Consider the following 57,671-nt stretch of genomic DNA (forward strand, 5'->3'; position numbering starts at 1 on the left):
CGATCAGGTCAAAGATGATCTAGGCAAGCGGGTCGCTGTGCAAAGAGGCTGGTGGCGCCCGAAAAGCTTCCACTCCTGATGGCGCAGCCAGTGCGCCGACGCGCTGGTCAGCACCGCGGCACCGCTTTCCCACGCGGGGCCGCGTGAGCGCAGGCGCTCGGCGGCCATCCCGAACACTTCCTTCAGCATCAGGTGCAGCGCACCGCGTGACAAGGGCTTTTCCTTGCCGATGATCGGCAGCACGATGGGGCGCGCCTCGCCGGGATGCGGCGCCGGCGCGCAGACCGTGGCCGGCACCAGCCGCGTCTTGTTGCCCTTGCCGGTCACCTCCAGCCACCAGCACTCCACGCCGTCGCGGTCACGCCGGCAGAAGAAGGCGCCCATGCGGGTTTCAGCCACTTCCGCCGCGCGCAGGCCGCCGAGATACAGCACCGTGAAGAGCCAGCGGCAGCGCGCCGCGTGCAGGCGCTCGCGCTCGGTCGCACCGTCGCTCGAGCCCGGCATCGCTTTGATGGTGTACGTGACCGCCTGCCACATGGCGTGGCTGAGGTAGCGCGTGATGCGGGGCTTGGACTGGCCCCGTCGGCTGCGTGCCAGGGACAGTGGGTTGCCGGCTACGGAGACTCAAGTCTGTGGAGGAAGTCCTGCGACGCGGCCGCGAGCGCTTGCTTGCCGCAGGCGTCCGCATCAGTTGCTTTGGGTGCGCACGTATGCCTGCCGACCGGTACGACAAACGCATCTCAGTCGCTAGCGCTATCGGTCCGCTGACCCAGCGTCTGTTCGAAGAATTGCAGAAGGGCTTGCACGCGGGCGGTGCGGCCCTTGCGTGTCGGAACAAGAAGGGTGACTGGCGCACTGTCGAATTGCCAGTCGGCCAGTACACGCACCAGTGCGCCACTAGCCACCGCCTCGGCGGCATCCCATTCTGATCGCAGAACCAATCCCATACCTTTCTCGGCCCAGTGGCGAGCCACGCTTCCATCGTTAGTGGTATAGGCGGGTGCGACGCGAAGCGCCTCCCCGGGGCTTGGCCGCCGGAGCGCACGGGTTGATGCTTTTCGGACATGCCACAGTGTTACGTCCTCATCGTTCTCGCGGATGCAGATGCATGCGTGCGCCAGCAGATCGCGCGGCACCTGGGGCACCCCATGCGCGCTCAGGTAGCTTGGGCTGGCACACAGCCATCGCTCATTGGAGGCCAGCGTGCGGGCAATCCACGAAGATTCCTTCACTGTGCCTACGTGGACCACGGCGTCCGCATCGTGGCGGTCTGGCCATGGCGTCTCCCGGAGATCCAGCTGCAGCCGTAGCCCAGGATGGAGACGCGCGAAGCGCGCGAGCATCGGTGCGATACGTTGGCGACCGTAGCCAAAGGGGGCAGAGATACGGAGGATTCCAGTCAACTGCCGGTCGTCGCGCTGGAAGGATTCAGGCAGCGACTCCAATTGCCGTAGGAGGAGTTCAGCTTCGTGAGCGAAGCGCTCCCCTTCCGGGGTCAGGCTGAGGCGATGAGCGGTACGGGTGGCAAGTGCGAGTCCCAGCGTCATCTCAAGTTTGCGTAAGCGCATAGACAACGCTGGCGGGGTAACGTCGAGCGTGCGCGCTGCGGCACTGAGCGATGGCGCCCGCGCTAATGCAGATACCAGCTGCAAGTCCTCGATGCGGATCATTCAATTCAGCTTAACAATAGATTTCCAGACATTTAACCACATTGACGACCTGACTGACTACAGTGGCTTCGTATGCACCGGCACCACCTTCAGCGCGCCGACACAGGAGGACGCTGCTCGTCCCCGGGGCGCGCATTCTGTGACCGTCCAGCCTGCAACCAATTTTCCTTGCCATTCGACATGTACTTTTCCCTTCACACCGTTGACACCCCAGCAGCGATCATTGACCTGGCGCGCATGCAGCACAATATTGAGCGCATGCAGCAGCGCATGGATGCGCTGGGCGTGCGGTTCCGGCCGCATGTTAAGACCAGCAAATGCACACCTGTCGTGCGTGCCCAACTCGCGGCCGGAGCGCATGGAATCACTGTCTCCACGCTCAAGGAAGCCGAGCAATTCCTTGCCGCAGGTGTGACAGACATTTTCTACGCGGTTGGCATGGCGCCGCACCGGCTTCCACAAGCGCTGGCATTGCGCCGGCGCGGTTGCGATTTGAAGATACTCACAGACGGCATTGACTCGGCTCGGGCGATTGCCGACTTCGGCAGAGCGAACGGTGATGCCTTCGATGTGTGGATCGAGATCGACACGGACGGCCACCGCTCGGGCATCCAGCCTGAAGACTCAGCGCTCCTGGAGGTCGGGCGCGTATTGCACGACGGGGGTATGCGCCTTGGTGGCGTGTTGACCCACGCAGGCTCGAGCTACGAGCTCGATACGCCTGAGGCGTTGACGGCCTTGGCCGAGCACGAACGCGTCGGCTGCGTGCGTGCGGCGGAGCGCCTGCGTGCGGCGGGCCTTCCCTGTCCAGGGATCAGCGTCGGCTCGACCCCGACGGCTCTTGCGGCCGTGCAACTCCAGGGGGTGACCGAGGTGCGGGCCGGAGTTTACGTTCTTTTTGACCTGGTGATGAACAACGTCGGTGTCTGCACCACCGATGAGATAGCGCTTAGTGTGCTGACGACGGTGATAGGCCATCAGAGCGACAAGGGTTGGATTATCGTGGACGCAGGGTGGATGGCCATGAGCCGCGATCGAGGAACCCAGAAGCAGAGGCGGGACTATGGATATGGGCAGGTCTGCACGATAGACGGCACGGTGTTGCCAGGCTATCTGCTGAGTGGCGCTAACCAGGAGCACGGCATCGTGTCGCGCGAAGGTGGACCCGATGCGGACATCTCCCATCGCTTTCCGGTGGGCACGCGCTTGCGCATTCTGCCGAACCACGCCTGCGCGACAGGAGCGCAGTTCCCCGAGTACCGAGCGCTCGCTGAGGGCGGAAAGCTCACGACCTGGGAGCGTTTCCATGGCTGGTGAGTTGCGCGGCGACGTACGAGTCGCCACTCCGGCAGGCTTGGCCAGCGCGGCAAGCCGCTGTGGCCCCCGCATCGTTCAAGCGATGCAGGCGCGTTCAATCGCGCAGGGAGGAGACCAATCCTGACACACAAAGGAGTAGATCATTACCCGGCCGACTTGCTTGTCACGAGCAATGGCAGGAAAAGACTTTAGGAAAGATCATGAATTTCAAACGCCTCCCTCACTCTTCTTTCGTAGGTCGCATCATGCGATTCACGACCGCTTTCGCTGCTTTCGCTTTTGGTGCGGCCTGCAGTCTCACCTCGTCCGCTCAGGCGGCGGAGGACCCGTGGCCCCATAAGCCCGTCACCGTAATCGTCGCTTCTGCTGCCGGTGGATCGGGCGACGTACTGAGCCGCATTGTGCTGAGTCACCTCGCGAGAGCTACCAACGCCAACTTCGTCGTCGACAATCGCCCGGGCGCCGCAGGGAACATCGGCATGGCGATGGTCAAGCGCGCCGCGCCGGACGGGTACACGCTCGGCTATGGCAACATCAACACGTTGGCTATCAACCCGGGCCTGTTCAGCAAGCTTCCCTATGATGCGCAAAGGGACTTTGTGCCCGTGGGCCGCATGTTCTCGATCTACAACCTGCTCGTGGTTCGTGGCGACTCCCCGATCAAGAACGTCGCCGAACTGATTGCGCTGGCCAAGAAGGAGCCCGGCAAGCTGTCATACGCCGCGGCGGGTACCGGCAGCAGTGGCCACATGGGCGGTGAGCTATTCAAGAAGATGGCCGGCATCGACGTGTTGTTCATCCCGTACAACGGCGACCCGCCGTCCCTCACCGACCTCGCCGGCGGCCGGCTTGACTACACGTTTACCAATGCCTCGGTCGCATGGCCACTAGTCAAAAGCGGCAAGCTGCGCGCGCTGGCGATCACCAGCCGTGAGCGTATTCCACTCTATCCCAATCTGCCGACCCTGGACGAGTCCGGACTGAAAGGCTACGAGAACGTCTCATGGGGCGGTCTGGTATTTCCCAAGGGAACACCACAGCCGATCGTCGACCGGGTTAGCGCCGCGCTGGAAAAAGTGCTGAAGACCGATGCCTTGCGCAAGGAGCTGACCGACGCCAACGCATCGGCAGGCACCGGCACCCGCGAAGAGTTCGTGCGTTTCATCGCCAGCGAACAGAAGAAATGGTCTGGTCTCATCGAAACCGCGCATATCCCCAAACAGAACTGAGCGTCCCGCCGACCATGTCTAGCCCCCGCATTGCAATCTTAGGCTTCGCCATCGAATCGAACCGCTTTGCCCCGGTTTCCACGCGGGCCGACTTTGTGGACCGCGCTTACCTGGCCGGCGAGGCGTTGCTGGCGGATGCGCGCAGTCCCGCACCTGCCATGACGCCGGAGATCCCAGCCTTCGTCCGGCGCATGGATGCCAACGGTGCATGGATCCCCGTGCCGATCCTGTTCGCGAACGCAGAATCGGGCGGCCCGGTCGATCACGCTTTCTTCACCGAGACATTAGCCATCTTCGAGCAGGGACTACGTGCAGCTTTGCCGTTGGACGCTGTCTACATCTGTGAGCACGGCGCCGCCATTACCACCGAGGAGGATGATCCGGACGGCCTCGTTTTCGAGTTGGCGCGGTCTATCGTTGGCCCCTTGGTTCCCATCGTAGCCACCGTCGATTTGCATGCAAATGTGTCCGACCGGATGGTCGACCACGTTGACACGCTCATTTCCTATCGCCGCAATCCCCATACCGACATGGCCGAACGGGGGGCGGACGCGGCCGATGTGCTGATGGAACTGCTGCGCGGCATGCGCGTGACCGTGGCCCATGTGCGCATGCCGGTTTGCGCACCACCGACGCAGCTGTTGACCGCCCCCGGCACCGGGCCATACGCGGACATGATCCAGGCGGCAGAAGCATTCGATGATCCACGAATCGTCAATATCTCGGCCCTGGGCGGGTTCGTCTTTGGAGACACACCAAAGAATGGAATGACGGTGATCGTCTCGACCCGTAACGATGCCGAGTTCGCGCGTCAAACTGCCCTGGACCTGGTCACGCCAGCATGGGCAGGGCGGGCCGCCTTCACGCCCGAGTTGGTGCCGCTCGAACAAGCTGTGGCTTTGGCAAGCGCGGCTGGCCGCGACTCTTCACTGCACGCAGTACTCTTGGCCGATGTGGCCGACAACCCGGGTGGGGGCGGGCGCGGCAACACGCCATTCCTGCTGCAGGCGCTATTGGAAGGCGGCGTCAATTACGCGATCCTGGGGGTTGTCACGGACCCGTCACTGAGCGCCGAGGCGCAGGCGCTTGGCGTCGGCGCTTCGTTCACCGCCCGCTTCAATCGCGAGGAAACCGCCACGTACTCGTCGCCGTTCAGCGCGCCCGCTACAGTGCTGCGCTTGCATTCCGGAAAAGGCGTCGGACGGCGGGGCCAGTTGGCTGGCTGTAGCTTTAACCTGGGCCCCTCGGCCTTGCTGCAGGTTGGAGGCGTGCAGGTGGTGGTGATCAGCAACCGTCATCAATGCCACGAGCCCATGTTCTTCGAAATGTTTGGCATCGATATCGCGGCTGCGCGCACTGTGGTGGTGAAATCGCGGGGCCATTTCCGTGCCGCGTTCGACGAGTTCTTCGCGCCAGAGCAGATACTCAGTGTGGACGCCCCCGGGCTGACATCGCCGGTATTGTCCCGTTTCGACTTCCAGCGTCTGCCCGGTCCCGTTGTTCCCATTGATACCATGACAGAATGGGCGCCGCGCGTCCGCCTGTTGTACAAGCCGGAAGAAAGGCAATGAGGCTTGCGAGCCATGCAGATCGCTCGCCATTACGGCGTATGTGGATGATAGTCAACGCTTTCAACGCCAAGGTCCTCTACAATGGCGGCGACCTGTCCGCAACGGCGGACGCGCGAGCGACATCCACTCCATGCCAACGAAAAACAAACCTTCGAAGAAGGCGCCCCCGAAACCGCAGCAACCGGCGCTGACGGCCATCGTGGCGCGCATCGAGAGCATCCGCGACACGCTGGGGGCTACCGGCCAGCGCATTGCCGACTTTATCGCGCAACATCCGCAGGAAGTGATGCATATGTCGGTCAGCGAAGTGGCGGAGCGCGCCGGGGCCAGCGAGGGCAGCGTGGTCGGCCTGTGCAAGACGCTCGGTGCTACGGGCTTTCAGCAGTTGAAGATAGTGTTGGCGCAGGAGACCGTGCGGCCGGTACAAATGATTCACGAAGACTTGGAACCGAACGACAACGCTGCTGCTGTCGTGCGCAAGATTTTTCAGAGCAATGTGCAGACCCTGCACGACACACAGTCAACCCTGGATGTCGGGGCGCTGGAGCGCGCGGTACGCATCCTGAAGAAGGCTAAGCGCATCGAGATCTACGGTATCGGCAGTGCGGCAACGATTGCAGAGGATGCCCACTACCGCATGCTGCGTATCGGCCTCAACGCCAAGGCCGTTATCGATTCGCATATGCAGGTAATCAGCGCTGCGCTGACCGGGCCGGATGTCGCCGTACTGACCATCTCCCATTCCGGTAGCACGCATGAAACCGTAACTGCGACGCGGCTGGCGAAGGAGGCCGGCGCGCATACCATTTGCATCACCAATTTCGGTAAATCGCCGATCCAGGCGTTCTCCGACGTCGTGCTGCTCACGATGGCCCGCGAAACCCAGTTTCGCACAGAAGCGATGACCAGCCGCCTGGCGCAGTTGGCGATCATCGACGTGCTGATCGCGTGCCTCGCTCTAAGCGACTACGATCGCGCGGTCAAGACGATCCGCCACACCTTCGACGTACTGTCGCTTAAACGCTACTGATGTCGGGTTACAAGTGCGTGTGCCTGGTGCCCCATGTCTCAAGCAACTGCGCGGGGGTTTCCGCTTCAGCCTCAGGCCCTGTACCGAGGAGAAGATAGGACATACCCATCGCGACCGCACCCGCAGCATCGGTTGCCGGATTGTCGCCGATCATCAGTGTCTGCGACGGCTTCGCCCGCAACCGTCGCAAGCCCTCCCGAAACAGCACATCGGAAGGTTTGCCGATGATGCTCACGGGACGCACGTCGGCGCAGGCGAGTACCGCCGCCAGCAGCGTACCGGTTTCCGGCACGCGCCTGCCGTTCCCACCGGGATGGCTGAGATCGGGGTTCGTGACAATCAACCGTGCGCCGGTGCGCAGCACGTTCACCGCTAGCAGCAATTTTCGGTAATTGAAGGCGCGGTCTAGCGCCAGCAACACGACGTCCGGGTTCTGCTCCACCAGCCTGCAGCCCACCCGCTGGGCATAGCGTCGCAATACCGGGCTGCCAAGCAAATACACACGCGCGCTGGGCGAGGTTTGCCACAGCCAGTTCACAGTCATCTCGCCCGCCAGCACGAGCTGCGCGGGTGCAACGACGAGGCCCATCTTCCGTAGCTTGCGTGCCATGCCGACCGCCGTGTCGGTGGAGTTGTTCGACACGATCGCGTAGCGCCCATGCAGCGCCTCAAGCAGCGCGGCCGCACCCGGCATTGCCGCGCCGTCGCGGATCAGCGTGCCGTCCAGATCGATAAGGTAATGCCATGCTGGGTCGTGCCAAGGTGACCGCACCGCGGGCGAGAAGCCCGGAACGAGGGACGTACGATTACCCGAGGACAAGGGTCCGATATCTGTCATTGCTACATACATTGGAATTGAAATAACCAGCTCTCCACGTTTGGCTACGTCTTTAGCCTTGGATGGCGTCCAACTGGACGCCATCCAAGGCAAAAAGCAGTTGTATCGGGTCACCTCCGATCTGGAACGCTGCATCCCGAGAAGAAGCTTCCTTGAATCATTGCGCGTGCACGATCATGCCTATAGGTGAAGTGCCATGGCAGGATCGCTGACGCCGGGCTTGCCGGTTTCGACGCGGCCCGAGAATCGGCGCTCGAAGTTGGCAGCCGTGACGGTAAAGTCGTACCAGCGGCCGCTTTGGCTCAAGTCCCAGTTCAGCACGCCAGTCGCACCTGCTGCTACATCCAGAGTCCATGGGCCGTCGGTGCGGTAGGCGTTGGAGTGGACCATCGCCGTCCCGCTCTTGGTGCCGGTGTTGTGGACCTTTACGTAGACCTGGCCATTGACCGGCTCGTAGCAGACCTGGACTTCGGGCTGGAAGTCGGCCGCGCTGCTGGCGAGTGCATCGCCCTTGAAGGTGCGCACGAATCCGTTGGTGCTATAGACCCACAGCTCGTACTTTCCGCTGTCGGTCGCGCTGGTGTTCCAGTCGTCGGTCACCGTCTTGCCTGCTTCCACGGTGTAGCGGCGGGGAATGCGGTCGAGGTGCAGCTTGTCGTAGACATGGAACACCGCGCCCTGAGCGCCGGTGTTACTGAACGTCAGCGACACCAAGCCGTTTGGTTGGATGCGTGCGCTGGTGTGCAACTCGTAGGGCAGCGCGCGCGAAAAGCGGGTGCCGGGCTCCTGGAACAGCGGCTGTGGCGTGGCCGGTGCGCTCGGGGTGGGCAGCGAGCTCTGCGCGGCCAGGACTGCGGCGTAATTACTAGTGTCGGGCAATGCTGGCCACTTTGGATCGTTGGGCGACACGAAGTCAAAACATGAGGTCAGGTCGCCGCATACTGCGCGGTGCCACGGGCTGATGGCGTCGACGGTGACGCCGAAACGCTTCTCGAGAAACATGCCCACGGAGGTGTGGTCGAAAACCTGCGAGTTGACCCAGCCACCCTTGCTCCATGGCGAGATCACATACATCGGTACGCGTGCGCCCAGGCCAAATGGGCGCACGGTACCGCTGATGGTGTCACTGGCGAGGAGACGGGCGCGTGTCGGATCGGAGAAGTACTCGCCGTCGAGCGGCAACGTTGCCTTGCCGGCCAGCGTGCCATCAGCATTGTACGAGGGTGGTGCTGGCGCCGGCAGGTGGTCGAATAGACCATCGTTCTCGTCATAGGTGAGGAAGAACACGGTTTTGGCCCAGACCTCCGGGTTGGCAGTCACGGCTTCCAGCACCTGCGAGGTATAGTTGGCGCCGATCGCCGGGTTGCTGTTGCCGGAGTGCTCGGAGTTCGCGGCCGTGCACAGTATCCACGAGACTGCCGGCAGCGTGTCGTTGACCACGTCGTTGCGCAAGTCGGCAATCGAATAGTCCGTCATGCCCTTCACATACAACGCTGAGCCGGGCTGCGCATTGCGGAAGCTCTGGAATGCCAGGCCGCCGTGCATGGCGCCGGTCCAGTTGTCGTTGGTATTCTGGTAGATCTTCCAGCTCACGCCAGCGTTCTGGAGCACGTCCGGCAACGTTTGCCAAGTGAGTGCGTTGTCCGCATAGGTGTAGCCTGGGGTCGGCATAGTGCCGGTGATCCAGCAGCGGTCGTTGTCGGGCTCCGAGGTCCGGTCGTTGCTGTTGATGCCCTGCTTGGCGAGCACGGGGTCGAAGCCGGAGCCAGAGAAAAAGACCACGCGGTTGGGGTCGGTGCCGCTGGTGACGGAGCAGTGGTAGCCATCGCAAATTGTAAAGGCGTCGGCCAGCGCGTAATGGAAGGGGATGTCTTCACGGCGAAGGTAACCCATCGTGTACTGGGTCTTGAAGCGCGGCCAGAACCCCATCTTGCCCTGGTCCCAGGCGGCCTGCGAGTCCTTGAAGCTGTGCGGCGTGCTCGGTGATTGCAGCGCCTTGGTCGTGGTCCCGTCCATGTGGTAGGGCGGAATCTCTTTCGTACCGTCCGACTGGAACCAAACGTCCTTACCGCTCTGGAGTGGTATCGGGAAGCGGTCGCCAAAGCCACGTACGCCACGCAGGGCGCCGAAGTAGTGATCGAAGCCGCGATTCTCCAGCATCAGAATCACGACATGCTTGACATCCTGGATGGTGCCGGTGTCAACCGCGGCGTTGACGGCGAGTGCCTTCCGAATTGAGGCAGGGAGCATGGACAGGGCCGAAACCGCGCCAACGGCGCTGGCGGATCTACGTAGGAAATCGCGTCGGTTAGTCATGATTGGTGTCAATGGATGGATCGATGGTAAGTGGAAGACGTTTCTTGTCAGGGTGCGCAATGGAGCGTTGGTGCCGCTTGCGGGCCAGGGGTGGCGGGTGCGGGCTTGGTCGCCGGTGTCGAGGCCGCCGAGGAGTCGTCGCCGCCGCCGCAGGCGGTGAGAATCAGGCACAAGAGTGCGGCCGCGACAGCAAGGCCGTTACGGGACGAACTTGTTTTCATGGAGTTTTCCTTGAATGTAACCATGGGGAAGCAAAGCCGGCAGGCTCGGAGGTGGTATGGCGCACCGGCTCAGGGAACAGAAAGCAGCAGGGGAAGACCATCGCCGTGCTCGACCGCATAGAGCCCAGGAAAGGGAGTTGCGCGCCCCTCACATCGTGCAAATCCCGGCATTGGTTCGTGTCAGGCCAGCTTGCGACGCAGCCGCGCGGCCAGTTGATCCAGCGAGAACACGGTGATGAAGATTGCCACCAGAATTGTGCCCACATGGGCGTACTGGTACATGTCGTAGCGGCCTTTCAATTCCTGGCCGATGCCCCCCGCGCCCACCAGGCCGACAACCGTGGCCATGCGCACGTTGCGATCCAGGATGTATAGGGTGTACGCGATGAATTGCGGCATGACCTGAGGACCCACTCCATACGCCAGCACTTTTAGTTTTCCGGCCCCGATTGCGCGCAATGCCTCCTGTGGCTTGGGATCGGCAGTCTCAATGTCCTCCGCGTAGAACTTTCCCAGAAAGCCCATTGAATGGATCGCCAACGCGAGTACACCTGCGATGGGACCAAAGCCGTAGGCCAATACCAGGAATAACGCACTGATTAGCTCTGGCATGGAGCGAAACAAGCTTACGAGGCTGCGTGCGGTCACGTAGAACGCGCGATTTGGCGTGTAGTTTCGTGCGCTAAAGTACGCCAGCGGCAGGCTCGCGCCTATCGCAAGTAAGGTGGCCCAGATCGCGATCTCGAAGGTCTCGATCATCTTCACCGCCACCTGCCACAAGTAACCCATGGGCTCGACCAAATACTCACGCGTAACTACGATCGTTTCCATGCGCAAGCTATCGGGATTCAGCTTCGACTCACTAACCCCAACGGTTTCCAGGTGAGCCAACCAGGGCAATTGCGTCGGATCGAAATTTTCGATGCGAGCGACCTCTACCCGCTCGGATATCTGGATGGGAAACAGGCTGTGCGCCAGATGCCCAAGACCCGTGGTGACCTGCGACTGCGGCTTGATGCCGACCGAAGCCAGCACGCCATCTGCGGTTAGCGCCACCATCTTGCCCATTTCTACGCGTTGCCCCACGTATAAGCAGAGAATTAGCGTCACTAGTAAGGCAAGCACGGTCTTGGCTCCGTAGGGATGGCCAATGTTCCAGCGTGTGTCGGATGCGGGGCTTTGCATCACACCTCCTGCAATTGCAATCTGGCCCCCGCCGGGGCGGGCGAGGCCGCGATCGGCACACGAGCGTCCTGGCCGGCGGGCGCGGCGCCCACCTCGTACAAGGAGTGCGCGAGAGTGTCGTCAAACGCGGTGGCGGGGCCGTCAAACATCACCACGCCACCACGCAACGCCACGATGCGGTCGGCATACTCGCGTGCCAGGTCGATTTGGTGCAGGCTGCAAAGCACCGTCGTTCCGCGCTCGCGGGCTTGCGTGCGCAGCAAGGAAAGGATTTCCCGGCTGATGCGCGGGTCCAGGCTTGCCACAGGCTCATCGGCAAGCAGTAACGGCGGATTCAGCATGAACGCTCGCGCTATGCCCACCCGTTGCTGCTGTCCGCCCGACAGATCGCTCACCCGTCGATGCAGGTGCTCTGGTGCGAGCCCGACCTGCTCGATGAGCCCGGCGGCCCGACCACGCGTCTCGGCAGAAAAACGCGCCAGCAATGCGCGCCAGGCCGGCAGGACCGGCAGCGCGCCACAAAGCACATTCATCGCCACCGTAGCTCGCGAGACCAGGTTGAATTGCTGATGCACCATGCCTATACGCGGGCGCACGGCGTTGAGCGTCCTGGCGTCAAGCTGGACACCGTCGACCCGCACCGTGCCCTGTGTGGGAACAACGAGACCATTGGCCATGCGCAACAAGGTCGACTTGCCTGCACCCGAGGATCCCAGCAGCACGCAAAACTGTCCGCGCTGCACCACCATCGACACGGACTTGAGCGCCGCGGTGCCGTCGGCATAGCGCATGCCGACTGATTCATAACTAAGCATTCCCATCTCCGTCTGAGCGCAGATCAACGCTGCGAGGCCTTCTTCAGAATCTCGGCCTTGATCTCGTCGGAAAGCAGGGTCATCTTGGATGCAGGGCCGGCGAACTGCGCTTCAGAGAACTGAGTATCGTAGCGCTGGATCTTGGCACCACCGTATCCTCGGATCATCTCTGGCGTCACGCCAGGCGCTTTGTGCACGTTGGCGAATGCCTTTTTCAATTCGGCCTTGAGCGCCTCGGGAAGCTTGGTGTTCATGGCCAGCGGCGGATACGGAATCGGTTCGCTCTTGAAAATCACCTTGACGGTAGCCGGATCCACCGCACCTTGGCGCACCGCCTTGTCGAAAGAATCGAACGACAGGGCTGCGGCGTCAACCTGACCTTGCACCAGTGCCGCCAAGCTGCTGGCGTGGCTGCCAGTCAGGCGCAATTCGGCCAGGTCGCGCGCCGGATTCATGCCATCGCTCAGCATGGATGCCATCTGGAATGTGAAACTGGATGCCGAGTTCACGTCGCCGAATGCTGCGCGCTTCCCCTTGAGATCCCGCAGGCTGACGATCGGCGAGTTCGACTTGGCAAACATGCCTGCGTAGTAGATGGACTGCCCATTCTCGACACCCACGGCTAACAGCTGCGCGCAGCCGCGCTGGTGCGCTTGTACATAGGAAACCGGCCCGAAGAACGCGATTTCTGCCAACTGGTTGCACATCCCTTCCACGACCGCCCCATACGATTGACCGACCTTCAGATCGAAATTCAGGCCAGTGCTGCGGGTAATAGCATTGAAGACCGGTGCATAGTCGGCCTTGGTTCCCGATTCGGTGCCCCCATCGGCGGGAATCAATAGCACGCGCAATGGGTGTGCCTTGGACCCATCGGGGGCCGATTGAGCATGGACTTGGATGCCCGCAGCCATCGTCACTGTGGCGATGAGCGCAGCAACGGTGCGGGGGAGAGTGGTCTTCATTGCGAATCCTTGTACCTATGGCGTTTGTGCGCTGTTTCCCAGGAGGGGGTACGCGCTTGAGACGCAAGGTTAGACAAGGAGCGTGACAGTTGCGTGAAGAGTACTCAATTATGTTGTGTTGCAAATTGAAAAAAACTCAGTCAAGGCAATGGCTATCGGGATAGTGCGTAGGCTGGACTTGTCGCTACTATCACTTCGTTCCCAGACCCAACATCCGGCCCGCGACTAGATGGCGTCGACGAGTTCCTTCTATAGCGTGACAAGGTCTTCAACCGAGCACGCCACCGCGCCGGCCCACACAGCCGTCGAAGACAATGGCTGGAGCGAAGGCAAACCTAGCAAGGGCGCTTTACCACTGCAGTCGGCAAGGCTGGCGCGATGTATCTGGAGCGCCACTGGCATCAGCGCGAATTCGAAACGATCGAGAAGCTGCGCGGGCTCGCCGAGCAAGCCGGTGAATCGCTTGCGAAGACCTCCCTGGCGTGGGTCCTGGCGAACCCGCCCATTACTCGGCGATCATCGATGCGGGTCATACCGATCAGTTGACGGGTTCGCTAGCCGCTACGGATCTTGTGCTCGATCCAGAACTGAAGGCGCAACTCGACGATACGACAGCCGGGTCTCGGTGGGGTGACGCGGCGCGTTGAGGCTGGCCCAGTGCCCATATGCGGGGGCACGGGCGTTTGACGATCACGGAGCAGACGGGCCCCAAGGCGTACTCCGTATCGGACCGCTACTGCCAACCCTATAGAAGGCCAAACTCGGTGAGGTCTGGGTTCCGATGCTCGGCGCGGAGTACTTGCGCAACTTCATGCGCATCATCGAGCAGTGCCTTATCACTCAATGCCGGGGCCAGCATTTGCACGCCTATCGGCATTCCTGCATGGTCAAATCCCGAGGGCAGCGCGATGGCGGGCGAACCGAGGAAGTTAGCCGGCCGCAAGAGCTTTCCAAGACCCGAGTGGACGACGTCCGCGGCGTCCAGGACCTGAGCACCTTGGTCACAAGCTGGCATCAAGAGGGCGGGGAACTCCCCGAGACAGTGCGCGAAGAGTCGGGCGGCATGGCGCCTACGTTCATGCGCGGCGCGATAGGCCTCCTCCTTGATCGCTCCGCCGGCCAGGATCCGGTTTCGAACAACTTCCCAAAGCGGTTGGGCATTGTCCAGCGCCAGTGGGCCATAGTGCCCGAAGCCCTCATAGCTGAGAATCAAGGAGTTGTCGTCAGCTAACTGATTCATAACCAGGAGAGGCGGCGGGGTCCAGTTGCGGATGTGATAGCCTGCTTGCTTGAGCTGGTAGATCGTGTCATCCCATACGCGCTGTGCATCCTTTGCCAGGCACGTAGGCCAGGCCGACTCGTCTAATACCAGTAGCGCCTTGGAGGACCCATCGGCCCGCAGTTTCAGGCTTTGGTAGACCTCCACCGGTGTGGCCAAGGTGATGGGGTCAGCCGAATCGGGTCTGGCGAGAATAGCTATAAGGGCGCGCGCGTCTTCCACCGTGCGGGCAATCGGACCCAGCACATCAAGTGTTCCGGATAGCGGAAGGCAGCCGGCTCGGCTGATCAGGCCAGAGGAAGGTTTGAATCCCACCAGGTGGTTTAGTGTCGCCGGCGCGCGCACAGAGCCGCCGGTGTCGCCACCCAAGGCGATCGGCGCCAGCCCGGCGGCCACTGCGACACCAGCGCCGGAAGAAGATCCTCCTGGTGCTCGGTGTCCCACAGGGTCCCAAGGGTTGCGTGCGGTGCCGACGGTCGCGTTCTGGCCGGAGAGCCCGAATGCATACTCGGTCATATTGGTCTTGCCGAGAATGACCAGCCCGCTCCCGATCAAGAGCTTGGCCGCGGCGCTGGTTTCGGAGCTGATCCTGTTGGCGCGGGTTAAGGACCCGGCTTCGGCAGGCGTTTCCGCCCACTGGATACTGTCCTTGAGCGCTATCGGCACTCCGTGGAGAGGGCTCAGCCATATGCCTGCAAGAAGCAGTTGATCGGCGAGTTCCGCCTGGGCCATCGCTCGCTCTTCGAACACGGCGCTGAAGGCATGAAGCTTGTCGGCGCGTGCGATCCGGTCAAGAAAGTGCCGCGTGACCTCTCGCGAGGTCAGTCGTCCGTCGTGTATGTCCTGGGCTAGTTGTAGGGCGCTGCGAAAGTGGAGGGGGAGATTGGCTTGCGACATGATTGTCAGGGAATGAAGGAGCCTCATCTGGTGAGGCCAAGGGGCCAACAAGGGTGGATATAGACGAGCCCAGTGAATCAACATTCCGATACAGTCAGTCCAAACTCGAAAGACAACATGCGCTGAATGTCTTCGGGGCCGACGAGTTGCTGCTCGACTTTTCCATTCGTAACGATCTTCAGCGTATTGCCGGACAGCAACTTGCGACCAGCCTGATTGTGTTGAATCACCAGCAACTTTTGTACAAAGATCGCGTCCGGGTGCGTGGAATTCAGGTAATTAGCGGGCGCAAAATCTATCCACTCCTGCGCAGACAAGTCGAATGCATATTGATTTTCCCATTTCCCATCGACCAGCGCCTTCAGTAGATACTCTCGGCCATTTGATCTGGTCAGCATAAAGCTGTCGAAATCCTGTTTGATTTCAGCGTCGAGTACATCAAGTCGCATCGGAGCCCTGATCCCGTAACTGCCGAAACCCAGATCACACAGCCACTGCTCATCGTTCACTGTCAGCACGAGTGCCATATGGGTCTTTGGTCTTTTGACCGGGTAAAACATCGGTCTGGCTGCAACGAACTGATAGGGGACACCAAGCTCTTGTAGGGCCATCGCGAAGATTCCGTTCACCTCGTAACAGTACCCGCCTCGTTTACGATGGAGAATCTTTTCAACGATATGTTCGGGAACCAGGGAAACGCCTTTTTTTGCCTGCACGTCCAGATTTTCGAACGGAACGGTAAATAGCTGGCGCCTCATCATCCCATTGATTGTTGCGATGTCAACCTCTGCAGGTTGTTCAAAACCTATCCGATCAAAGTAGTGTCGCAATGTAAAGTTCTCAGCCTTCATTGTTCGATAGCTCTGGTTAATCCTGGATGTTTGAAGAGCCTCTCTTCAGTTATTACACCAGCGATGGAAATGGTCGACACGCGCGAGATGGCCGGCCCTCACCGGGCTGGGGTGCCAGTCGCGCCAGCTGCAAAAAATTCGCTTGCGGCAGCGAGTGCGGTTGCCACCGCCGCCTTGCCGACGTCGAGGTGCGTGACCCAGCGCTGCTGGGTTGCGCCATACGCAGATGTGACGCCGATGCCCTGTCCGGCGAGGTGCTCCGCGAAGGCCGACGCGTACTTCGCAGCGACATTCACGAAAACGATGTTCGTGTCAGGTTTGGACACAGACAGGCCCGGCAGCGCCGAGAGACCTTGTGCGAGCGCGCGCGCATTGGCATGGTCGTCCGCGAGTCGCTCGACATTGTGTTCCAGCGCGTATAGCCCCGCCGCAGCGAGAATCCCCGACTGCCGTAGTCCACCACCGAGCATCTTGCGCAGGCGTCGTCCTTTGGCAATGATGGGCGCGGAACCGGCGAATACCGAGCCGACCGGCGCCCCAAGTCCCTTGGACAAGCACACCGAGACAGTGTCGAACGGTCGGGCCAGCGTGTCGACCGAAACACCGAGTGCCACGGCCGCATTGAACACGCGGGCGCCGTCCAGATGGCAGGCAAGCCCGTGCCGGCGGGCCACTGCCGTCGCCGCATCGACGTAGGACAGCGGCAGGACCTTGCCGCCAATCGTGTTCTCGAGTGCGAGCAGGCGCGTGCGTGCGAAGTGCGGATCGTCCGGCTTGATCGTCGCTTCGATGTCCGCCAGGAGTAGCGTACCGTCGGGCTGGTTGGTCAGCGGTTGGGGTTGGATGCTGCCCAGCACCGCCGCGCCTCCTGCCTCCCAGCGGTAGCAATGCGCCGTTTGGCCGACGATGTACTCGTCACCGCGCTCGCAGTGCGCCATGAGCGCAATGAGATTGGACTGGGTGCCCGACGGCACGAACAGCGCAGCCTCCTTTCCGAGCATGTCGGCCATCCGCGCTTCCAGTCTCCTTACAGTCGGGTCGTCGCCGAAGACGTCATCGCCCACCTCAGCGGCGGCCATTGCGGCGCGCATGGCCGGCCCTGGCCGGGTGACGGTATCGCTACGAAAGTCGTGTCGAACTGCGGTATTCATGCCATCTCCCTCTTAAAGAACGCCCATGGTGACATTCCGCTTGCCGTCAGCCTATATACAACAGCGACGAATCTGTTACGTAACAGATTTGCTCGTCGGGATGACGTACATGCAGACAACGGAACCGGTGGTACCGCGATAGTGGCAGCTAGCGAGGCGGTAGTGGGACGGTATCGTGCAGGCCGAGAATCGGAACCTCGTCGGTGCCCACGTCCGGGGAACGGGTCACCCGGAACTGCGGCGTAAGATATGGGCGCCTAAAGCAAGAGGCAGGGCGGGAGCGTTGCACAGCTTGGTGTGATGCTTGGCTATCACGGCTCGATTGTCGACAGGTAAGCCGCAGCCTCTTCAATCTGCCGCTCGTTCAGCGTTGCCGCCACGGCCGTCATTGTCCCCGGTGAGGGTGTTCCCGCCTTCGCGCGGGCCTGGAACTCGTGGAGCCGGTTGATGACAAATGCAGCCGGTTCGCCGGCAATGCCCGGATAGCGCGCGCCATTGCCTTTTCCATCGACCGCATGGCAACTGAAGCAAGCCGGAACGTCCGGAGCCGCTCCCAGCTCGGCCAGTTGCTTGCCGGCCATCACCAGGGCCGGTGGAGGTGGGTGTTCGCCCTGGACGCGCGGAGGATTTTGGGTTGAAAAGTATGCCGCGAGGCTGCCTATTTCGCTGTCGGACAGCGCATGTGCAACGCTTTGCATGACAACGCTCGCACGCGTTCCTGCCTTGAACATCGACAGTGCATGTGCAAGATAGTCTGGATTCTTTCCCGCGAGCCTTGGTGCGCCAGTTGCCGTGCCGGCCCCTAGTACGCCATGGCACGAGACACAGTTGGTAAGGGTGGGCGCTGGTGCACTGAGAGCGGGATCCCCCGCAGTGATTGCAGATTGCGCGTGACAGACGCTGGATATAGCGATAAGCGCTACTAGACTAAAATGCAACCGGTAGCCCCGCAGGTTGGTAGGGTAGGGGTCGGTCATGAGCATTATCCTGATATGGTGATGGTAAGCGCTGTCCGAACAATGAATGGCATCACTATGCAGCGTCAATACTGACGAATGAGTTACCATCGAATTACAAGATCGTAATTTTTATCGAATGATCCGAGCTCCCGGCTCGGGGAGACCAAATCAGTGCGGTTTCCAGCGGGCGTGAAGTGCAGCCATTTACATAGACCTTTGATACGCGGCATTCCACATGACGGCGGTGTGGCCGTGACATCACCATGGTTATTTTGTTCAATAAATTTATGTATTTTTTAAATTTGAATTAGCAATTTCAGAATGAAAATTTACTCGCTGCTGTCACATAAATGTTTCAACATTCCGGTCGGGATTGCTGAGCCGTACGGCTCACTCCCCTGCCATGATCATCCCCCGGCAGAAGACAACCTACTTGATCAAACAGAAACAGAGATTGACAGTGAAAAAGACTCTCTTCGCATTGGCAGCCGCTGCCGCAGCTTGCGCCGTGTCCGGCGCTGCTTTTGCCCAATCGTCCTCGACCAGCGTGACTCTCTATGGCATCGCTGACGCCGGCGTTAGTTACCAAAGTCACGTGCAAAGCGTGCCGGGGCAGGGCGGCTCGCTGTATGGCGTGACATCCGGCGGACTCTCCGGTTCGCGCTGGGGCATTCGCGGTGTGGAAGACCTCGGGGGCAACCTGAAGGGCATCTTCGTGCTGGAAAGCGGCTTCAATATCGATTCGGGTACTTCGGCCCAAGGCAACCGCCTGTTCGGCCGCCAGTCCTATGTTGGCCTGCAAGGCGACTTCGGCGCCTTCACTCTGGGCCGCCAGCAAAACGCGCTGTATGACCTGTTCGGCGCCTACGACCCGATGGCGGTTGGTAGCAGCTACTCCCTGAACTCCGTCGACACCCTGGGCTTTAACGGTCGTGCCGACAACGCCATCAAGTACACCGGCAAGTTCGGTGGGCTGACCGCGACGGGCTTCTACAGCACCGGCCGCGACAGCACTATCCCCAATGGCACCGAAGTCCCGGGCCATTTCAAAGTCGGCACCAACTTTGGCGGTGGGCTGGCGTACGCGAGCGGCCCGTTCTCCGCGGGCGTCGCCTATGACCAGTACCAGGGCAGCAGCATCGCCGCGGCTGACGGCACCGCCAAGCGCATCGCGGTTGGCGCGTCGTACGCATTCGGTGAGGCCAAGGTGTTCGCCGGCTACCGCTGGCTGCGCGATGAACTCAACGCCGCTACCACGGCCATTGTCACTGCCCGTCATGACAACCTCTACTGGGTCGGTGCACTGTATAAATTCACCCCGGCCTTCAGCCTCACCGGTGGGACCTACTATACCGATGCCCGCACTGACAACAAGGATTCGTTGATGTTCGTCCTGAACGCCGACTATGCCTTTTCCCAACGTACCGATGCCTACCTGCTGCTCGGCTATGTGAAGAACCACGGCAGCGCAACGTACGGTGTGACCAGCACAATGAACACCCTGCCTGGCCAGAACCAGACCGGCGCCATGGTCGGCGTGCGTCACCGCTTCTGATTGCACTCGCGGCATGCACTGGCGAGCTACCAGGCCTCGCCAGTGAAAGTTCATATCGACCTTGGCTTGATCACTGAGTGCAAGGACGTTTGGCCGGCGGCAATGCCGGCCAATTTTTGTGGTGCTCCCGGCTCGGGCGCGCTAGATGACTTCAGCTCCCGACGGGCAGGTAGGTCCGGGCCACGAAGTCGGCCCGTTTGGAGACCGGAGCGAAACGGCTCGATTCGATGGCGAAGTCGAGAATCGCAAACCGGGAATTGGACATGGTTGGCGGGCTGCTCAATTCTGTTTCGGAATCTTCGCGGTTTCGATAAGGTCCGCCCACTTCTTCTGCTCGCTGGCGATGAAACGCACGAAGTCCTCGCGGTTGCCGGTGCCCGGGACAGCGTTGGCATTTGCCAGGTCCTGGCGCAATCCGTCAGATTTCAGCACCTTTTCCAGCGCGGCGCCGAGCTGTTCGACGATCGGCTGCGGCGTGCCCTTGGGAAACACCAGGCCACCCCACGACACGTTCTCATAGCCCTTCAGGCCAGCCTCGTTCAGCGTCGGCAGATCAGGATACAACGCAACGCGTTCGCGGCTGGTTATCGCCAGTGCGCGCAGCTTTCCGCTTTGCACGAGTGGCCACGCGACCGATGCATTGGTTATGGTGTAGTCGAGTCGGCCACCGGCGAGGTCGGTCAGGGAGGGCGGATCCCCATTGTATGGGACGAACAGCACGTCAATGCCGGCCATCTTCTTCAGCAATTCACCGCCCATGTGGCCGCTGCTGCCAGTGCCCGCGGCGGCGTACGAAAGTTTGCCCGGGGACTTCCTGGCCAGCGCAATCAACTCCGCGACACTCTTGACAGGCGAATCAGCGCGAACCACGAGCAGATTGTAGATGGAGAACATACGGCCCACCGGAACAAAGTCCTGTCGCGCATCATAGGGAAGCCTGGTGAACAGGGCCGGGTTAATTGCCAGCGTGTTGATGTTGCCATAACCCAGCGTGTACCCGTCCGGTGCGGCGCGCTTCAACAGGGACATGCCGATGTTGCCAGCGGCACCTGGGCGATTGTCAACGACAAACGTGGCATTTGTTTCCTTCGACAGGTGTGCCAGCACAATGCGGGTCAGGACATCAGCCGATCCCCCGGCAGCGGAGGCAACGATGACGGTGACCGGCTTTTGGGGCCACGGTTTGTCGGTTGCCTGGGCAGGCGAGCTGAAGCTGCAGGCCGTACTTAGTGCGAGGGCATTGAATACAGTGGCAAGACGCATGAAAGCATCTCCGGGCGAATAGGTGGATATGGAGATCCTGGACCGTTCCGGAAGCAGACAATTGGCGTAGCGGTGGGCAAGGTGTCGAAGCCGCGTGGCGCCTTCGGTGATAAGTCAAAAGCAAGAGGTCCTACGTACTGAAAATCCTGGTGGTGAAGGCGTTACCAGGGCCACGCGATGCTGGAGCCTATGCGGGCAGCGGCAGCCCGCTCATGGAGCAGGCGTGCCACGGTCAAGTCCTGCAGGGCGAGGCCCGTCATGTCGAATACCGTGATATCGGCCGGTTGCCGGTTCGCGCTAACCATGCCCGTCAACAGATCGCCCAGTTCGGTGGACGGCATCTCGGGGGCCCACTGAGACTCGCCGATCTGGCGCGCTTGCGCCTGGTCGTCGACGTAAAGACGCACCCGCTCCAGCAGGCCCTGCGGTAGCTCCCGCTTGCCCTTCGTGTCGGCGCCGACGCAATTCAGGTGCGTACCGGGTTGCACCGCCTGCGGTTCGAACAACGCGCCGCCGCCTGGGGTAGCGGTGATCACCACGTCGCTCTCGGACACCGCCACATTGGTGTCTTCCGCGAGCGCGATATCGCATCGTTGCGCGAACTGCGCTTCGAACGCGGCGTCGCGTTTGCCATCCGCGGTGGCATACCGCACGTGGCAGAGCGCCGGCAACAGCCGCAGCGCAAAGTCAAGTTGCACGCGCGCCTGCACGCCAGTGCCGAAGATGCACAAGTGTGTACTGTCCGCACGTGCGAGATGCTGCAGCCCGAGGCCACCTGCGGCACCGGTGCGCATCGTTGTGATTGCGTTGCCGTCTATGATGCAGGCGGGGCGCCCAGTGGCAGGGTCAATCAGCATGATGGTGGCCTGGTGGGGCTCACCGCCAAGCCGGCGGTTGTTTGGCCAGAATCCGGCCGCCTTGAAGCCGAGCAAGCCTTGCGCCTGCACATCCCCCGACTTGATGCCGAATACGCCCCCCGTGATGAGTGGCTCCCGGACCAGGGGAAACACGCGGCCCTCGCCTTGACTATGCAGCACGAATGCCTCACACACGGCTCGCAGGACATCGTCATGGAGCAGCAGGGCCTCGACCTCGTTCTTATCGAGCAGCAGGAGGCGAGCGTCACTTGGCATCGCTGTACACCGTTGCTCGCGATACGCCCAGATGCATCGCGACGACTTCCATGGCCCGGCGGATCTCCATGCAGCCCGTCGCCTTCAGCTCGCGTATCAGTGCACGCCTGTCCGTGGCCTTGAGCGAGCGGGGCGTGGTAGCGAGCCGCGCCGCGAACTGGTCGATGCGATGCCTTATCGCGTCCGCGCCGGCGGGATCGAGCGATTCGTTGACGCCCGCGGCGACGCCTACGCTGCCGAACTGTCCCAGCACGGTCTGCAAGCCGCGGAAGAGGGTCAGGTCCACGTTCAGGCACAAGGCGGCAATGTATCGCCCGCTCGAATCCTTGATGCCGATGGACGTGCTTTTCGCCTGGCGGCCATCGGCGAACTGATTCGCATAGTTCGCGATGACCTGCTGGTATTGCGGATCGGCAATACGGGCCAGCCCGAGTTCCGTAGCCGGGTCGCCGACCTGGCGGCCCGACAGGTTGTTGTGGATCGCCAGGATGGCCTGTTGCGGATGAAGGAGATCGTGAACAACGACTTCGCAGAACGGCGCCAGTGTCTCGCCGAGACCCTGGGCCACTTGTTTGAGTTGTTCGAGCAGCGCTTGCTGTTCCAAAGTTCGTTTCATCATATAGACAAAATATCCAGTATCGGACGTTTCGTCAAGAAATATCCTTCCGGCTCGCCGGCGACTGGCGGCCCCTTGGCGGATTCCCGGCCGGCGTTGTACCGCGCGGCTTCGGATGAGCCTCAACCGCGCGGCAGGGACATCCTGCGCCTGCCGGCCAATCTGGCTAGTCTGCAGGGCCGGAGCATCAAAACTCGTTAACAAGCAATGAGTTATCGCAACGGGTTGTAAACTGGGGGCGGAAGGGGTTTACTCTGATTTTTCTGATTCAGAGGCGAGCTAATGAGCCCCGGCAAACAACTGATCATCCTGCTGTCGGAAATAGAAGATCCTCGCGTCGTAGGCCGAACCTGGCACAAGTTGATCGACATCCTGTCGATTGCGCTGTTCTCGGTGCTGGCCGGCGCACAGGGGTGGGACGAGATGGAGGAATGGGGTATTGCTCATGAAGTGAGGCTTCGGCAATACCTGGAATTGCCGCATGGCATTCCCGGGCACGACACCATTCGACGTGTCTTTGAGGTGCTCGATCCGAAACAACTGGATGCCTGCCTGCTGAGTTGGGTGGGTCAGGTTTGTCCGGATCTACACACGATCATCGCGATCGACGGCAAGAGTGTGCGTGGCTCGGGCTCGAGTGCCAAGGGCGTGCGTGCCTTGCATAGCGTGACAGCCTACGCGAGCCTGAGTGGCCTGGTGCTGGCGCAGCAGCGTTGCGAGGAAAAGACCAACGAGATCACCGCCATTGAAGCCCTGCTGCCGGTCCTCTCCCTTAAGGGTAGCCTGGTGACCATCGATGCGATCGGCACCCAGGTGGCCATCGCGCAGGAGATCACTGAGCGCGGCGGCGACTATCTGCTGGTCGCCAAGGACAACCAACCCAGCCTGGCTCAAGCCGTTGAAGACTATATGCGCATCGGCAAAGCTCACGATTGGGCGCACATGAAGCCATCGATCTTTGAGACGCTGGATAAAGGACACGGTCGCCTTGAAAGCCGCCACTGCGTCGCAGTAGCGGCGCCGGACTATCCCAGCGAACTGGATCGCTGGCCCAAGCTCAAGAGCTTGGTGCACATTGAGCGCACGCGCGACATCGGCGGCCAAGTGAGCGTGCAGACGCAGTACCTGATCAGTTCCGCCGCACCTGATGCCAAGCTCTTACTTGAGGCGAGTCGCATGCACTGGGCCATCGAGAACGGCTTGCATCATTGCCTGGACGTGACCTTCCGCGAGGACGCCAGCACCGTGCGCTTGCGCAATGCAACGGCCAATTTCGCCACCTTGCGCCGCATTACCTTGAATTTGCTGCGCATGCGGCCCGAATCCGGCAAGAAAAAGCGTAGCCTGGCCGCACGTCGCAAGGTCGCGGGCTGGAATCCTGATTACCTATTCGAGTTACTCCAGCTCACGCCACTGTCGAGAATTTGATGCTCCGGCCCTGGGCTAGTCTGAGGGCTCTCCGGAAGGTCCTCGAAAGAATGCTATTCTGTCAAGCTGCACGCCTTGACGGGCCTGGCGGTGCGTTGCCTATTCCGATGTCAATCTAATGCGCTACTCGATTTACCTGCCAAGCAAGTGTCCGTTCCAGTTGCGGACCAGGGCTTTCAATGTGGCGCCTCCGCTGCATGGGGTCACCAAGTCCCGACGCATGGATTTGGGGGCGTCGCCAGTACGGGCGGGCCGGCGATGATGGGCGAATCGTCGCGCTCGCAACTTGCGTATCTCAGCCTGCGGGATGACATCTTTGCGTTTCGCTTATTGCCGGGAGACCGCTTTACGGAGGGTGACGTCGCGGAGCGTTTTGGCATCTCCCGCACGCCGGTACGCGAGGCGCTGCTCCGACTCCAGGCCGAAGGACTGGTGCGCGGCTACTTCCGCAACGGCTGGGAGGTGGTGCCGATTGACCTGGCGCGCTTCGAGGCGCTCTATGATCTGCGCACTCAACTGGAAACGCATGCCGCTGTCCGCTTGTGCCAGGAGCCGGCCTCGCCGCGCGTGGACCGTGCAGGCCTCGCGGCGCTTGATGCGATCTGGCAAGTCCCGCCAGCGCAACGCCTGAGCGACGGCAACCAGGTCGCTGACCTGGATGAGGCATTTCATCGGGCCATCGTATGCGCGGCGGGCAACCCGGAGGCAGCCGCGGTGCATCAACAGGTGACGGACCGCATCCGGATCATTCGCCGGCTCGATTTCGCCTACGGCGACCGCATCGAACTCACTTATGAGGAACACGCCCGCATCCTGACTGCGCTTGCTGCGTTCGATAGCGGGAGGGCGGTCGAGTTGTTGACCGCTCATATCGAGGAAGGGCGCGTCGAGGTCAGCCGGCTCAGCACCGAGCGCCTGGAGCAAGCCCGCACCAGCCTGGAGCGCCCGCTGGCGACTGATGCACCGCCGCGACGCAGACGTTTCGGTTGAGCTTTGATATGGTGCGGTCGGCACCATATCCTTTCCCATATCCATTGCCTTCCTCAGCCAGGGGGGGGGGCCGGCACCGCAAGCACTAGCTTGACTGGCGCGGCGTTGCTCGCCTCCTGACCTGAGCAGTACGTTTCATGGCATATGTCTTGCGTTTGCTTTCTGCGAAATTTATGTATACATAATTTGCGGAACGCATCATGACATTTCATCGGAACCCGATTCGTGGCAGTCGCGGCATGGCCGTGGCGCCGCATTCTTTAGCCTCTCAGAGTGCACTGGCGATCTTGCGCGAGGGTGGTAACGCCATAGAAGCGATGATCGCGGCAGCAGCGACTATTGCCGTGGCCTACCCACATGAACAGTATCGGGGGCGACAGCTTCTGGCTGATCGCTAGGCCGAACGAGGCGCCCAGAGGCCTGGAGGCATGCGGTGCTGCGGCAGGCGCCGCAAGCATCGAGTGCTATCGCGAAGCGGGCCTGACCTCGATTCCTTTCCGGGGCGGCCTGGCGGCTAATACCGTGGCCGGTACAGTGTCAGGCTGGAGTGCTGCGCACACCTGGTCGCGCGAGGTGCTCGGAGGACGGATGCCACTCTCGCGGTTGCTTGCCGACGCGATCGGCTATGCCCGCGACGGGGTGCCGGTCACGCATAGCCAGGCAACCTGCGTTGCCGCCAAGGCCGGTGAACTCTCTGGAATTGCCGGATTTTCCGAAACATTCCTCGCGGACGGCGTGCCGTTGCCCGGAGCGCGCTTTTGCCAGCCGCGCCTGGCGGCCACACTCAAGCAACTGGCGGAAGCAGGCCTCGACGATTTCTACCAGGGCGACCTGGCCCGGAGCATTGCGCGCGATCTGGCGGCAGTTGGCAGTCCGCTGAGCCTGAAGGATCTTTCAGACCATCGCGCGGTATGGAAGGAGCCGCTCGCTCTGGCGCACTCTCGCGGCGTGGTCTATAACATGCCTCCGCCTACCCAGGGCCTGGTCTCGCTGCAGATCCTGGGCCAGCTGGACCGCCTGCTGGACAGCGGAATGGACGCGACCGGAGCGCCGTTCGTCCACGCCTGTGTGGAGGCAACCAAGCAAGCCTTCCTTGCACGCGACCGCCATATCACGGACCCCGCGTTCATGGACGTGGATCCGCGGGACCTCCTGACACCGGCCTGGCTCGATGCCGCGGCCGCGCGTATCCGGCCCGACCAGGCGCTGCCCTGGGGGCAGGGCCTCGGGCCAGCAGATACGGTCTGGATGGGCGTGATCGATGGAGACGGCGTCGCAGTCAGCTTCATCCAGAGCATCTATCACGAGTTCGGCAGCGGCATCGTGCTGCCTGCCTCCGGTATCAACTGGCAGAACCGCGGCTGCAGCTTCTCGCTGGACCCGGCCGCGCGCAACCCGTTGATGCCGGGGCGCAAGCCGTTCCATACACTGAACCCGGCGCTTGCCCGCCTCGCCGACGGGCGTACCCTCGTCTACGGAAACATGGGCGGTGACGGTCAGCCGCAATCGCAAAGCGCGGTCTTCTCGCGCATCGCGCATTTCGGGATGAATCCGCAGGCAGCCATCGACGCACCTCGCTGGCTGCTGGGCCGCACCTGGGGCCAGACGACAGACACCCTCAAGCTCGAGGCGCGCTTTCCTCAAGCCACTTGCGACACCCTGCGCGCGCTCGGCCATGAAGTCGAGCTATTGAAGCCTTACGACGAGACCATGGGGCATGCCGGCGCAATCGTGCTGCAGGCGAACGGGCTCTACGAGGGCGGCTTCGATCCCCGCAGCGATGGCGCCGTTGCTGCCTGGTAATGCGCGCCCGGATGTTGCGTGGGCCCGCGGCTTCGCGGGGCAGTCTTATTCCCTTGTCTCGCTTTCCCTATATTTGTTCCCTGGAGTAGATTGATGAATACCGTTGCAGAGAGTGCCGCCACCGGCGCCACAGTGGCCTTGCCGGCGGCGCGCGTGCGCTGGATTCAGCTGGCACTTGGCATGCTGTGCATGATGGCGATTTCCAGCCCGCAGTATGTCTGGACGCTGTTTACGAAGCCGCTCGCAGCCAAGCTGGGGGTTCCGCTGTCGGAGTTGCAGATCACGTTCTCGCTGCTGATCGTGCTGCAGACATTCTTCTCACCGTTCCAGGGGGCACTGATCGAACGCTTCGGGCCACGCAGGCTGATTGCGCTCGGCACGGTGCTTTCCGGTCTGAGCTGGGTCCTGGCAGCGCAGGTGCACAGTGTCGGTATGCTGTATCTCAGCTATGGCGTGGTAGGCGGCCTGGGCACGGGCATTGTCTACGTCGGTGTGGTGGGACAAATGGTGCGCTGGTTCCCCGATCGGCGCGGGCTTGCCGTAGGCATGGTCGCTGCGGGATACGGCATGGGCGCCATCGCCACGACCTTCCCGATCGCCTCGGCGTTAGCCGAGAAGGGGGTTGAAGCGACGTTGTGGCAGTTTGGCCTGCTGTTCGCCTTCATCGGGTTCATCGCCTCGCAGGGCTTGCGTTCACCGCGTGGCATGGCGCTATCGGAGCACGCGCCCGCCCGTGAGATTGCCGGGCCGGCCGCCCGCGATGTACCGACCCGTCAGATGCTGCGCACGCCGTTGTTCTGGCTCCTCTTCGGCATGATGACGATGATGTCCACGTCGGGGCTGATGGTGACATCGCAGATGGCCACGTTCGCCAAGGACTTCGGTGTGGCGGGCGTAACCGTGCTCGGCATGGCTGCGCTGCCGCTGGCACTCACGATCGATCGGTTCACTAACGGCTTGACACGCCCACTGTTTGGCTGGGTGTCCGATCGGTGGGGCCGCGAAAACACGATGTGCTTCGCCTTCGCGCTGGAAGGGGTGGCGATGGCGCTGTGGCTCCTGACCCGCGAGAACGCCGTGCTGTTCGTGCTGTTGTCCGGCGTCGTGTTTCTCGGCTGGGGAGAGATCTTCTCGCTCTTTCCATCCACGTTGACCGATACGTTCGGCACGCGCTATGCAACCACCAATTACGGCTGGCTCTACATCTCCCCGGGGCATTGGTTCAATCCTGGGCGGACCGCTCGCTGCCCTGATGCACGAAAGACTCGGTAGCTGGATGCCTGTATTCGGCGTCGCCATTGCCCTCGACATTTCGACAGCATTGCTGGCGATTGCTGTGCTCAAGCCGGCACGCCGACGCTACCTCGGATAAGACCCGCGTGGCCAATCCTTCGGGACGCTTTATTTTTTGCGGTTCGATGAAATATTTATCCTTCCGCGTTAACTTTGATAGAAGCATTCTAATGAAGCAGATAGCAGTCAATACAATGGTAGTAGTATCCGGGTTGCTACCTCTGGCAGCTTATTCGGCTGGCAAGCAATTTGATGTTATGGAATCGTCCGTTGCCGAGATCCATGAGGCGATGCAGTCAGGGAATTTGACATGCCATGGACTTGTAAAGAAATATCTGGATCGAATTCAGACCTATGATAAGCAAGGTCCGGCATTGAACGCCATGCTCTACATTAATCCGGACGCTCTTGCGCAAGCAGATGCCATGGATCTGGAATTCAAGCGCAGCGGCAAAATGAAACCATTGCACTGCATTCCGACAGTACTCAAGGATAATTACAATACTGCAGATATGCCAACCACTGGGGGCTCCGCTTCGTTGGCTGGAGCGCGGCCCGCAGAAGATGCATTTGTTGTAAGTAAACTAAAGAATAATGGTGCATTAATTATTGGAAAAACTAATCTTCAGGAGTTCGCGCTAGGTGGCGTTACCGTGAGCTCCCTGGGCGGGCAAACAAAAAATCCCTACGATCTAAAATTGACTCCCGGCGGCTCAAGCGGCGGCACCGCGGCGGCACTGGCTGCAAATTTCGCAACGATTGGTGCCGGATCGGATACGGCAAATTCGCTTCGTTCGCCAGCTTCTAATAATAGCCTGGTTGCAATTCGGCCGACGCTTGGATTGGTCAGCAGATCTGGCATCGTGCCGGTTTCCTTCACTCAAGATGAGGGGGGACCTATTGCGCGCTCGGTGGGTGATGCCGCCCGCATGCTGGACGCCATGGCGGGGTATGATCGAGCGGATCCAGTTACTGCATTTAGCGTCGGGCACATCCCCAAGACATATACCGGTTCCCTGAAAAAGGAAGGGGTGAAAGGGGTACGGATCGGCGTAATGCAGACTCTTTTCGGAATTGGGCCTGACCATCAGGAAGTCAATCGCGTCATGGCGAATGCAATCGATATTCTGAAGAAGAATGGAGCAATTATTGTACCCATCTCAACACCGGAGATGGACACCGATAAATTGAACGCCAGTCTTGACGTGCAGAAGTATGAATACAAAAGCAGCATTAATGCCTACCTCAAAATGGGAGGAAAGAATTATCCCGCACATTCGCTGGATGAGATCATCGCCAGTGGAAAAACGCATCAATCGCTGAGTAAATTCTTGCTGTCCGCCCAAGGTATGGAAAATGGCCTGAATGAACCGGACTACAAGGAACGGCTACTAAAGATCGACGCGCTTAAAATGAGTCTTGCAAACCTGATGGCGGAAAATCGGCTGGATGCGATGATTTATCCGCACCAAAAACGCCTGCCTGTGCCAATTGGAGAGTATGACCAGAAGGAGCGCAATGGTATTCTGGCTTCGCTAACAGGTTTCCCCGCTGTTGTTGTTCCTGCCGGGTTTTCTTCTCCAAACGAGGATGCTCCGCGCGGCGTGCCTGTCGGCATGGAATTTCTCGGTCGGCCATGGAGTGAACCTCAGCTGATCCAGTACGCGTATGGTTTTGAACAGGCTTCCCTCGCGCGCAGGGCGCCAGCGTCCACGTCCACGGCGCGCTTAGCACGCGCCGACTGAAAATCTATGTTTGAATAAATGGCCCGTTCACCGGGCCATTTATTCATTTCAAAACAGATTCTCACTCATATGTGTTGTTTTGGGCATATTCCGCGCTTCATTGCATAGCGCGCGTTGCGGCAATCTGCACTCCAGCGTACGCCGCGCCGATAGGATTCCTGGTCGCGGAAAGCCGGCGCTAGCCGGCCTCTGACCCGCGCGGGCGGGGCGCCGCCGAAACCAAAATAATCTTTTGGTTAATCGGTCTGGGGATCGCTTCTTTTTGGCTTCCGTCTTCGTCAAACTCCGTGCATGACGCATTCCTGGCTAGGGGTGCGCTGACAATAACAAACCGGAGACGACATGGATTCCCCCATCACCAATGCGACTCGTCGCACCCTGCTGCGGGCAGGACTGCTGGCCCTCACCGCCATGACCGCTTTTACCATTGCCCCGGCCGCGTTCGCGGCCTATCCGGACAAGCCGATCCGGCTGGTCGTGCCTTATCCGCCGGGGGGCGCCACGGACGTGATCGGTCGCATCGTTGCCACTCGCCTGGGCGAAGTGCTGGGCCAGCAAGTGGTCGTTGACAACCGAGGAGGCGCGGGCGGAAATATTGGCGCGGAAGTGGTCGCCCGGAGCGCACCAGACGGCTATACGTTGCTGATGGGCGCACTGACGTCCCATGCAACCATGGCCACCCTGGAAAAGGGGCACTTGCGTTACGACATCATCAAGGACTTCGCCCCGGTGATGGTCGTCGGCTCGGTGCCACTGGTAGTGGTGGTCAATCCCAAGTTGCCGGTCAATACGCTGCAGGAACTGGTCAAGTACGGCAAGGCCAATCCCGGCAAGCTTAACTACGCCTCGTCTGGTGCCGGCGCCCCGCAACGCATGGCGGCTGAGATCTTCAAGAAAGTAACAGCTATCGACATGACCCATGTGCCGTACAAAGGAAGCGGCCCCGCCATGACAGACTTGGTGGCCGGGCAGGTCAACATGATGGTGGAGACGGTGCCAGCCGCGCAGCCGTTCATCAAGGCCGGCCAGTTGCGCGCGCTTGCGGTGGCGGCACCCAAGCGCATCTCGATGCTGCCGGACGTGCCCGCTGCCGCCGAGAGCGGCATGCCCTCACTAGACGTCAGTTCCACCTTCGGCGTGTTGGCCCCGGCGGGCACGCCCGCGCCTGTGGTCGAGCGCCTGAATGCGGCGCTGACAAAGATCCTGGCAATGCCCGACGTCAAGGCACAGTTCCTGAAACAGGGGGTCTATGCATTGCCGCCAACGACCCCCGAAAAAGCGGCCGAGCGCTTGCGCACCGAGGTCACACGCTGGGAAGAGGTAATCACCGACGCCCATATCAATTCCGATAGCTGAACCGACTTCTCCCCACGATCATGACCACTACCAAACCTAAAGGACCTGACGCTTCTTCCAAGGAAACAGGCCTTCGCAAAGGACTGACCAACTATGGCGACCTTGGGTTCTCGCTGTTCCTGCGCAAGGCGTTCATCAAGGGATCAGGCTATACCGATTCGGCGCTCGACCGCCCGGTGATTGGCATCGCTGATACCGGTAGCGCATTCAACCCGTGCCACGGCAACGTGCCGCAGTTGATCGATGCGGTGAAGCGCGGCATCATGCTCGCCGGCGGGCTGCCGATGACATTTCCGACCATCTCCATTCACGAGAGCTTTGCCGCGCCGACCAGCATGTATCTGCGCAACCTGATGTCGATGGATACGGAGGAAATGATCCGCGCCCAGCCGATGGATGCCGTGGTGCTGATCGGCGGCTGCGACAAGACCGTACCAGCGCAACTGATGGGCGCGGCCTCTGCCGGCGTCCCCGCGATCCAACTGGTCACTGGCGCGATGCTGACGGGTTCGCACCGCAGCGAACGGGTGGGTGCCTGCACCGACTGCCGCCGCTACTGGGGCAACTTCCGCGCGGGGGAGATCGACGCCGAGGAGGCCTCGCAGGTCAACAGCCAGCTGGTGGCCAGCGTGGGCACCTGCTCGGTGATGGGCACCGCAAGCACCATGGCCTGCCTGGCCGAAGCGATGGGCATGAGCCTTCCAGGAAGCGCCACACCGCCGGCTGTGACTGCCGACCGCATCCGCATTGCCGAGGAGACCGGCGCGCGCGCCGTGGCGATGGCGCGCGAGCGTCTGACCATCGACAGCATCCTGACGCCGGCTGCGTTCGAGAATGCCATGCGCGTGCTGCTGGCCATCGGTGGCTCGACCAACGGCATCGTGCACCTGGCGGCCATCGCGGGCCGCATGGGCCTGGATATTGATATGCAGGCGCTTGACCGCATGGGCCGCGAAACCCCGGTACTGCTCGACCTGAAGCCGAACGGTCAGCATTATATGGAGGACTTCCACAAAGCCGGGGGGATGGCCACCTTGCTGCGCGAACTGCGCCCGCTGCTGCGCCTGGATGCGCTGACCGTCACCGGTCGCACGCTAGGCGAGGAGTTGGACAATGCCGGCCCGGGCTTCGCACAAGATGTGGTGCGCAGCTTCGACAACCCGATCTACCCGCAAGGTGGCATCGCCGTGCTCGCCGGCAACCTGGCGCCTAGCGGCGCAATCATCAAGCAGTCCGCGGCGAACGCGGAGCTGATGGAGCACGAGGGCCGCGTGGTGGTTTTCGAGAGCGCGCAGGACCTGATCGAGCGCATCGACCTGGACGACCTGGACGTTGACGCCAACGACATCCTGGTGCTGAAGAACATCGGCCCCAAGGGTGCGCCAGGCATGCCCGAGGCCGGCTATATCCCGATCCCGCGCAAGCTGGCGCAGGCCGGCGTCAAGGACATGGTGCGGATCTCCGATGGACGCATGAGCGGCACCGCGTTCGGTACGGTGGTGTTGCATGTGACCCCCGAAGCTGCCGTGGGCGGTCCGCTGGCGCTGGTGCAGACTGGCGACCGCATCCGCCTGAGCGTGAGCCGCCGCGAACTGGCCCTGCTGGTGTCAGACGAGGAACTGGAGCGCCGCCGCGCGGCCTGCCCCGTGGTCGAGCCGAGTGCGCCGCGTGGCTATTTGAAGTTGTTCCTGCAGACCGTGACGCAGGCCGACCAGGGCGTCGACTTCGACTTCCTGCGCGCGCCCGAAACGCGCGGCAAGGCGCCTGAGTGAGGAGGGAAGGGCATGACAAGCGATAAACGTGAGCCCGTGCTGCGCATCGGCGTCTTCGAAGCAGCGCAGCAAGACGCGATCGACGCGGATTTTCGCTGCGTCTCCGAGGCCGAGATTGCGGCTGACGGCGCCTTGCGCGGCGCGGTGCGCGCCATCGTCACGCGCAGCAATTACCAGGTGCCCGTGGAGGTGATCGACCGCCTGCCTGCGCTGCGGGTGATTGCGACCTCCGGCGTGGGCTACGACGGCATCCCCGTCGACCATGCCGCCAAGCGCGGCATCGTGGTTACCAACACGCCAGGGGTGCTGGACGCGGCCGTCTGTGAACTCGGCATCGGCCTGTTGCTGGCGCTGCTGCGCAAAATTCCCGCCGCCGACCGCCATGTGCGCGGCGGCGGTTGGCGCGAGGACGACTTCCCGCTCACCACCAGCCTGGCCGGCAAGCGCGTCGGCATCGTCGGGCTCGGCCGCATCGGCATGGGCATTGCGCAGCGGCTGGCGCCCTTCGGCGTGGATCTGGCCTACACCGGCACGCAGCGCGAATGCCTGCCATACCGCTATTGCGAGAGCCCCCTCGCGCTCGCCGCGTCGGTGGACATCCTGATCCTCACCTGCCGCGCGACCGAGCAGAATCGCCACCTGGTCGACGCCGCGTTACTGGCTGAGCTAGGGCGGGACGGCTACCTGCTCAATATGGCGCGCGGCAGCGTGGTCGACGAGGCGGCACTCTGCGAGGCCCTGCACGCCGGCACTATCCGGGGCGCGGCGCTCGATGTGTTCGAGTCCGAGCCGCTTGCCGATTCGCCGCTGATCGCGACGCGGAACGTGTTGCTGTCTCCGCACGCGGGTACGGCCACGCAGGAAACGCGCGCAGTGATGCTGCGGCTGATGCTGGATAACGTGCGAGCCGTGCTGGGTGGGCGAGCGGCGTTGACGCCGGTGGTCCGTGGCGTGAGCGCCGGTCTGCTCCCGGCGCGGCCGGTCAACCGCTGACTGGAACCGCGCGCGCGGGAACGTATTTGTCATTCCAATCATTTCAATTTATTCAAGTGAGGTATTCATGCAATTAGGAATCGAGGGCAAGGTAGCTCTGGTGCTGGGCGGCGGCGGCGGCCTGGGCACCGCCATTGCGCTGGCACTGGCGGCGGAGGGTGCGAAGGTCGTGGTCGCAGACGTCAATGAGGAAGCGGCAAGCCGCACCGCAGCCACGATCGCCGCCAAGGGGGGCGCGGCGCTTGCGCGCACCTGGGATCTGGCGGACCTGGCGTCGATCGAGACGCATGTCGCCGCCATCGAGGCGCAATTCGGCCAGGTCGATATCCTGGTCAACAATACCGGCGGCCCGCCCCCCACCACCGCGTTCGGCCAGGAAACGGCACTGTGGCGCAAGCACTTCGAAAGCATGGTGCTGTCGGTGATCGCGATTACCGACCGGGTGCTGCCCGGCATGCGGGCCAGGCAGTGGGGGCGTATCGTCACAAGCACCTCGTCCGGCGTGGTCGCGCCGATACCGAACCTGGGCATTTCCAATGCGCTGCGCCTGTCCCTCGTGGGCTGGTCCAAGACCCTGGCGCGCGAAGTCGGCCGTGACGGCGTGACGGTCAATATCGTGCTGCCGGGGCGCATCGCCACCGACCGCATCCGCTTCCTGGACGAAGCCAAGGCCGGGCGCGAGCAACGGCCGGTGGAGGCTGTCTCGGCCGAAAGTACCGCCGCCATCGCGGTGGGCCGCTACGGCCGCCCGGAGGAATATGCCGATGCGGTGGCCTTCCTGGCCAGCGACCGCGCCGGCTATATCACCGGCTCAACCATCCGTATCGACGGTGGCCTCATCCAGAGTATCTGAGGCCGGGCGCGGGACTGCCTGCCCGCGCCCCAGCAAGACCGACCCGACCCAACACCTGCCATCGCCGGAGACCCAAAGATGCTGTTGACCGCCGACGCCAAAGGCGTTTTCCCCATTGCGCCCACGCCATTCCTGGACGACGGATCGATCGACGTAAGCTCGATCGATCGTCTGGTGGACTTCTATCTCGGCTGCGGCGCGACCGGTGTGACCGTGCTCGGCCAACTCGGCGAGGCGCCTAAGCTCGAGCACGCCGAGTCGATCGACGTGGCGGCCCGCGTGATCCGGCGCGCAGGCGGGCTACCGGTGGTGGTCGGCGTCTCGGCGCCGGGTTTCGCCGGTATGCGCGCCCTGACGCGCGAGGTGATGGACCTGGGTGCGGCTGGCGTCATGATCGCGCCGTCCAACACGCTGCGCACCGACGACCAGATCGTAGGCTACTACCAGCAGGCAGTGGACGCGATCGGCGCCGACGTGCCGTTCGTGCTGCAGGACTATCCGTTGACGTTCTCGGTGCAGATGACTGCAGGCGTGATCCGCCGCATCGTCGGCGAGTTGTCCTCGTGCGTCATGCTCAAGCACGAAGACTGGCCCGGCCTGGAAAAAATCTCGGCCCTGCGCGCCTTCGAGAAGGGGGGTTCAATGCGGCACATCTCCATCCTGTGCGGGAACAACGGGCTGTTCCTGGACTATGAAATGGAGCGCGGTGCCGACGGCGCCAATACCGGCTACTGCTTCCCGGACATGCTCTGCGACGTGGTGCGCTTGTCGGCCCAGGGCGAGCGCGAGGCCGCGCACGACCTCTTCGACGCCCACCTGCCGCTGCTGCGGTATGAGCAGCAGCCCGGCGTCGGCCTGGCCGCGCGCAAGTACGTGATGATGCGGCGCGGAATCCTCACCTCCGCGGCGCAGCGCAAGCCAGCGGCGGCCATGTCGGCGACGGCACGGCACGAGGTGGACCACCTGCTGCGGCGTCTGGCAAGGCATGACCCGCGCGCGGCACTGGCAGATTAAACCCCAAACCAAATGCAATAAGGAAACATCATGGCGACCACATCGCTTCCCCTCGACGAAAGTGTGATCAAGGCTCTGCAAGGCGTGACCACCGCAACCCTGACCACCGTGCTGCTCAAGCATGGCCTGCGCAACGTTTGGCTGCGCGGCACGCGGCCGCTGGCACCTGGTCAGCCGCGCCTGGTCGGCCGCGCTTTTACCCTGCGCTTCGTGCCCGCTCGCGAAGACCTGGCGACGCCGGCCTCGTGGGGCTCGCCAATTTCCACGCGCGCGGCCATTGAGGACATGCCGGCCGGCTGCATCGCGGTGGTGGGTGCGCTGGGCGTGACCGATGCTGGCATCTTCGGCGATATCCTGTGTGCGCGCCTGCGCAAGCGCGGCGTGGCCGGACTGGTGACCGACGGTGTGGTACGCGATGTGGCGGGAGTGCTGGGCACGGGATTGCCGGTTTGGTGCCAGGGCACAGCGGCACCAGCTTCGGTCGCCGGTCTCACCTTCGTCGGCTGGCAGGAACCCATCGACTGCGGCGGCGTTGCGGTATTCCCCAACGATGTCATCGTGGTGGACCAGGACGGCGCGGTGCTGATTCCCGCCGCCATGCTCGACGAAGTGATTGCCGCCTCGGTGGAACAGGAGCGCCTGGAGGGCTGGATCATGCGAGAAGTGGAGCGCGGCATGCCGTTGCCCGGCCTGTATCCGCCCAACGAGGAGAACAAGGCGCGGTACAAGGCTTGGACGGAAGGCCAGGGCGCTGATCGCTGCTAAAGGCTCCGGGCACCAACGCGGCGCCCGCACCGTCACTGCGGCGGCCGCGCGGTTAGCGTGCCCCCGCCCGCCGCGAGGCAAGCCCGAACTCCAGGAACGCCTGCGACAGGGTGGCGTGCGCTCCGTGTGGCGACCACAAGAACCCCACCTTGCGCACCGGCGCCCGACCGGGCAGCGGGATCCGCGCCACCTTCAGGCCCTCGGGCCACGGCGGCGTCCAGTCCGGCACCAGCGAGACGCCGATGCCCTGGTGGACCATGGTGGCGATGGCGTTGAGCGCGTCGATTTCCAATCGCTCTTGCGGCACGATGTTGTGCTCCTGCAGGTAGCGGTCTGCCACCATTCCTCCCCACATGCTGCGGTCGTAGCGAATGAACGGCTCGCTGGCGAGCAAGTCATGCGCGCCGCGGCTGGCCATGGCCTGCGATGCCAGCACGATGAACGGCTCTTCCACCAGCACTTGCCAGGCAAATGCCTTGGGAATCGTGAACTGCGGCGCCACGATGATGCCAGCGTCCAGGTCACCCGAGACGATGCGCCGGTACAGGTGCGAAGACGCGCCTGGCTCCACGAAAATCTTCAGTTGCGGATGCTCCGTGTAGAGCCTCTCCAGGATCTGCGGCAAGAGTCCCGTCAAGGAGGAAGTCGACACGCCCAGCCGCAGTTCCCCCACCAGGGTGTCGTCGTGCGCCACTGCGCTCAGGTCGCGCACGTCACGCACTACGGCGCGCGCCTTGGGCAGGATACGCAAGCCCCCCTGGGTTGGCAGCACCGTGCGGCCCGCGCGCTTAACCAGCGGCGTATCCAGCGCGTCCTCCAGCGCCTGGACCCGCGCTGCAATTGCGGCTGCCGTGAGGCCCAGGCGACGCGCGGCTTCCGCGAAGGAACCGTACTCAACCACGGCGACGAAGCTCTGCAGGTAGCGGGTGTCCATAACAAAAAAATTCTATTGATTGAACAAGGCGGTCAATGCTGTTTTTGCATTCTGCCAGTTTCTACAATTTGTCTCAAATCAAATGAAGATTCCCCAGGAGACGACTCATGGCTGATGTTGCCCGCCCGCGCGGCGTTTTCTCTCCCGTCCTCACGCCGTTCGGCGCCGACTATGCGCCGGATGCCGGGCGCTTCGTGCGCCATTGCCGCTGGTTGACGGCGCAAGGCGTGGGGCTGGCGGTGTTCGGCACCAATTCCGAAGCCAACTCGCTGTCGGTCGACGAAAAGCGCCGCTTGCTGGACGTACTGCTGGACGCGGGTATTCCTGGCTCCCAACTGATGCCTGGCACCGGCGCCTGCGCGCTGCCGGATGTCATCGCCCTGACTCGCCACGCCGTTGCGGCGGGCTGCGCGGGCGTGTTGATGCTGCCGCCGTTCTATTACAAGGGCGTCAGCGACGATGGCCTGTTCCGCGCCTTTGCCCAGGTGATCGAGGGCGTGGACGATGCACGCCTGCGCGTCTACCTGTATCACATCCCCGCCGTGAGCCAGGTGCCTCTCGGACTGGACTTGATCGACCGTCTGCTGAGTGCCTATCCCGGCATCATCGCCGGCGTGAAGGATAGTTCGGGTGACTTCGCCAATACACGCGCCATGATCGAGCGATTCGGCGCCCGCGGCTTCGACGTATTCGCCGGCACCGAGGCTCTCCTGCTGGAAACGATGCGCGCCGGCGGCGCTGGCTGCATTACGGCCACCGGTAACGTCAACCCCGCGCCCATCGTGGACCTGTACAGGCACTGGCAGCATGCGGACGCCGACGACCGCCAGGCAGCGCTCAACCGCACCCGCGCCGCCTTCCAGCAGTTCCCGATGATCGCGGCCATGAAGGAGGCCATCGCCGCGCAGAGCACGGACGAGGCATGGCGCATCGTGCGGCCGCCGCTGATGGAGTTGCAGGCGGGCCAGCGCGAGGCACTGGCGCAGTCGCTGGACGCGCTTGGATTTGTGATGCCGGACGCGCAACTGCTGGCAGCCTGAATCGATAACAGGACCATCGGCCCATCCGTGGACAAAGAACTGCGATGGACCCGTGTTGAAAACAGGACATAACATCCGGGAGACACCTATGCCAGCCACCCCCTTCACCCACCAGTCCAACGATGCGCGCCGGCGAATCATGCTGTGCGCAGCGATTGCCGGTATCGCTGCGATTGGCTGCGCCTCGCCTTCAAGGGCGGCCGACGCCTATCCGAAGAAGACTATCCGCATCGTGGTGGGCTTTGCCCCTGGCGGCGGCGCCGACATCGTGGCCCGCCAGATCGGCAACCAGCTCGCCAGGCAAACGGGCCAGACAGTGATCGTCGATAACCGGCCCGGCGCTACCGGCACCATCGCGGCGACCAACGTGGCCCAGTCGGCCGCCGACGGCTATTCGATGATGCTGGCGTCGCAGTCGACCATGGTCATCGCGCCGAGCATGTACGCCAATCTGCCGTTCGATCCGCTGAAGGACTTCATGCCGGTGACACAGGTGGTATCGATGCCGCTGGTGATGGTAGTGAATCCGTCGGTGCAGGCCCGCACGGTGCAGGATGTGATCGCGCTCGCGCGTGCCAGCAAGCTGAGCAGCTATGCCTCGTCGGGCTCTGGTGGCCCGCAGCACATTGCCGGTGCACTTTTCGATTCGATGAGCGGCATCAAGCTGACGCACGTGCCTTACAAGGGTGAGTCGGCGGCGTTGACCGACGTGATGTCCGGCACTGTACCCTTGATGTTTGCCAACGTGCCGGTGGCCGCGCCGTTCATCAAGAGCGGCAAGCTCAAGGCAATCGCGGTGTCCAGCCTGACGCGTGCCCAGGCGCTGCCGCAGGTGCCAACGCTGTCGGAGGCGGGGTTGAAGAACTTCGAGGTGCTGACCTGGTACGGCTTGTTTGTGCCTGCCAAGACGCCCGGGGCCATCGCCAGCAAGATCAGCGACGAAGTCAGCGTAGCCCTGAAAGATCCGGGGTTGCGAGCCAAGTTCACCGAGCAGGGGCTCACTATCCTCGGCACCAGTCCCGAACAGTTCCGCATGTTCATGACCACCGAAGTCCCCAAGTGGGGCAGCGTGGTGAAGAGCGCCGGCATCCAGGCCGAGTGAGCGCCTAGGCTTTATCCGATTCCGCAATCCAGGAAACGTAGTATGGAAACCCAGAAAAAGAGCATCATCGGACCTTGTATCCGCCTGCATCCTGCGGACAACGTGTTGGTCGCCCGCATGAACGTGGCCATCGGCGCGCAAGTGCCGGGGGAAACCTGGGGCGTGCGTAGCCAGGTTCCCCCCGGCCACAAGATCGCCGCCCGCTTTATCAAGGCCGGCGAGCCGATCCTGAAGTACAACGTCTGCATCGGTTTTGCCGCGGCCGACATCCAGCCGGGCAGCTACGTCCATTCGCACAACGTCAGCTTTCAGGAATACGAACGGGACTACGCCTTCGGCCGCGACTACCGGCCCGTGGACCCGGTCGAAGCAGGCCGGCAGGCGCGCTTCGACGGCATCGTGCGCGCCGACGGCCGTGTGGGCACGCGAAACTATCTCGGCATCCTGTCAACGGTGAATTGCTCCGCCACCGTCGTACGCAAGATCGCGGAGTGGTTCACGCCGGAGCGGCTTGCAGACTTCCCCAACGTCGATGGCGTGGTGGCGTTCAGTCACTCGCTGGGCTGCGGCATGGAGATGACAGGAGAGCCCATGGATTTGCTGCGCCGGACCATGGCCGGCTATGCGCGCCACGCCAACCTGGGCGCCGCGCTCATCGTAGGGTTGGGTTGCGAACGCAACCAGCTAAAGGGCCTGCTCGACGGGCATTCTCTGGAGCCCGGCCCCCTGCTGCGCACCTTCGTCATGCAGGAAAGCGGCGGTACGCGCAAGACCATTGAGGCCGGCATTGCCGCGGTCAGGGAACTGCTGCCGCTGGTCAACAGCGTGGAGCGCCGTCCGGTGCCGGCCAGCCACCTGACCGTGGGCTTGCAGTGCGGCGGCTCGGACGGGTTTTCGTCCATCACCGCTAATCCGGCCCTGGGCGCGGCTGTGGATCTGCTGGTGCGCCACGGCGGCACCGCCATCCTGTCGGAGACGCCGGAAATCTACGGGGTGGAGCACACGTTGACCCGTCGTGCCGCCAGCCGCGCAGTCGGCGAGAAGCTGCTGGAACGCGTACTCTGGTGGAAAGAGGATTATTCCGTCGGACGTGACGTGCAGATCAACGGCGCGGTCAGCCCGGGCAACCAGATGGGTGGCCTGGCTAACATTTTCGAAAAATCACTGGGCTCGTCAATGAAGGGCGGTACGGGTCCGCTGATGGAGGTGTACCGTTACGCCGAGGCGGTCACGCAGCACGGGCTTGTATTCATGGACACGCCGGGCTACGACCCGGTATCGGCCACTGGCCAGATCGCCGGCGGCGCCAACCTGATCGCCTTCACCACCGGACGGGGCTCGATGTTCGGTGCCAAGCCTGTCCCCAGCCTCAAGCTGGCCACCAATTCGCCAATGTATCGGCGGCTGGAGGAAGACATGGACCTGAACTGCGGCACGATTCTCGACGGCGAGAAAACCATTGAGCAGGTCGGCGAAGAGATCTTCCAGCTGATGCTGCTTACCGCTTCGGGTAAGGCGTCGAAGAGCGAACTGCTAGGGCTCGGGGACAACGAATTCGTGCCCTGGCATATCGGCATCATGAGCTGACTACCGGCATACGGGAACAGTAAGAAGGAAGGTACGTCATGTGGCAAGCAAGTGCACGATACCCCGATCCTCGCATCCAGGTGCTGGATCCGGAGTTCGAGAAATACCGGATCGCCTACGCCGCGGTGGAGCAGATCGCAACTGGATTTCGCTGGGCGGAAGGGCCAGTCTGGTTCGGCGATGGCCGCTTTCTATTGTGGAGCGACATTCCGAATAACCGAATGATGAAGTGGGAGGAGGAAACTGGCACGGTCAGCGTGTACCGGCAACCGTCCGGCTACGCGAACGGCAACACGCGCGACCGGCAAGGACGATTGATCACGTGCGAACACGGCGGGCGCCGCGTGGTGCGCACTGAATACGACGGTAGCCTCACGGTGTTGATCGACCGCTTTGAGGGTAAGCGCCTCAATTCGCCCAACGATGTTGTCGTCAAATCAGATGGTTCCATCTGGTTCACTGATCCGCCGATGGGAATACAAGGCAATTACGAAGGTCGCGCCGCGACCCCGGAACTGCCTCATTCGGTCTACCGGCTCGATGCCGAGTCGGGCTTGCCGACCGTGATGACAACGGAGCTGAAGGGGCCCAACGGCCTGTGCTTCTCCGCCGATGAGCGCATCTTGTACGTCATCGAATCGCGCGGAACGCCAGGGCGCAAGATTTGGGCCTATGACCTCGTCGATGGTGGCACGAGTATCGCCAACGGAAGAATCCTGCTCGATGCGGGCGCAGGAACAATCGACGGAATGCGCTGCGATATTCACGGAAACCTCTGGTGTGGTTGGGGCATGGGCAGCGACGATCTTGACGGCGTCATGTGTGTGTCGCCAGAGGGAAAACTGATCGGCCGGATCGCGCTTCCTGAACGCTGTGCGAATCTTTGTTTTGGTGGACTGATGCGCAATCGGCTCTTTATGGCTTCTTGCCAGTCAGTCTATGCCTTGTATGTGAACACGCAAGGCGCCGTAGGCGGCTGAGTCTCCGTCTTGCCGTCCACACTTTTCCTCCCTCTTCAGCTGCCTGGAGAGCTCAGTTCATTAATTTGCAATTAATATTTCGTAATTGTACTTATAGATAGTATAGGTTTTTGGAGGCAGTGATGTCTGGAAAGTATCGATATGTAGTAGCCGGCCTTCTATTTGCTGCCGGGATGATCAACTACATGGATCGCGCAGCGCTGGGCGTCGTTGCCCCGATTATTAGCAAAGAGCTAAACATTTCCCCGTCGCAGCTTGGAATTGTCTTTAGCAGCTTCTTTTTTGGATACTCCATCTTTGCGTTTGTCGGCGGACAACTTGCCGACCGCTATGGGCCTCGGCGTGTCTTCTCCTGGGCGATGGGAGGTTGGTCACTGCTGTGTGGACTCACCGCCGGCGTGACAGGCTTCACTACTCTTCTTCTGGCGCGTGCGTTATTCGGTTTCGGGGAAGGGCCGATGAATTCGACAACCAACCGGACCATTACCAATTGGTTTCCGCGTAGTGAAACCGGCAGGATGATCGGCTTCTCCTTCTCGGGGCAAACGCTCGGCAGTGCAATCGCCGGCCCGATTGTCGGACTGGTGGCAATCGCCTTCGGGTGGCGCATATCCTTTGTCGTGATTGCGCTGATTGGATTCATCTGGATCGGATTCTGGCGCTATTTCGTTACCGATAGCCCGGCGCAGAACCGCCGTGTGGCCGCTGACGAAGTGCGGCTGATCGAACAGAGCCGCAGTGCCGCGCACCCAGCCGATGAGGGCGAACGCGGAACGACGCTGCGCGAGTATCTGTTCAGGCCCAGTATATTGGCGCTGGGCACCGGCTTGTTTGCGGTTAACTACACCCTGTTCATTTTCGTATCCTGGCTGCCGAGCTATTTCACCAATGCGTTGCACCTCGACCTGAAACAGATGAGCATCCTGAGCACAATTCCTTGGGCTTGCGGCGCAATCGGCTATTTCGGCGGCGGCATCCTGTCCGATTTCATCTACAAGCGCATGAAGAATCCGCTGAATGCGCGCAAGCTCTCAGCAGTCTTGCCCCTCGCCTTGTCCGCACTCGCCATGCTTGTCGTGAGTTTCGCTACGGAGACGGCCACGGCAGTGGCTCTTGTTGCTGCTGCTGTGCTATTTCTGACTGCCTCCTCGCAGGCTTGCTGGGCACTGATGCACGAACTCGTTCCGGGGAAACATCTGGGCGGCGTCAGTGGATTTGTACACCTTCTGGGCAATATTTCCGGCATCGTCGGCCCCACCGTCACTGGCTTCGCGGTTGAGTACTTCGGCGGATACAGCAGCGCATTTGCGCTTGGTGCAACGATCGACCTGGTGGGTGTTCTGGCCATGGTGTTCGTGATCAATAGCCGGACCACAATGAGCCAACCGGCAGTGAGCAGTTCCGCTGCATAGTTGGTGTTCGCCGACGCAACAGAATGGATGGCGACTATCCGTCCTTTCCGTTAGAAGGTTTGCTTCTCGAAGCAGGCAGACCACGCAATATATGGGAGAAGTTCATGAAGCGCGTCTTGATTACTGGCGCCGCCGGTCACATCGGCCGTGTGCTGCGCAAAGGGTTGCAAGGGCATTACGAACTGATACGGCTTGCCGATGTCGCACACCAGGAGCCTGCTGGTGCCGGCGAGGAAGTCGTGACGACTGACATTACCGACATCGAACAACTTGCTCGAGCGATGCAGGGAATCGATTGTGTAGTTCACCTGGCCGGCATTCCGGATGAGGACACATGGGACCGTATTCGCCGTCTGAACATCGAAGGTTGCTACAACGTGTTCGAGGCTGCCCGCATGGCTGGCGTCAAACGCGTGATTTTTGCAAGCTCGAATCATGCTGTTGGCTTTCATCGCCGCGATCGGATCATCAATGACGAAGTAATGCCCCGTCCGGACAGCCGCTATGGCGTGTCCAAAGTCTTTGGCGAAGCGCTTGGCCGCCTCTATGCGGACAAATATGGCCTGTCAGTGGCGTGTCTGCGTATCGGGTCATTTCGTCCCGACGACCAGCCCAGTGTGGAGCGCCACCTTTTCTCGTGGATCAGTCATCGGGATACTGTGCAGTTGACGCGCCGAGCGATCGATGCACCGAAGTACCACTTCCTTATCGCCTATGGCGTTTCGGCCAATGCCAGAAATCGCTGGGACAATGCCAATGTGCGCTTCCTTGGTTATGTACCCGAAGACGACGCGGAGCGGTACGGAGACAAAATCCTGGAATGCGGTGTCCATGAGGATGAACACGAAGCTCTGTTCCATGGCGGCTTTGGCTGTCTTGTCGAATTTACGGGACGGCTTGAGGATATCGATTGACCGCGTATGTTCGGATGACTCCCCAATAAGAATAGGCCTTTACGCATGGACGCGGTGATCTTGGTTGTGGCAATTGGAGCCATTGTTGCGGGCTTCGTTCAAGGGCTGTCGGGCTTCGCCTTTGGTCTCACTGCAATGTCATTCTGGGCCTGGTCGCTGGAGCCTAAACTGGCCGCGGCAATGGCCGTCTTTGGGGCGTTGACGGGGCAGATCATTGCCGCGGTAACCATGCGCCGAGGATTGAAGCTGGGCAAGCTGTTGCCTTTCCTAATCGGCGGCCTGGTGGGCATACCGATTGGCGTCGCGATTCTTCCGGCGCTCGACCTTCAACTCTTTAAGGCTCTCCTGGGTACGTTCCTTGTGCTGTGGTGCCCCACAATGCTTGCGGCACGAAACCTGCCGGCAATCACGGCGGGTGGGAGGGTAGCCGACGGGATCGTGGGTGGCGTCGGGGGGATCATGGGTGGCATCGGGGGCTTCACCGGCACAATTCCTACACTGTGGTGCACGTTGCGAGGATTCGACAAGGATGAGCAGCGTGCGATCATTCAGAACTTCAATCTCGCCTTGCTGCTTGTGACGATGGCCATCTACGTGGAAAAGGGAATCGTGACACGTGAGATGCTGCCGATGTTTGCCATCGTCGGGCCGGCGATGCTAATTCCCACTCTCCTGGGAGCGCGTCTGTATGTTGGCATTTCGGAAGCAACGTTCCGCAAGATTGTGTTGAGCCTGCTCGCCGCCTCCGGGGTCGCGTTGCTGGCATCGTCCGCTCCACATTTGCTTCAGCGTTTGGCGTAGGGATTCTCTCGCGGTACGGTCTCGACGTGCTGCTGGGCTTACTCCAGCAACCCACTTCCTTGTCTGCCCCGGGTTTCACTCACAGCCTGGAGCAACCGATATTTACGGATCTTTTGATATAAGGTACTTTTTGCAATGCCCAACTGCAAAGCGGTTTTTGTCAGATTGCCGCCGTTGTAGGCCAGCGCCTCCCGAATTGATTCGGCTTCGGCCTTTTCCAGTGAATAGATTTTTGCGCTGAATGGTGGCGTCGCTTCTTGCTCTGCACCACCTCTGCTCATGATCGACCCGATGGCGATTTCAGATGGTAGCTTGTCCGTGGTGATCACACAGTCTTTCGCCATCAGCAGGGAGCCTTCAATCGCGTTGCGCAGCTCGCGCACGTTACCTGGCCAATCATAGGTTAGAAGGCATGCATAGGCTTCGTCGTCAAACGAAGTCGCGGGTAGACCGTAGCGCTCGCAAAGATGGGTCAACCAGTGAGCGATCAGCCCGGGCAGGTCGTCCTTGCGGTCACGCAGCGGTGGTATCGATACAGTGGTCACGGCAATCCGATAGAACAAGTCCATGCGGAATCTTCCCTCAGCGATTTCGTCCCTCAGGTTGCGATGCGTGGCCGCGATCAGGCGAAAGTCGACTTTGCGCGGAGAGTTTTCGCCTAGACGATAGAGTTCGCCTTCCTCCAGCACCCGCAGCAAGTGGGGCTGGATATCTAGCGGCATCTCACCGATTTCATCCAGGAACAATGTGCCGCCGCTCGCGGCCTCGATCTTCCCGGCGGCCCCCGATTTGCGCGCACCGGTGAAGGCACCATCCGCATAGCCAAAGAGTTCGCTTGCAAGCAGGTCCCGCGACAGTCCGCCGCAATTGAGTGCGACAAACGGACCGCCGGCGCAGGCGCTGGCCTGATGGATTCCTTGGGCAAACAATTCCTTGCCAACACCGGTCTCGCCTAGCAGAAGCACGGGCACCTTTGAGGGGGCCAACCGCTGTGCCTTCGCGACGGCGGCACGCAATGCCTCGCCATTGCCGACAACCCTGCTAAACGCGGGGGCCACTTCTCGGCCAGCGTCGCGCATGCCGAGGGCCGGTGGTAACCTGACCTGTCGTACGGCGGCGGGAATCACGACCAGGAACCCAAGCACGTCCCGCCCTTCGTGGATGGTTTCGACCCGTGCCAGGCTCAACCACTCGGGAGGGCGCTCGGCCTTGGCAGAGTTCGCAACGATGTCCAGGCCGGGGATGGAAAACGCATCATTCAATACGGCGTGCACGCCCAGTCGCGCCAGGGCGGAAGCGGCCTGCGGATTGGCCTTGACCAGGCGTCCCCGCTCATCAAGGACGAGGACACCATCGCTTCGCCCCGAACCGAAACATGCCATGCAGCGATCAAGCAGATGCAGGCGGCGCTCCATAGAGAGCTTGGCAAGGCGGCCTTCGATCCGGCCTGCCAGCGAGACTATCAGGGCAAGGCTGTGCCGACTAAAGGTCTCGGCAAGGCCCGACACATCAATGGCCCCGAGTACGCTGGCATCCACCGGATCGCGAATCACCGAGGCCGAACAAGTCCAGCGCTTTATGCCCGCGCAAAAATGCTCGGCGCCATGGATCTGCACAGGTTGCTGTAATGCCAGGGTGGTGCCGATGGCATTGGTTCCACAATTAAGCTCCTTCCAGTTGCAGCCGGGCACTAGTCCAACCTCACCTGCCGGCTCGATAATGCGCATGTCTCCTTCCTGCTGGAGGATCATGCCATCCGGATCGGTCAACAGCATGATGGTGCCGGTTTGCGCAAGGAAATCCCGCGTTTGCTCGATCAGGGGCGAACTGGTATTGACGAGGCGTTCATGCCTGGCACGCCACTCTTTCAGTCGATCCGCGTCCAGCGGCGGTTGCGCCCGGCTTACCGCCGGATCGACCCGGCTGTTCAGGCAGCGATGCCACGAGTCGCCTACAACAACACGCAAGTCGGCGGACCGCGATTCGTCTCCGCTTAGCAAGTGCTCCCAGGCGGACATGATGCTCGCTTCGTGATCCGGACTGGAGAACCAGTCCATCGGCGTGCCCGTCTTGTACATTTTGCGTCTCCAGACGGCCAGCGGGCGGTCGTCACTCCTGCAGAGTTCCCTGCCGTGTCTCTTCGACAACCCACATTTCTGTCACCTGCGGAGCGAACGTTGCCTCTCGGGTGACGGCCTGCTACCAGTATATTTCCTGTAGCGCCATGAACGGGGTTGGTCCTGGATGCAAACTGCAGGCCACCGGCTGCGCCGTGCTACCAGCAGTTGACATCGCGCTGGAAGACCTGCCGCGGCGTCTCTCGTCCGGCGGAAGCAATGCGTCCGTTCGAAGCTCGAAAGGCCATCGAACGGACCATCGTCAGTCTTCTAAGTCACTGCAGACCGACTGCGTCCTGTTTCAAGCGCATCTTGTCTCATCCGTGTAGAACGCCTCGAATGTTCGGCTCGCCGCCATTGCGTGTTCGGCGCCATCAGGTGCTGATAGACCTCGGCCATGGTTTCGTTCGTGTCGCGCACGCAGGCACCGGCTTGTAGCCTCCAGTTTTCCAAAAAGTCGCAAGAGACGTGGCCGCATTTGCACTGCGTTACCGAGTTCTTCGTGTTGGCTTGCTCCGGGCTTTGCCGGCGACAAACAGTCCATCGGATCGCACGAAGTAGGTGGGGCGGCGTTCGATTTTCGAACGCCGGAGGGCGCGCAGGCTGAATTCCGGTTGGTGTGATTTATCTTTTCCCGAGCCCTGGTCTATGCCGTCCGAACTGGTATGAACCAGTCCTCGCTCCGCGCACCGAAGAGCGCCCGGGAGGCCAGCGCAGCTTGACGCGAAGGATCAATCCCCAGCCCAAACGGCCTCAGCGCACGCCACTGGATCAAGCGGCACGACAGGTCGCGTATGTGCGCTACAAGAAATCTGGCCCGTCGGAAAGTGCGAAGAATGAGCAAGGACATTCGCGGGGGTAATGTGCTAAGCGCTCCACATCGCTCCCGTTTTGTGTCTGGCATCGAGATTGCATTACTGGCAATGCGAACTAGCGCACGGTGTGAAGCAATCTTGCAACGAAGGAGACCGGCGATGAAAGGCGGCCAGCGCCATGAAAACGGCGCCCCCAAGGAATGGGAAGGGTGCACCGGAGCCGCAGTGATATGGAGTGATTTCTCGATGCGCGCGGAACCACCGCTAGGTGCCCAACTCGTGACGCCGCGCAGAGGGTATACCCATCATGGACTCTACGTGGGCGACGGAAAGGTTGTGCACTATGCAGGACTCTCGGGTGCCCTACTCGCAGGCCCCATCGAGGAAGTCCCGGTAGCGCGCTTTGCCTGTGGCCACAAAGTGTGGATTGAGCCCGGCCCTTCCCCAAAGTACTCAGGCGCGGAGGCCGTCCGCCGGGCTCGCTCCCGACTGGGCGAAAACCACTACCGGCTCCTGACCAACAACTGCGAGCACTTTTGTATGTGGTGTCTATGTGGAGTAGCGCGCAGCGCGCAGGTGGACAGATATCTGGCTTTCCCCCGCCTGTTCCTGCGAGCCATTGTCTATCAACTCAAGGCAGGCGGCGCCATGTCTCTCCAGCGCTCCATATGCGGGACGGCAGCTATCGTGAGTGACATCAGCGTACCCGCGCCGATATAACGTTAAATATAAATTGATAGTCATAAAATTATCTAATAATTATTATAAAATCTTGGAGGCAATAATGCATGGAAAATATCGATATGTAGTAGCCGGCCTTCTATTTGCTGCCGGGATGATCAACTACATGGATCGCGCAGCGCTGGGCGTCGTTGCCCCGATTATTAGCAAAGAGCTAAACATTTCCCCGTCGCAGCTCGGAATTGTCTTTAGCAGCTTCTTTTTTGGATACTCCATCTTTGCGTTTGTCGGCGGACAACTTGCCGACCGCTATGGGCCTCGGCGTGTCTTCTCCTGGGCGATGGGAGGTTGGTCACTGCTGTGTGGACTCACCGCCGGCGTGACAGGCTTCACTACTCTTCTTCTGGCGCGTGCGTTATTCGGTTTCGGGGAAGGGCCGATGAATTCGACAACCAACCGGACCATTACCAATTGGTTTCCGCGTAGTGAAACCGGCAGGATGATCGGCTTCTCCTTCTCGGGGCAAACGCTCGGCAGTGCAATCGCCGGCCCGATTGTCGGACTGGTGGCAATCGCCTTCGGGTGGCGCATATCCTTTGTCGTGATTGCGCTGATTGGATTCATCTGGATCGGATTCTGGCGCTATTTCGTTACCGATAGCCCGGCGCAGAACCGCCGTGTGGCCGCTGACGAAGTGCGGCTGATCGAACAGAGCCGCAGTGCCGCGCACCCAGCCGATGAGGGCGAACGCGGAACGACGCTGCGCGAGTATCTGTTCAAGCCCAGTATATTGGCGCTGGGCACCGGCTTGTTTGCGGTTAACTACACCCTGTTCATTTTCGTATCCTGGCTGCCGAGCTATTTCACCAATGCGTTGCACCTCGACCTGAAACAGATGAGCATCCTGAGCACAATTCCTTGGGCTTGCGGCGTAATCGGCTATTTCGGCGGCGGCATCCTGTCCGATTTCATCTACAAGCGCATGAAGAATCCGCTGAATGCGCGCAAGCTCTCAGCAGTCTTGCCACTCGCCTTGTCCGCCCCCGCCATGCTTGTCGTGAGCTTCGCTACGGAGACCGCCACGGCAGTGGCTCTTGTTGCTGCTGCTGTGCTATTCCTGACTGCCTCCTCGCAGGCTTGCTGGGCACTGATGCACGAACTCGTTCCGGGGAAACATCTGGGCGGCGTCAGTGGATTTGTACACCTTCTGGGCAATATTTCCGGCATCGTCGGCCCCACCGTCACTGGCTTCGCGGTTGAGTACTTCGGCGGATACAGCAGCGCATTTGCGCTTGGTGCAACGATCGACCTGGTGGGTGTTCTGGCCATGGTGTTCGTGATCAATAGCCGGACCACAATGAGCCAACCGGCAGTGAGCAGTTCCGCTGCATAGTTGGTGTTCGCCGACGCATCAGAATGGATGGCGACTATCCGTCCTTTCCGTTAGAAGGTTTGCTTCTCGGAGCAGGCCGACCACGCAATATATGGGAGAAGTTCATGAAGCGCGTCTTGATTACCGGCGCTACCGGTCATGAGCCTGCTCGCCGCCTCCGGGGTCGCGCTGCTGGCATCGTCCCCACATTTGTTTCAGCGTTTGGCGTAGGGATTCTGTCACAGTCATGGCAAGGCCGTCGAATTCGCGGGGCGGTTGAAACCCAGTGGAAGCCACTGCCCGATTAGCCAGTCCACTTCGAGTGGCGGATGACGCTGCAGAAGTTCCCAGGTTTGAAAGAGGGATCCTTGTCGGCGATCACATCGGCTTTGACGTTGCCGAAGGTCGTGTCGGGTTTGTGCTTGATGCCGTCATAGAAGGCCTGAATGATGTGTTCCTTGAAATGGTCTCCACGCGGATACGCGCGGACAACCGCTTCACGCTCAGCGTCGCTGTACTCGGGATAGGTCAGGCCCAATACGTCCATTTCCACGCCGGCAGTGACCAGCGCCACAACAGGATGCATGTGCTGGGGAATCCCTGGCGTTGTATGCAAGGCAATCGCCGTCCATACCGTGTCGATCTCTTGCTGGTTGATTCCATGGTATCGCAGAAAGTCACGGGCAGCGTTGGCGCCGTCCACCTCGAAGCGCTCGCAGGCGCTACTGTGCTTGTGCGTCAGCCCCATGTCGTGGAACATGCAGCCGCAGTACAGCAGCTCGGGGTCGAACTTCAGGCCGCGATGCTTGCCGGCCAAGGCGCCGAAGTAATACACGCGGCTCGAATGATGGAACAGCAGCGGCGATGCGGTGTCCCGAACGAGTTCGGTGATTTCGCGGCTAAGCTTGCTATCCGGGATCGCGATCCCGTCGATATTCAGTGTCACGACATGTCTCCAAGATGGGGCGTCAAGGTCAATTTTCGGTCGACACGGAGTTGTCTGCAATCGGCGTAATACGTCATATACTGCCAATTTGCGTGTCGGACCGACGTACGGGAGGTTGCCGTCGAAATGGCAATAACGGTTGCAATAGTGGCGCTACCAGGTGTTCAGCTCTTGGATGTGGCTGGTCCGCTGGACGTGTTCGCACAAGCGAATGTGGAGGTGGGGCGCGAGGCATACGTCTTGCGCGTCGTGGCGTGCGAGCCCGGGGTGATCCGCAGCTCGTCCGGTGCGCGGCTTGTGCCCGACGAGGTGGCCGGTGGCGCAAGCACCTGCATAGACACCTTGCTCGTCGCAGGCGCACCGAATGCTGCGCAGATACGCATGAAGCCCGCAGTCCTATCCTGGCTGCGCACAAGCGCGGCTCGTGCCAGACGCTACGGCTCAGTTTGCACCGGGGCCTTCGCGTTGGCGGCAACCGGACTGCTGGATGGACATCGACTCACCACGCACTGGGCCGCGGTGGACCAGCTGGCGCAGGCGTACCCATGCGTTACCATCGACCAAGACGCGCTGTATGTGCGTGATGGGAAACTGCGCACGGCGGCCGGTGTCACGGCAGGGCTAGACCTCGCCTTGTCGCTGGTGGAGGAGGATTTTGGCAGGGAGATCGCCATGCGAGTCGCTGCGCAGTTGGTCATGTACTTCAAGCGTCCTGGGGGGCAGCTTCCGTTCAGTCGCAAAGGCGAAACACGTCCTGCCGGGCGTTCGGCCCTGCAGGAGGTCCAGCGTTGGGTAGCGGCGAACCCGGCGTTGGAACTTAGTGTGGAGAAGCTCGCCAAGCATGCTGGCCTGAGTCCGCGCCATTTCGCGCGTCTGTTCCATGCCGAAGTCGGTGTGACGCCGGCCGCCTGGGTCGAGGTGGCACGAGTCACTGCAGTCCGGGAATTGCTGGAGACTGGTAGAGCGGCGCCCAAGCAGGTAGCTGCAAAGTGCGGTTTTACCAATGCAGATACGTTGAGGCGGGCTTTCACCAAGCCGGCGCGCGTCAAGGCAGATGTCGCCTCATTCATGCAGCCAAACGCTGTTTTTTGGCGCCTGGCTTGATACCGCTGGGCACGGCAATCTCGCGCTCCGGGTTGAGCGTGACCGTGCCGATTGGCGTCCAGTTTCGCGTGTGGCGTGACCAGCGACGTGGGTTGCGCTCGCGGGCCTCGGCATAGAGCACATGACGAGCGGCGAGAATCCTATCGTCGTGCCCGGCGTGGCGCTGTGCCGGGCTCACGTAGCGGATGCCGCTGTGCCGATGCTCGTGGTTGTACCAGTGCACGAAGTGCGCCGCCCAGGCGCGCGCCTTGCTCAGATCGGCGAAGCCGCTGGACGGGAACTCCGGCCGGTACTTGGCCGTGCGAAACAGGCTCTCCACAAAGGCGTTATCGTCGCTCACGCGTGGACGCGAATACGAGGGCTTGACACCCAACCAGTGCAACATCGCCAGCACCGTGGTGGCCTTGAGTGTGGCGCCGTTGTCCCCGTGCAGCACCGGCTTGGCCGCCATGGCGTGGATGCCCTCGGCCAGCGCCGTGCGCTTGACCAGATGCGCCGCGTGGTCGGCGTCGTCGCGGTCGTGGACTTCGAAGCCCACGATCTTGCGGCTATACACGTCCAGGATCAGGTACAGATAAAACCAGCGCCCGGTGATCTCGGCAGGCAGGTACGTCATGTCCCAGCACCATAGCTGGCGCGGTGCGGTAGCCACGTGCGTGGTGGGCGGGCGGCTTTGACGGGGCGCCTTGGCGCGGCCTCGATGCCGGCTCTGGCCATGCGCGCGCAGCACGCGGCCAAAGCTCGATTCGCTGGCCAGGTACACGCCTTCGTCGGCCAGCATGGGCACGATGCGCGCCGGCGGCATATCGGCGAAGCGCGGCTCGTTGGCCACGCGCAGGATCTGCTCGCGCTCAGCCTCGGTGAGGGCATGAGCGGGCATTGGCCGCACCGCCTGGGGCCTGCCGTCACCCGATATGAGACCTTGGCCGTCCGTCCAACGCTGCAGCGTGCGCGCGCTGATGCCAGCGGTCTCGCAGGCCGCGTGCAGCCTTGCCCCAGCAGCGTGCGCCACTTCGATGTCGCGGGCCAGAGTCTGGCGATCTTCGAGGCCGATCATTCGTCCTCGCCCTTGTTGAAGATCGCCGCGACTTTTTTTGAAAGTACCAGCAATGCAGCAGTCTCGGCCAACGCCTTCTCCTTGCGCCGCAACTCGCGTTCGAGCTCCTTGATGCGGCGGCGATCATGCTGGGTCTGCTTCGGACTGGCGCGCACCTCCTCCGGTTCAGCCAGCGCCTGCGTGGCGGCTTGGCGCCACTGTTCAAGCTGTTGGGGGTACACACCGTGCTCGCGACACCAAGCACTGCGCGCAGTCTCGTCCATGGCCGCCGTGGCGATTACAGCCTCCAGCCGGGCAGGCGCTGTCCATGCCCGCTCGCGAGCGGGCATGGACAGCGCATCCGCACGCCACCGCTCCAACGTGGCCACTGCCACACCCAGTTCCCTTGAAACCACTTCCACCGCCACACTCTCCGGCGGCAACAACCGCGCTACTGCACGGTCCTTAAACACTTGTCCGTATCGAGCCACTTCCATCTCTTATCGCCCCCAAGGTTCAGATTCTATCTGGGCGACATCTATTCTGACGCGGGGGGAAGCATGTCGGCATCACGCCGGCCGAATACAGGAAGCGGTATGCCCGGGCATGACCTGTCCCGGCGCGTAACGTCGGGGGCTAGAGGAATGGCGGCGCTTTAGGGAAGGCCTGCGGAAACCACCTGTCGTTCGCGGATTCCGCCGAGCCATCGCGCTAGTCCGGAACCGCCGCGGCGACATCAACCGATGCCTCCGGTCGTTCAACCTTGATAGGCAGAAACCGTGCCGGAGTTGGCGCCGTCAAGGGTGGGCTGGCACGCTCGCGCAGCGCTTGTTCTTCGTTTGCCATAGTGTGCACGATCTCCATCGTGAACGGATAGGGCAATCCTAATTGCCGCGCATAGGGGGGAAGGGCACTCTCCCGCGCTTCCAACCCTCACGTGTTGTCACGTGTTCGCCGAGCGGATCATGTCTATCAGTTGACGCAGGCCGGGCAGCGTCTGCCGCCGGCTCGGGTAGTACATCACCATGGGCGGACCGGCGACCGACCATTCCGGCAGCACCACTTCAAGCCGACCGGCCGCGATGTCGTCGGCGACGCGGCGTTCGAGGCAGTACGCGAGCCCGACACCGTTTAGCGCGGCATCGACGACCGTGTCGGATTCGTTCGCACTCATTGAGCCAGGCACGTCGAGTTCGAGCGCCTGCGGGCCATGGCCGAGTTCCCACCGATACAGCGAGTTGTCGCCGATGCGCATCCGGATGCACGAGTGGCGCATCAGGTCGTCTGGGCTTCCTGGCCGTCCGCGCCGCGCCAGGTATGCGGGAGATCCCACCACCACCCAGCGCAACGGCGGCGTCAGAGGCACTGCGATCATGTCACCTGCGACCGTGTCGCCGTAGCGGATGCCGGCGTCGTAGCCGTCGGCAATGATGTCGATCAGGCGATCGTCGACCGTGATGTCGAGCTGGATGTCCGGATACGCATCGAGGAATGCTGGCAGTATCGGGCTGATCAGCAGACGCGCCCCATCGCGCGGCACATTGATTCGCAATCGGCCGATCGGCGATGTGCGGTAGCGTTCGAGATGATCGATTGCCGCTCCGATAGTCTCAAAGCCCTTTTCGAGCTGTTCTGCCAGTGCGCTGCCCGCCGCAGTCGGCAGCACCGAGCGACTGGTTCGGTTGAGCAGCTTCACGCCGAGCCTGGTTTCGAGTTTGCGCATAGTGTGGCTCAGCGCCGATGTCGACACACCCAATTCGACGGCCGATTGCCGGAAGCTGCGCCGGCGGCAGATGGTGAGGAAAACATTCAGATCCGCAAGTTCGGAACGCGTGAAAGCAGGCATGGGAGACCGGAGTGGGGAAGGGGCAAGAGGGAGGGGGGCGGGGCCGCTTATTTCAATGGAGCGTTGAATTCCACTCAACGAGATATGAGTTAGATTCTACGCGTCCAGGGCGGTGGAAGATGGCAGGCCGACGCCCGGAGCCAACCACCGATTGGAGTTATTAAACATGAACGTCGAGACGACACATATTGAAGGCATCCCTATCCCGGTATCGCGTATCGGATTGGGCACCTGGGCGATAGGCGGCTGGATGTGGGGCGGAACTGACGACGATGCGTCCGTGGCGACGATCCGCAACGCGCTCGATCAGGGCATCAATTTGATCGACACCGCACCGGTCTATGGCTTCGGCCATTCCGAAGAGGTGGTTGGCAAGGCGCTGACCGGTATGCGCGAGCGTGCGGTGATCGCGACCAAGGTTGCGCTCGAATGGGGCGATGGCGGCGTGCGGCGCAACTCGACACCGGCGCGTATCCGACAGGAAATAGAGGATTCATTGCGCCGGTTGCGCACCGATTACATTGACCTGTATCAGGTGCACTGGCCGGACACACTGGTGCCATTCGCGGAAACCGCGGCCGAACTGGAAAAACTCCGCACCGAAGGCAAGATACTCGCCATCGGCGTCAGCAACTATTCGCCACAGCAGATGGACGCGTTTTCGGCAGCCACGAAGCTCGCGGCAGTCCAGCCTCCATACAACCTGTTCGAGCGAGCGATCGAAGCTGACGTACTGCCGTATGCGCGCGAGCATGGACTTGCCGTGCTGGCTTATGGTGCCCTTTGCCGTGGCCTGCTGTCCGGGCGAATGAGCCAGTCCACAACGTTCGACGGCGATGACCTGCGCAATGTGGACCCGAAGTTCCACCAGCCGCGTTTCGCGCAGTACCTGGCGGCCGTCGATGCGCTCGCAGTGCTGGCTCGCGAGCGTCATGGCAAATCGGTGCTGGCGTTGGCGATCCGCTGGATTCTCGACCAGGGACCGACCATTGCGCTGTGGGGTGCGCGTCGTCCGGACCAGTTACGCGGCATCAAGGACGCGTTTGGATGGGTGTTGAGCGCGCAGGACAAGGCCGATATCGATGCGTTGCTCGCACAGCATGTGACGGATCCAATCGGTCCGGATTTCATGGCGCCGTCGCTGCGCTAGGACGAACTATTTTTCATTGCCAGAGGATGGGCGACGCGATCGAGCCGAAAGTCAACCACCAGATCCATCAGGCAGCAGTCTGAACGCTGCTTTGTCAGCATATTTCATCATTCGGAGTTTCATCATGCAGATTGGTTTCATCGGGCTTGGCTCAATGGGCGCCGCGATTGCCATGAACCTTGTCGAGGACGGGCACAAGGTGCACGTTTTCAACCGTAGCCTTGCACGTACCGAACCGCTTCGCAAGGCTGGTGCCACGGTCGTGGAAAGTCCCGCGCAGGCTGCGTATTTGGCGGACGTCGTGTTTACAATGGTAGCCGACGATGCCGCACTCACATCGGTTACGTTCGGCGAGATGGGGATCCTCGCGGGCTTGAAACGGGGCGCGCTGCATATCTCGCTGAGCACGATTGGCGTGGCCACCGCACAGGATTTCACCGTGCTGCATCGGGAAGCCGGGGTGGGATTCGTTTCGGCGCCGGTGTTTGGCCGACCCGATGCAGCCGCGGCGCGCAAGCTCTTCATCATGGCCGCGGGCACAGACGAGCATCTGAGCGTTGCGGTGCCACTACTTCAACAGATGGGGCAGTCCGTCGGTATCGTTGGTGCCGATCCGTCGCAGGCGAACCTTGTGAAGCTGATAGGCAATTTCATGCTGTCCGTCATCATCGAGACGTTGGGCGAAGCATGCGCGGTGGCGGCCAAGGCCGGAATTGACCCGATGGGCTTCGTTGAACTGCTGACAAGTTCAAATTTCAACGCGCCGCCGTACAAGATCTATGGACCGATGATCGCGTCGCAGCGGTTCCAGCCGGCGGGCTTTGCACTCCCCCTCGGCCAGAAGGACAATCGCCTGATGCTGGCGGCCGCCGAAGCGCTTGGCGTTCCACTGCCGCTCGCGAGCCTCGTTCACGATCGCTTCCTTGCTGTGCGCTCGCAAGGCATTGGCGCTGAGCACGAC

The 57,671-nt window shown here is 61.6% G+C and carries 46 protein-coding genes and 3 pseudogenes (1 of these 49 only partly in view); 29 read left to right on the top strand and 20 right to left on the bottom strand.

Annotation, left to right across the window (positions count from 1 at the left end; all coding sequences use genetic code 11):
* Nucleotides 1–78 precede the first annotated feature (78 nt).
* Nucleotides 79–618 (bottom strand): annotated as a pseudogene (locus ACZY0R_RS40450) (integrase); the annotation flags it as partial.
* A 122-nt stretch (nucleotides 619–740) separates the two neighbouring features.
* Nucleotides 741–1,670 (bottom strand): LysR family transcriptional regulator, encoded by a 930-nt coding sequence (locus ACZY0R_RS40455; RefSeq protein ID WP_488867068.1) that lies wholly within the window; start codon nucleotides 1,668–1,670, stop codon nucleotides 741–743.
* Nucleotides 1,671–1,850: 180 nt separating this feature from the next.
* On the opposite strand from ACZY0R_RS40455, the gene ACZY0R_RS40460 reads away from it, so the two are divergent.
* The 4 genes from ACZY0R_RS40460 (at nucleotide 1,851) to ACZY0R_RS40475 (ending at nucleotide 6,817) form a co-directional block, all read left to right on the top strand.
* A complete protein-coding gene (locus ACZY0R_RS40460; protein ID WP_488867332.1) occupies nucleotides 1,851–2,987 on the top strand; it encodes a DSD1 family PLP-dependent enzyme in 1,137 nt (378 codons plus the stop codon).
* A gap of 200 nt (nucleotides 2,988–3,187) precedes the next feature.
* Entirely contained in the window at nucleotides 3,188–4,216 is a 1,029-nt protein-coding gene (locus ACZY0R_RS40465) for a Bug family tripartite tricarboxylate transporter substrate binding protein (RefSeq protein WP_488867070.1), read from the top strand.
* Between the two features lie 14 nt (nucleotides 4,217–4,230).
* Entirely contained in the window at nucleotides 4,231–5,787 is a 1,557-nt protein-coding gene (locus ACZY0R_RS40470; protein WP_488867072.1) for a M81 family metallopeptidase, read from the top strand.
* Between the two features lie 196 nt (nucleotides 5,788–5,983).
* Nucleotides 5,984–6,817, top strand: coding sequence for a MurR/RpiR family transcriptional regulator (locus ACZY0R_RS40475; protein ID WP_488867334.1), 834 nt, complete (start codon nucleotides 5,984–5,986; stop codon nucleotides 6,815–6,817).
* Between the two features lie 7 nt (nucleotides 6,818–6,824).
* Here the strand turns inward: ACZY0R_RS40475 and ACZY0R_RS40480 are convergent, their stop codons facing one another.
* The 5 genes from ACZY0R_RS40480 to ACZY0R_RS40500 form a co-directional block, all read right to left on the bottom strand.
* Complete coding sequence (locus ACZY0R_RS40480; RefSeq protein ID WP_488867074.1) at nucleotides 6,825–7,655, bottom strand: HAD-IIA family hydrolase; 831 nt, start codon at nucleotides 7,653–7,655, stop codon at nucleotides 6,825–6,827.
* Nucleotides 7,656–7,835: 180 nt separating this feature from the next.
* Entirely contained in the window at nucleotides 7,836–9,971 is a 2,136-nt protein-coding gene (locus ACZY0R_RS40485) for a phosphocholine-specific phospholipase C (protein WP_488867076.1), read from the bottom strand.
* A gap of 401 nt (nucleotides 9,972–10,372) precedes the next feature.
* Complete coding sequence (gene phnE, locus ACZY0R_RS40490) at nucleotides 10,373–11,377, bottom strand: phosphonate ABC transporter, permease protein PhnE (protein ID WP_488867078.1); 1,005 nt, start codon at nucleotides 11,375–11,377, stop codon at nucleotides 10,373–10,375.
* Nucleotides 11,377–12,192 carry a phosphonate ABC transporter ATP-binding protein gene (locus tag ACZY0R_RS40495; protein ID WP_488867080.1) on the bottom strand — a complete coding sequence of 272 codons (816 nt, stop codon included), beginning with the start codon at nucleotides 12,190–12,192 and terminating at the stop codon, nucleotides 11,377–11,379. The genes phnE and ACZY0R_RS40495 overlap by 1 nt, the downstream gene beginning before the upstream one ends.
* Nucleotides 12,193–12,215: 23 nt before the next feature.
* On the bottom strand, nucleotides 12,216–13,157 hold the full coding sequence (locus tag ACZY0R_RS40500) for a phosphate/phosphite/phosphonate ABC transporter substrate-binding protein (RefSeq protein WP_488867082.1): 942 nt from the start codon (nucleotides 13,155–13,157) through the stop codon (nucleotides 12,216–12,218).
* Nucleotides 13,158–13,535: 378 nt separating this feature from the next.
* Between ACZY0R_RS40500 and ACZY0R_RS40505 the strand changes: the two genes are divergently transcribed.
* Complete coding sequence (locus tag ACZY0R_RS40505; protein ID WP_488867083.1) at nucleotides 13,536–13,703, top strand: hypothetical protein; 168 nt, start codon at nucleotides 13,536–13,538, stop codon at nucleotides 13,701–13,703.
* Nucleotides 13,704–13,902: 199 nt separating this feature from the next.
* On the opposite strand, the gene ACZY0R_RS40510 is transcribed toward ACZY0R_RS40505, so the two are convergent.
* The 4 genes from ACZY0R_RS40510 to ACZY0R_RS40525 all read right to left on the bottom strand — a co-directional run bounded on the left by ACZY0R_RS40510 (nucleotide 13,903) and on the right by ACZY0R_RS40525 (nucleotide 18,312).
* Nucleotides 13,903–15,333: an amidase gene (locus ACZY0R_RS40510; RefSeq protein ID WP_488867084.1), complete on the bottom strand. Its 1,431-nt coding sequence runs from the start codon at nucleotides 15,331–15,333 to the stop codon at nucleotides 13,903–13,905.
* Nucleotides 15,334–15,410: 77 nt separating this feature from the next.
* Nucleotides 15,411–16,184, bottom strand: coding sequence for an arylamine N-acetyltransferase family protein (locus ACZY0R_RS40515; protein ID WP_488867086.1), 774 nt, complete (start codon nucleotides 16,182–16,184; stop codon nucleotides 15,411–15,413).
* A gap of 98 nt (nucleotides 16,185–16,282) precedes the next feature.
* Nucleotides 16,283–17,335, bottom strand: coding sequence for a low-specificity L-threonine aldolase (gene ltaE / locus ACZY0R_RS40520; RefSeq protein ID WP_488867088.1), 1,053 nt, complete (start codon nucleotides 17,333–17,335; stop codon nucleotides 16,283–16,285).
* 311 nt (nucleotides 17,336–17,646) lie between these two features.
* Nucleotides 17,647–18,312, bottom strand: a complete 666-nt coding sequence (locus tag ACZY0R_RS40525; protein WP_488867090.1) for a c-type cytochrome — start codon at nucleotides 18,310–18,312, stop codon at nucleotides 17,647–17,649.
* A gap of 442 nt (nucleotides 18,313–18,754) precedes the next feature.
* On the opposite strand from ACZY0R_RS40525, the gene ACZY0R_RS40530 reads away from it, so the two are divergent.
* Nucleotides 18,755–19,849 (top strand): porin, encoded by a 1,095-nt coding sequence (locus tag ACZY0R_RS40530; RefSeq protein ID WP_488867092.1) that lies wholly within the window; start codon nucleotides 18,755–18,757, stop codon nucleotides 19,847–19,849.
* A 279-nt stretch (nucleotides 19,850–20,128) separates the two neighbouring features.
* Here the strand turns inward: ACZY0R_RS40530 and ACZY0R_RS40535 are convergent, their stop codons facing one another.
* The 3 genes from ACZY0R_RS40535 to ACZY0R_RS40545 all read right to left on the bottom strand — a co-directional run bounded on the left by ACZY0R_RS40535 (nucleotide 20,129) and on the right by ACZY0R_RS40545 (nucleotide 22,864).
* On the bottom strand, nucleotides 20,129–21,112 hold the full coding sequence (locus ACZY0R_RS40535; RefSeq protein WP_488867094.1) for a Bug family tripartite tricarboxylate transporter substrate binding protein: 984 nt from the start codon (nucleotides 21,110–21,112) through the stop codon (nucleotides 20,129–20,131).
* 161 nt (nucleotides 21,113–21,273) lie between these two features.
* Nucleotides 21,274–22,245, bottom strand: a complete 972-nt coding sequence (locus ACZY0R_RS40540) for an ornithine cyclodeaminase family protein (protein ID WP_488867096.1) — start codon at nucleotides 22,243–22,245, stop codon at nucleotides 21,274–21,276.
* On the bottom strand, nucleotides 22,235–22,864 hold the full coding sequence (locus ACZY0R_RS40545; RefSeq protein ID WP_045242889.1) for a helix-turn-helix transcriptional regulator: 630 nt from the start codon (nucleotides 22,862–22,864) through the stop codon (nucleotides 22,235–22,237). Before ACZY0R_RS40545 ends, ACZY0R_RS40540 begins: the two co-directional genes overlap by 11 nt.
* Nucleotides 22,865–23,143: 279 nt before the next feature.
* Here ACZY0R_RS40545 and ACZY0R_RS40550 point away from each other — a divergent pair, with 279 nt between their 5' ends.
* The 11 genes and pseudogenes from ACZY0R_RS40550 (at nucleotide 23,144) to ACZY0R_RS40600 (ending at nucleotide 36,873) form a co-directional block, all read left to right on the top strand.
* A complete protein-coding gene (locus ACZY0R_RS40550; RefSeq protein WP_488867098.1) occupies nucleotides 23,144–24,289 on the top strand; it encodes an ISAs1 family transposase in 1,146 nt (381 codons plus the stop codon).
* Nucleotides 24,290–24,547: 258 nt separating this feature from the next.
* Nucleotides 24,548–25,279 (top strand): GntR family transcriptional regulator, encoded by a 732-nt coding sequence (locus ACZY0R_RS40555; RefSeq protein WP_488867100.1) that lies wholly within the window; start codon nucleotides 24,548–24,550, stop codon nucleotides 25,277–25,279.
* 239 nt (nucleotides 25,280–25,518) lie between these two features.
* Nucleotides 25,519–27,082: pseudogene (locus ACZY0R_RS40560) on the top strand (gamma-glutamyltransferase family protein).
* Between the two features lie 93 nt (nucleotides 27,083–27,175).
* Nucleotides 27,176–28,454: pseudogene (gene oxlT / locus ACZY0R_RS40565) on the top strand (oxalate/formate MFS antiporter).
* A gap of 7 nt (nucleotides 28,455–28,461) precedes the next feature.
* Complete coding sequence (locus ACZY0R_RS40570) at nucleotides 28,462–30,120, top strand: amidase family protein (protein WP_488867102.1); 1,659 nt, start codon at nucleotides 28,462–28,464, stop codon at nucleotides 30,118–30,120.
* A 342-nt stretch (nucleotides 30,121–30,462) separates the two neighbouring features.
* Nucleotides 30,463–31,476, top strand: coding sequence for a Bug family tripartite tricarboxylate transporter substrate binding protein (locus ACZY0R_RS40575; protein WP_488867104.1), 1,014 nt, complete (start codon nucleotides 30,463–30,465; stop codon nucleotides 31,474–31,476).
* A 20-nt stretch (nucleotides 31,477–31,496) separates the two neighbouring features.
* Entirely contained in the window at nucleotides 31,497–33,248 is a 1,752-nt protein-coding gene (locus ACZY0R_RS40580) for an IlvD/Edd family dehydratase (protein WP_488867106.1), read from the top strand.
* A gap of 12 nt (nucleotides 33,249–33,260) precedes the next feature.
* Nucleotides 33,261–34,241 (top strand): 2-hydroxyacid dehydrogenase, encoded by a 981-nt coding sequence (locus ACZY0R_RS40585; RefSeq protein ID WP_488867108.1) that lies wholly within the window; start codon nucleotides 33,261–33,263, stop codon nucleotides 34,239–34,241.
* Nucleotides 34,242–34,308: 67 nt separating this feature from the next.
* Nucleotides 34,309–35,094, top strand: a complete 786-nt coding sequence (locus ACZY0R_RS40590; RefSeq protein WP_045237569.1) for an SDR family oxidoreductase — start codon at nucleotides 34,309–34,311, stop codon at nucleotides 35,092–35,094.
* Nucleotides 35,095–35,172: 78 nt separating this feature from the next.
* A complete protein-coding gene (locus tag ACZY0R_RS40595; RefSeq protein WP_488867110.1) occupies nucleotides 35,173–36,108 on the top strand; it encodes a dihydrodipicolinate synthase family protein in 936 nt (311 codons plus the stop codon).
* A 30-nt stretch (nucleotides 36,109–36,138) separates the two neighbouring features.
* Nucleotides 36,139–36,873, top strand: a complete 735-nt coding sequence (locus tag ACZY0R_RS40600; protein ID WP_488867112.1) for a ribonuclease activity regulator RraA — start codon at nucleotides 36,139–36,141, stop codon at nucleotides 36,871–36,873.
* A 52-nt stretch (nucleotides 36,874–36,925) separates the two neighbouring features.
* On the opposite strand, the gene ACZY0R_RS40605 is transcribed toward ACZY0R_RS40600, so the two are convergent.
* Nucleotides 36,926–37,807, bottom strand: coding sequence for a LysR family transcriptional regulator (locus tag ACZY0R_RS40605; protein WP_045237572.1), 882 nt, complete (start codon nucleotides 37,805–37,807; stop codon nucleotides 36,926–36,928).
* Nucleotides 37,808–37,914: 107 nt separating this feature from the next.
* Here ACZY0R_RS40605 and ACZY0R_RS40610 point away from each other — a divergent pair, with 107 nt between their 5' ends.
* The 7 genes from ACZY0R_RS40610 (at nucleotide 37,915) to ACZY0R_RS40640 (ending at nucleotide 45,643) form a co-directional block, all read left to right on the top strand.
* Nucleotides 37,915–38,847 (top strand): dihydrodipicolinate synthase family protein, encoded by a 933-nt coding sequence (locus ACZY0R_RS40610; protein WP_488867114.1) that lies wholly within the window; start codon nucleotides 37,915–37,917, stop codon nucleotides 38,845–38,847.
* Nucleotides 38,848–38,935: 88 nt separating this feature from the next.
* Complete coding sequence (locus tag ACZY0R_RS40615) at nucleotides 38,936–39,949, top strand: tripartite tricarboxylate transporter substrate binding protein (protein WP_488867116.1); 1,014 nt, start codon at nucleotides 38,936–38,938, stop codon at nucleotides 39,947–39,949.
* Nucleotides 39,950–39,991: 42 nt separating this feature from the next.
* Nucleotides 39,992–41,536: a UxaA family hydrolase gene (locus ACZY0R_RS40620; protein WP_488867118.1), complete on the top strand. Its 1,545-nt coding sequence runs from the start codon at nucleotides 39,992–39,994 to the stop codon at nucleotides 41,534–41,536.
* 38 nt (nucleotides 41,537–41,574) lie between these two features.
* Nucleotides 41,575–42,516 (top strand): SMP-30/gluconolactonase/LRE family protein, encoded by a 942-nt coding sequence (locus ACZY0R_RS40625; RefSeq protein ID WP_488867120.1) that lies wholly within the window; start codon nucleotides 41,575–41,577, stop codon nucleotides 42,514–42,516.
* A gap of 122 nt (nucleotides 42,517–42,638) precedes the next feature.
* Nucleotides 42,639–43,928 carry an MFS transporter gene (locus tag ACZY0R_RS40630; protein WP_488867122.1) on the top strand — a complete coding sequence of 430 codons (1,290 nt, stop codon included), beginning with the start codon at nucleotides 42,639–42,641 and terminating at the stop codon, nucleotides 43,926–43,928.
* A gap of 104 nt (nucleotides 43,929–44,032) precedes the next feature.
* Complete coding sequence (locus ACZY0R_RS40635) at nucleotides 44,033–44,842, top strand: NAD-dependent epimerase/dehydratase family protein (RefSeq protein ID WP_488867124.1); 810 nt, start codon at nucleotides 44,033–44,035, stop codon at nucleotides 44,840–44,842.
* A 45-nt stretch (nucleotides 44,843–44,887) separates the two neighbouring features.
* Nucleotides 44,888–45,643 (top strand): sulfite exporter TauE/SafE family protein, encoded by a 756-nt coding sequence (locus ACZY0R_RS40640; RefSeq protein WP_488867126.1) that lies wholly within the window; start codon nucleotides 44,888–44,890, stop codon nucleotides 45,641–45,643.
* Nucleotides 45,644–45,681: 38 nt separating this feature from the next.
* Here the strand turns inward: ACZY0R_RS40640 and ACZY0R_RS40645 are convergent, their stop codons facing one another.
* On the bottom strand, nucleotides 45,682–47,721 hold the full coding sequence (locus tag ACZY0R_RS40645; RefSeq protein WP_488867128.1) for a sigma-54-dependent Fis family transcriptional regulator: 2,040 nt from the start codon (nucleotides 47,719–47,721) through the stop codon (nucleotides 45,682–45,684).
* A gap of 309 nt (nucleotides 47,722–48,030) precedes the next feature.
* Complete coding sequence (locus tag ACZY0R_RS40650) at nucleotides 48,031–48,384, bottom strand: acetone carboxylase subunit gamma (RefSeq protein ID WP_488867336.1); 354 nt, start codon at nucleotides 48,382–48,384, stop codon at nucleotides 48,031–48,033.
* Nucleotides 48,385–48,821: 437 nt separating this feature from the next.
* Here ACZY0R_RS40650 and ACZY0R_RS40655 point away from each other — a divergent pair, with 437 nt between their 5' ends.
* Nucleotides 48,822–49,295 (top strand): lecithin retinol acyltransferase family protein, encoded by a 474-nt coding sequence (locus ACZY0R_RS40655; protein ID WP_488867338.1) that lies wholly within the window; start codon nucleotides 48,822–48,824, stop codon nucleotides 49,293–49,295.
* A 64-nt stretch (nucleotides 49,296–49,359) separates the two neighbouring features.
* Nucleotides 49,360–50,649: an MFS transporter gene (locus tag ACZY0R_RS40660; protein WP_488867130.1), complete on the top strand. Its 1,290-nt coding sequence runs from the start codon at nucleotides 49,360–49,362 to the stop codon at nucleotides 50,647–50,649.
* 283 nt (nucleotides 50,650–50,932) lie between these two features.
* Here ACZY0R_RS40660 and ACZY0R_RS40665 read toward each other — a convergent pair whose 3' ends face one another.
* Entirely contained in the window at nucleotides 50,933–51,574 is a 642-nt protein-coding gene (locus ACZY0R_RS40665) for an HD domain-containing protein (protein ID WP_488867132.1), read from the bottom strand.
* 126 nt (nucleotides 51,575–51,700) lie between these two features.
* Here ACZY0R_RS40665 and ACZY0R_RS40670 point away from each other — a divergent pair, with 126 nt between their 5' ends.
* Nucleotides 51,701–52,678 carry a GlxA family transcriptional regulator gene (locus tag ACZY0R_RS40670; protein WP_488867134.1) on the top strand — a complete coding sequence of 326 codons (978 nt, stop codon included), beginning with the start codon at nucleotides 51,701–51,703 and terminating at the stop codon, nucleotides 52,676–52,678.
* On the opposite strand, the gene ACZY0R_RS40675 is transcribed toward ACZY0R_RS40670, so the two are convergent.
* Nucleotides 52,641–54,205, bottom strand: a protein-coding gene (locus ACZY0R_RS40675) for an IS3 family transposase (RefSeq protein WP_488859618.1) whose coding sequence is annotated in 2 segments (ribosomal slippage) — nucleotides 52,641–53,767 and nucleotides 53,767–54,205 — 1,566 coding nt in all. Because the reading frame shifts where the segments join, the coding sequence is not laid out codon by codon here. The two genes, ACZY0R_RS40670 and ACZY0R_RS40675, sit on opposite strands and share 38 nt — an antisense overlap.
* A 452-nt stretch (nucleotides 54,206–54,657) precedes the next feature.
* Nucleotides 54,658–55,560 carry a LysR family transcriptional regulator gene (locus tag ACZY0R_RS40680; RefSeq protein WP_488867136.1) on the bottom strand — a complete coding sequence of 301 codons (903 nt, stop codon included), beginning with the start codon at nucleotides 55,558–55,560 and terminating at the stop codon, nucleotides 54,658–54,660.
* A 112-nt stretch (nucleotides 55,561–55,672) separates the two neighbouring features.
* On the opposite strand from ACZY0R_RS40680, the gene ACZY0R_RS40685 reads away from it, so the two are divergent.
* Nucleotides 55,673–56,710 carry an aldo/keto reductase gene (locus ACZY0R_RS40685; protein WP_488867138.1) on the top strand — a complete coding sequence of 346 codons (1,038 nt, stop codon included), beginning with the start codon at nucleotides 55,673–55,675 and terminating at the stop codon, nucleotides 56,708–56,710.
* Between the two features lie 124 nt (nucleotides 56,711–56,834).
* Nucleotides 56,835–57,671, top strand: the 5' portion of a protein-coding gene (locus ACZY0R_RS40690) for an NAD(P)-dependent oxidoreductase (RefSeq protein WP_488867140.1). It continues 57 nt past the right edge of the window; the window shows 837 of its 894 coding nt (coding positions 1–837); its start codon is at nucleotides 56,835–56,837; its stop codon lies off the right edge, out of view.

The organism is Cupriavidus sp. F041, from assembly GCF_057814235.1.

Bases quoted from the DNA above. Each gene is read 5' to 3' on its own strand.
- ACZY0R_RS40455 (WP_488867068.1), bottom strand. From the start codon at position 1,670: ATGATCCGCATCGAGGACTTGCAGCTGGTATCTGCATTAGCGCGGGCG.
- ACZY0R_RS40460 (WP_488867332.1), top strand. From the start codon at position 1,851: ATGTACTTTTCCCTTCACACCGTTGACACCCCAGCAGCGATCATTGAC.
- ACZY0R_RS40465 (WP_488867070.1), top strand. From the start codon at position 3,188: ATGAATTTCAAACGCCTCCCTCACTCTTCTTTCGTAGGTCGCATCATG.
- ACZY0R_RS40470 (WP_488867072.1), top strand. From the start codon at position 4,231: ATGTCTAGCCCCCGCATTGCAATCTTAGGCTTCGCCATCGAATCGAAC.
- ACZY0R_RS40480 (WP_488867074.1), bottom strand. From the start codon at position 7,655: ATGACAGATATCGGACCCTTGTCCTCGGGTAATCGTACGTCCCTCGTT.
- ACZY0R_RS40485 (WP_488867076.1), bottom strand. From the start codon at position 9,971: ATGACTAACCGACGCGATTTCCTACGTAGATCCGCCAGCGCCGTTGGC.
- phnE (WP_488867078.1), bottom strand. From the start codon at position 11,377: ATGCAAAGCCCCGCATCCGACACACGCTGGAACATTGGCCATCCCTAC.
- ACZY0R_RS40495 (WP_488867080.1), bottom strand. From the start codon at position 12,192: ATGCTTAGTTATGAATCAGTCGGCATGCGCTATGCCGACGGCACCGCG.
- ACZY0R_RS40500 (WP_488867082.1), bottom strand. From the start codon at position 13,157: ATGAAGACCACTCTCCCCCGCACCGTTGCTGCGCTCATCGCCACAGTG.
- ACZY0R_RS40505 (WP_488867083.1), top strand. From the start codon at position 13,536: ATGTATCTGGAGCGCCACTGGCATCAGCGCGAATTCGAAACGATCGAG.
- ACZY0R_RS40510 (WP_488867084.1), bottom strand. From the start codon at position 15,333: ATGTCGCAAGCCAATCTCCCCCTCCACTTTCGCAGCGCCCTACAACTA.
- ACZY0R_RS40515 (WP_488867086.1), bottom strand. From the start codon at position 16,184: ATGAAGGCTGAGAACTTTACATTGCGACACTACTTTGATCGGATAGGT.
- ltaE (WP_488867088.1), bottom strand. From the start codon at position 17,335: ATGAATACCGCAGTTCGACACGACTTTCGTAGCGATACCGTCACCCGG.
- ACZY0R_RS40525 (WP_488867090.1), bottom strand. From the start codon at position 18,312: ATGACCGACCCCTACCCTACCAACCTGCGGGGCTACCGGTTGCATTTT.
- ACZY0R_RS40535 (WP_488867094.1), bottom strand. From the start codon at position 21,112: ATGCGTCTTGCCACTGTATTCAATGCCCTCGCACTAAGTACGGCCTGC.
- ACZY0R_RS40540 (WP_488867096.1), bottom strand. From the start codon at position 22,245: ATGCCAAGTGACGCTCGCCTCCTGCTGCTCGATAAGAACGAGGTCGAG.
- ACZY0R_RS40545 (WP_045242889.1), bottom strand. From the start codon at position 22,864: ATGATGAAACGAACTTTGGAACAGCAAGCGCTGCTCGAACAACTCAAA.
- ACZY0R_RS40550 (WP_488867098.1), top strand. From the start codon at position 23,144: ATGAGCCCCGGCAAACAACTGATCATCCTGCTGTCGGAAATAGAAGAT.
- ACZY0R_RS40555 (WP_488867100.1), top strand. From the start codon at position 24,548: ATGATGGGCGAATCGTCGCGCTCGCAACTTGCGTATCTCAGCCTGCGG.
- ACZY0R_RS40575 (WP_488867104.1), top strand. From the start codon at position 30,463: ATGGATTCCCCCATCACCAATGCGACTCGTCGCACCCTGCTGCGGGCA.
- ACZY0R_RS40580 (WP_488867106.1), top strand. From the start codon at position 31,497: ATGACCACTACCAAACCTAAAGGACCTGACGCTTCTTCCAAGGAAACA.
- ACZY0R_RS40585 (WP_488867108.1), top strand. From the start codon at position 33,261: ATGACAAGCGATAAACGTGAGCCCGTGCTGCGCATCGGCGTCTTCGAA.
- ACZY0R_RS40590 (WP_045237569.1), top strand. From the start codon at position 34,309: ATGCAATTAGGAATCGAGGGCAAGGTAGCTCTGGTGCTGGGCGGCGGC.
- ACZY0R_RS40595 (WP_488867110.1), top strand. From the start codon at position 35,173: ATGCTGTTGACCGCCGACGCCAAAGGCGTTTTCCCCATTGCGCCCACG.
- ACZY0R_RS40600 (WP_488867112.1), top strand. From the start codon at position 36,139: ATGGCGACCACATCGCTTCCCCTCGACGAAAGTGTGATCAAGGCTCTG.
- ACZY0R_RS40605 (WP_045237572.1), bottom strand. From the start codon at position 37,807: ATGGACACCCGCTACCTGCAGAGCTTCGTCGCCGTGGTTGAGTACGGT.
- ACZY0R_RS40610 (WP_488867114.1), top strand. From the start codon at position 37,915: ATGGCTGATGTTGCCCGCCCGCGCGGCGTTTTCTCTCCCGTCCTCACG.
- ACZY0R_RS40615 (WP_488867116.1), top strand. From the start codon at position 38,936: ATGCCAGCCACCCCCTTCACCCACCAGTCCAACGATGCGCGCCGGCGA.
- ACZY0R_RS40620 (WP_488867118.1), top strand. From the start codon at position 39,992: ATGGAAACCCAGAAAAAGAGCATCATCGGACCTTGTATCCGCCTGCAT.
- ACZY0R_RS40625 (WP_488867120.1), top strand. From the start codon at position 41,575: ATGTGGCAAGCAAGTGCACGATACCCCGATCCTCGCATCCAGGTGCTG.
- ACZY0R_RS40630 (WP_488867122.1), top strand. From the start codon at position 42,639: ATGTCTGGAAAGTATCGATATGTAGTAGCCGGCCTTCTATTTGCTGCC.
- ACZY0R_RS40635 (WP_488867124.1), top strand. From the start codon at position 44,033: ATGAAGCGCGTCTTGATTACTGGCGCCGCCGGTCACATCGGCCGTGTG.
- ACZY0R_RS40640 (WP_488867126.1), top strand. From the start codon at position 44,888: ATGGACGCGGTGATCTTGGTTGTGGCAATTGGAGCCATTGTTGCGGGC.
- ACZY0R_RS40645 (WP_488867128.1), bottom strand. From the start codon at position 47,721: ATGTACAAGACGGGCACGCCGATGGACTGGTTCTCCAGTCCGGATCAC.
- ACZY0R_RS40655 (WP_488867338.1), top strand. From the start codon at position 48,822: ATGCGCGCGGAACCACCGCTAGGTGCCCAACTCGTGACGCCGCGCAGA.
- ACZY0R_RS40660 (WP_488867130.1), top strand. From the start codon at position 49,360: ATGCATGGAAAATATCGATATGTAGTAGCCGGCCTTCTATTTGCTGCC.
- ACZY0R_RS40670 (WP_488867134.1), top strand. From the start codon at position 51,701: ATGGCAATAACGGTTGCAATAGTGGCGCTACCAGGTGTTCAGCTCTTG.
- ACZY0R_RS40680 (WP_488867136.1), bottom strand. From the start codon at position 55,560: ATGCCTGCTTTCACGCGTTCCGAACTTGCGGATCTGAATGTTTTCCTC.